This window comes from Terriglobia bacterium (assembly GCA_020073085.1).
In the GTDB taxonomy this organism is placed as follows: Bacteria; Acidobacteriota; Terriglobia; order JAIQFV01; family JAIQFV01; genus JAIQFV01.
Map to the genome: position 1 here is coordinate 1 of JAIQFV010000031.1, position 41,345 is coordinate 41,345.

The window sequence follows — 41,345 nt, forward strand, 5'->3', positions numbered from 1 at the left end:
TTTGATCGGCACGGATAGAAGGTCGTTCCGGGACAATTCCAGGAATTTCCCGAACTGAAAAAAGAGCCACCAAACCCGAGCAGAAAAGCAGCGCACAAGGAGCTTGACAAAAACAGCCTCATAGAAGGCACCGACATTCGACATTCCGACTTTCGACGATTGTTTCATCCACAGATTTCTCGGATGGCGCAGATGGAGTGGTACACTCTTACGTTCTCAAGATGAATCCCGGAGGAGACTTGATGGAGAAAGTCCTCTCAAGAGGTCAGCTTTTGTTCGCCGTTGCCATAGGGGCTTTCGGCGTCGAAAATCTGATCTGTGCTCGCTTCGGGCTGGGGGTCCGCGGCGTCCCTTGATTTTCTGAAAATCCATTCCTGGGATACCTCACCGGCATTTTCCTTCTCATGGCCGGCCTGAGCCTTGCGGCCAACGTCCGGGCGCGGTTGGCGCCTGACCCCGGTTCATTATGTGACCACGGTTCATTCAATGCCATTGGACCAAGAAATTGATGCTGGCCCGGAATCGGCCCTCCCTGCCTCGCACCGCAGCGGCCCGCGCGATGATGTGCTGACGCTCGCCGCGATCGGCATCGTGGCCTACGTGGGCTGTGACCTGCTTCACGAATTGGCGGGGCATGGTGGGGTCTGTCTTGCCACCGGGGGCCGGCCGGTCTCGCTTTCAACCATTCATTTTCAATGTCTCGGAGGATGGCAGGCGCTGATTTGCGCGGCCGGCATTCTTGTCAATCTCGTGATGGGAACCCTTCTTTGGCTGATCGTTCGAAGGATGCACACCGCTTCCGTGCACACCCGCTACTTCTTATGGCTCAGCATGGCATACAACCTGTTCACCGGCTGGGGCTACGTGGTCACTTCGAGTTTGACGAATTCGGGCGATTTGGCGAATGCCTTCAGGGGCGTCTCCACGCAGTTCCAATGGAGAGGAGGGATGGCCCTGGCGGGTGCGTTATTTTATTTCGGATCGGTCTGGGTCACGACCAGGGAAGTCCATTCATTCATCGGATCGGATGAAGGGGGCCGCCTGTGGCGGCTGATCCTCATTCCGTATTTTGCTGCAGCCTTTGTCGCCTGTGCCGCCGGGGCATTCAATTCGATCCTGAGTATGCCCCAGGTGCTGATCTCGGCAATCAGTACAACGTTGGGGGCATGGGGGTTTTTGTTATTGCCGCTATTTTTCCTGTTTCCATGGATTCGAAGCATTCGCATCCCTTCTCCCGTTCCGGTGACTCGGAACCTCGGATGGATCATCACCGCCGCGGTGGTGGTCGTCATTTTTGTCGCTGTGATCGGACCGGGCATGAAATTCGGGGGCAGAGGTTGATACCAGCGGGTTTTTCATCCACAGATTTCGCGGATGATACAGAGGAAATTGCGGACAAACATCCGATACTCTGGCGATGCACAAACCGGAATAGATCGGCTTGAAAACCTGAAGCGTTTGTTTGGTCTTGTGGTTTTGCTCTCCGATTTTCTCCGCGGCTCGGAGGTGCGAAATGTGCAACCTTCGGCACTCCCCAATCGGTTATCCCCCAACCGCTTGCCGCGTGAGCACATAAACGACCCACGGGGCGATCCTCGTTTCATTGACCCACAGGTAGGGCTCATCGCCTTTGGCCAGGGGCTTGTACGCTGCAACCGGACTCAGACGGGCACGGTCGTAAACCTCGCGGTAGGATTCATCGGTCCAGAGAATATCTTCGGTGGGTCTGCGGTCGGCGAAGTCGGTGGTGACGATTTTCACCGTGTCTCCCGATCGCGCCAAACGGTTCTCGGGATAGTCCTTTGTTGAGAACGACGCCCACTCATGGGTATAGATTTCAGGGGACGAGACGACGCTGACCATTTTCCCTGAGGCACTCAACAGGGCTCCCAGATCGTGGAACAGCCGCACCTTCGTTTCGAACCCGGGGATGTTGTCGAAGGTGAAAAGGGAAAGGACCAGATCGAACGCACCCGCCTGAAACTCGCTCAAATTATCATCCTGGACCAAACGGTAATCGCCGGCGGGATCAATCGTTCTGGCTTTCGCAATCATTTCGGGTGCGATGTCGACGCCGACGGCGTCGAAGCCGAGCTGCCGCGCAAATCGGGTCGAACGCCCCGGGCCGCAGCCGAAATCGAGCGCCCGCGTTCCGGTGACATGATCCCGGACAATGGCGGGAATGTCCCGGTAGGCCAGGTAGTAGGTATTGGCGAATTCGAGCTGCGCGTACGCCTCAGCCCGGGTGGTGTCTCCATAGCAGTTGGTAAACGCCATTCGAATCTCTCCTCACGTCGCCACGTCCCATATCCCCATGCGCTCTCTCATGGAGTCAGGGACTGACACCCTTTCCTAAGCAACCTCGCAGGATTGTCAGCAAGGCAGGTGTCTGTCCCTCTATCTCTTCGAAAAGTATGCAGTAAGGTTGGCCTCAATGTCCAGACGAAGAAGTCAGGGACAGACACCCTTTCCCAAGCAACCTCACAGAAGTCAGGGACAGACACCCTTTCCCAAGCAACCTCACAGGAATATCAGCAAGGCAGGTGTCTGTCCCTCTTTCTCCCTCTTTCTCTTAAGAAGCGGGAGAGATTAGATTGAATGATGATTTGTGTCAGATTGCTGAGAACGGCAAATCATCCACAGATGACGCGGATGACACAGACCAAGGCGGAGAGAACGAATCGACTGGTCGGCCAGGCACGGTCCGGAATGAACAGGGTTGAGGCACGAAGAGGTTAATAGGTTTTGTAGTTTACCACTCCGCCGGTCTTTGCGGCTCTGCGTTGCAAATTTGGTGGCGGCTACGGCGTCTTATGCCGGAGGCGATCGAGCGCGGCGGCGCATTGCAGAGCCGTAAACTTCATTCCGTCACGTCCGTACTCGACGCCCGGCTCGCATGGATAGTCCTTCACCAGGCCCTCAAGCAGTTCCGGGCTCACCGCTTTTGCCTCCCACCAGGCCACGCGAAAGAAGACGGCTCCTCCAAACTGGGTGATCTTATCGAGATTGGCTTCCTTGAGGTTCACCCACACCAGCCACATGTTCTCTATATTGTCGCCGCTCAAATCCACTCCTCGCCAATCGGCGTCTTTGAAGTACGTTGCGGAGAGGTCAAGCGTTGAGGCGTTGGGTCGACGGGTTTTCAGGACTGAACCGACCTGGGCGGAGATCCTGGGTGTAATCGTAGTGAAGTAGTCGAGCAGACTCGCTTCCTCTGGACTGAGTTTCCCGCGGTCATTGGTTTGGGTTTTCGGATCCCACGACTTGTTCAACAGGGGAGTTCCTTTGGTGCTGAGGGCCCGATCGAGTTTCAAGACGAACTCCAGGTTACTCCAATCGACCGGCACGAAGGCCGCCCCGAACAGATCGTTGAAGAACACGGGGTCGGTGCTGTTGGCGAGGAGCTGGACGGCAGTGAGCTTGGCGCGGTCGCCATATTTTGGAGAATTCAAAAACGGGTGAAGCGCGATGATGCCCGGCGGCAGTTTACTGGTCTCGGAAATGGTTTTGACGGTCTCTTCCCACCGGGCATCCAGCGCCGCCTCGCTCTTGTCCCGCTCGGCGCGCATAAACTGCCAGTTCTGTGCGATCAGGGTGGCAGCGAGGGTCACGATGGTCACAACGGGAGTCAGGATTGCCACGTATTCTTTGAGGCGCTCGGAACGTTCCCGTTTTGAGGCCGTCTCATTCTCATGCTGAAGTTTACGCTCTTCGAGCGCTATTTTTCGGAGCTCCGCCTGCGCTTTTTCCATGTCTGATGAAAGTCTCAGAACCCCTGTCGTCTTCTCAACGGCAGAAGCAAGCTCGGACACCGACGCATCCTGGGCTTTATTCAAGAGTGAGCTGGCCGCGGCCCGGAGTTGCTCCATTTGATCCATGGCGCCTCTTCAATGGAGATTGGCTATTTAATTGGAAAACGGATCTTATTGTACACCGGTTTTAGCCGCTTCGCGATGCGTTTAAAGAGAACGAAAACAGGGGGCGAGCTTGACACCTGATGGATCAGAGGGCCTCCAAAATGTTCCCTATTCGGCCCTGACTCCAGGACTGTTCTGGTGCACAAGCGAAGGATGTATGTGGGGCAGGAGTGGCAACTGATCGTCGTTGTTTCATCCACAGATTACGCGGATGACACAGATGGCTGGCCTTCCTGTGGTTGGCAAGCCCCGAGTCAGGAAGTTTCGTGTCCTGCGATCTTACCGAGCTGAGTACTGCTATAAACGAGAATTGCTACGGTGATCAAGAGAGCACACGCTCCAACAACTATGGCGAGGTCTACCACTGGAAATGGCAAGGACTCGGATCCTCGCAGAACCATTTCATAGGGTCCAATAAGAAATAGGCGGGAAAGCCACAAGGCGTTGGGCCTTTCTCTGCAGAGGTGGTCTACGAATGGGTAGACCAAATACGAAAGAGCAAGCACTACTCCTGTATTCCCCCACGAACGCAGAACGGTCGAGAAAAAAACCAGGAGGCACGCTGAATACGCGAAGCAAAGGGTCAATCCGATCAAGGCCCCCAGAGCGCCCCGCAGGGTTGGAACATGGTGAGTGAGGACGAGATATATCCCCACGAATAACTGAATGCAAATCGCCACCCCAAGACAGAAACCAGCCGCTCCCACGGCACGCCCTACAATAAAGCTTGCGCGGGAGATCCCCAGGGAATGCACGATCAACGCCCGGCCCGATTCCACCTCTGAGGCGACAATCCCGGAGCATACCAATAAAGGAAGAAAGAGCAGCAGAAGTGGTACGTGGGGGGTCCCGTAGAAATCACTCCAGCTCGCCATCCCGCCTCGAGCTGAGAGGGCGATCGCCACACAGAGCAGGACCGGAATGATCCAACTGCGTGTTTGGTGTCACTCGTGGGTTCACTGCAAGGCATATTCGCAACAGTCATTCGGGTTAGGCACCTACATTTTCCTTTTGACACAACTTTGGGATGTATGACGCCGGCTTTTCTACGGTCGGCTTGACATCATTCTTCTGAAGAGGTATACGAACGATGTGGCTTGAATCTCCGTAAAGGGAGGGTCACACATGAGAAAGAAGATCCGCAAGTCAAACGTCGAAACTTCTGAAGATAAAGCCCTCAGTGAGGCAATCCGCAGAGTTTACCAAAAGTACGGAACGAATTTGAGCGCGTTTGTTCGTGACGTTCATGATGAGCTAACAATGAAGCGCCAAGACATTCCTGAGCAAACCGAAGAGATACGAGCGTGGCGTTGCCGAAAGTAAGGAGAAGGATTTGATCGTTCCAATGGACATTTTTAGGCCCAATCCTTCCAGGGCAGTTTACGTTCAAGGCGTCATCGATGAGAAGCTCGTTTACCGCCTTACTCCACGGATCGTTTTTCTCCAGAGCCAAAATCGGTCTCCGATCACCGTCTATATCGATAGCGTTGGGGGAAACATCTCCCACATGGAAAGCTTATGGAGGTTGCTTACTGCTTCGAATCAAGATTTTGCTCTACCTTGTCGTATCATCACCGTTGTTACATCTAGGGCGGCAAGCGCTGCGGCTGACCTGCTCTCGTCGGGAGACTACGCTATAGCTCTACCTCAAAGTACGATTCTTTATCACGGCTCTAGAACATTTCGGGAAATGCCAATGACGGTCGAAACGACATCGATGCTGGCCCAACTCCTGCGAATGACCAATGAGACATACGCAATGGAACTCGTTCGCAAGATCGAAAGCCGATTCATGTTTCGTTTCATGCTGTCGAAGGACCGGTTCGATGATATCCGAAAAAAGAATCCTCGGAAACAAATGACGGATACAGAATGCTTCCTCGCCGTCATATCGGATAGCCTTTCCGCTCGGGCCAAGAAGCTCTTTGAAACCGCCCGCGAGCGCCACGGAAGATATGATGCGCTTCTGAAAGCGGCCAAGCGTAAGAAGGCATACAAGGAAGTGGCAAAAACTGAAGCTGCCCGAATAAAAGCAATCGTAGACTTTGAGGTAACGAATAACAAAGGTGACAAGGACTGGACCTTTCAGGGTGGGGGCCTGACGCGGCTGACCGATGACTTTTTCCTCCTCAATGAACACCTAGCAAGTTCCCAAAGCGACCGGCTGAACGCGTTATGCTCTCAGTGGGGATGGTTCTCGCTAAGCAAAGATGAACAAGCAGAAGTAAGTCAGTCCCCAGACGCAGATAGAACGAAACTTCTAATCAATAAAGTTCGGCCACTATTGGAGCCACTATGGGCATTTTTTGTGGCACTCTGTCATGCCTTGCAGGAAGGAGATAACGAACTTACGGCGACAGATGCCTTCTGGCTTGGACTCATTGACGAAGTGATGGGTGATAGTGGATTGCCATGCTTTCGGCTCATAGCTGAGTACCGAGCAGACCCCCCGAAGCCCGAGATTGCAAGGGGCAATGAAGAGTCGAAAACTATAAGTGAAAGACAAGTTACTGGTCAAACCAGCGACCAAGCAGGGAGGTAATCAAGAAACCTTGAAGGTCAAAGGTGGTGGCGAAGATTGGCCAAAGAAATTGGTTACTAAGGAGAGGCGGAATGCTGCTGGCCGTAAGAAAGGGCACCACAATTCCGGCAGGTTGATACATAGTCCGGTGCATATAGCAGATACTTCTACAAAATTTTTGAGTCCCTGTTTATTCAGCTTGAGGAGATAAGAACTTCCTGCGTCGATGCATGTAGGATGATTGTGGAGATTGGGTAACACAAGATGCTTTTTGCTTCTTTCATGCTGTTCAGCCTTACCCCCCCCCAAAAAATAGCTCGACACGGCAGAGAATTCAAGTTGCCTATCATGGAAAACACCATAAGTCGGAAAATTGATGTTGACTTTCAACTCAACATTCAGATAGGATAAAAGGGTGGTAGGCAAAATTACGCTTGGAAGTCGGATCAGGGCGCTGAGGCTCGATGCCAAACTCTCGCAGCGTGATCTGGCCGCTCGCCTCGCAAAACCGCTGAAAGGCTTCGATTTCACCTACCTCTCCAAGATCGAAAACGACCGGCTTGTGCCCTCAGCATCAGCGATCCTAGCCTTAGCGGCAGAACTAAGAGGCAATAGTGATGAGCTGCTAGCCCTCGCTGGCAAGGCTCCGGCGGATGTCGGCAATATGCTCCAAAAAAGTGAAGGTGCTCGGATGTTTTTTCGATCTGCCCTGTCTAAAGGGCTTTCGGAGGAGGATTGGAAGAACCTGTTGCTAGACATTCAGAATAAAATGAGATGAAATTCTATCGGAACGAACAGATCGAGCAAATCGCGGAGCAGCGTCTCCTGTCCTTTGAGCGGAAGCTGGAGCGACCGCTGTCGTTGCCCGTCGACGTGGAACTGTTCGGTGAACTCGTTTTGGAGCTTAGGATCCTCTGGGAGGACATCGATGAATTGGCAGGAGAGGAAATCCTCGCCGGACTACGCGCCGCCGATCGGCTGATTGTGATGAATGAACGCCGCAAGCACGAAATGGAACAGAAACCGGGCCGTCGGCGGCTAACCCAGGGCCACGAGATGGGCCATTGGGATCTGTTTGTGGACAAATCAAAGCTGGATTGCCCCACGCTATTCGAGGCGACGGCTCCGGGCATATTTGCATATCGTTGTTCAACCAGTGGTCAGGTCCAGATCATGAAAACCTTGCTCTCTTGTGAGGGGGGCCGCGAGCACTTGCTTCAGATCAACTCCCGCTTAGATTGCCCGGATGAAGCGCGTTCCGTGAATCGCTACGCAGCCGCAATTCTGATGCCCCGCGCTGTCATCATCGACGAAGCCAAGAAGGTCGACCGAACGCAATGGCCGAACCTATACCGATTGGCCCAGCGGTTTGACGTCACAATTTCGGCGCTCCGGGTGCGATTGGAACAGTTTAATCTCTTGTACGTGGATCAAGAAACAAAAAGGCTTTACCCCTCGCTGGAGGATGCGAAGGGACAGGCCCGATTGCTCTTTTAAAAAATTTGACAGGAATGTTGAGTTGAAAGTCAACAGCAAATCACATCCAAGAGGGCGACAGCCACCTGGACGAACCCGGTTCCAGGTGCATTCCGTCAAGGAACGCGGACGCCCTTGGAGGATAGACGGTTCTCGCAGCCAAAAAAACCCAAACAGAAAGGAAATTCGAATGAAGGAATTTGAGATTACGTGTATCAATAAACCAGACCGTTCCAACACCCATGAGCACATCACATACATCGGCAATCTCGCTGGCCTTTGGCGTATCTCTCGGGATGCGGCGATTCTGAGGATCGAATCGAAGCAGGAAGCTTTTTATACAGTCGATCGCTCCACCGGAAACAAAGTCTATATCGGCGTCGTCAGAGGGGATGGCAATAAAGCCGCCTACCTCAGGACATACTCCGATGGCAAATGGAAGGATAATCTACTGGCTCTGGATGATTGTACTGGTGCTTGTCGGATCATCGGTTAGGCACGCGGCGGAGGTGGGGTCAGGTTTCGGCGCTGACCTCACCAACCCACTTTGATTCTGAAAAAAACCAGACCAGCTACCTAATTTTGTGGCTTCTACCAACGATAGGCAGATGGCTGGGCTCAGTTTTGCAAATTGGAGATTTCTGGCTGTTCCCAATTATCCTGATCCCAGGCCTTATGAGCGACGAGATTTTAGTATAACCGCTACTGGAGATATACTATGCCAAGAACAATTGATGAAGGATTCCGGGACTTCCTAACAAAATTGACCCCAACCACTGTGGAGTCTGAGTCAGCCAAATTCCACCGCGCCTCCATTGAGGCTTGCTTGAAGAACAACTTTGGACTCAAGCGATTTGCCCGAATTGGATCATTTGGAAACGGCACGAGCATTTCGGGATACAGCGACGTTGATTATTTGGCCTGTCTGCCGACGGACCAACTCACTCTCCTATCTACCTCGTCTCTGACAAAAGTTCGAAACGCCCTTGAGGCTCGGTTTCCCGATACGGGGGTTACGGTAAATTGCCCTGCTGTTGCCGTCCCTTTTGGCTGGAGGAAAGCAGAGAGCACTGAAATTGTCCCCGCCGATCATGTCAACGAATGCAATGGCTTCAAAGTTTATGATATCGCAGACTGTGCGTCTGGGTGGATGAACGCCAGTCCAGATGCCCACAATGCTTATGTGAGATCGCTCGATGATAAGCTCGGTGGGAAAGTCAAGCCCCTCGTACGTTTTATCAAGGCTTGGAAGTATTACCGAAATGTTCCGATTTCTTCGTTTTATCTTGAGCTGCGCGTCGCAAAGTACGCGAGTAGTGAATCAGCAATAGTGTACGACATTGACGTTCAAAGAGTGCTTCGGCTTCTGTGGGATAATCAGCTCGCTGATATGCGGGATCCGATGGGCATTTCTGGCTATATTTCAGCCTGCAAATCCGACGCGTTACGCGAGGATGCTCTGTCGAAGCTGGAGACAGCGGTTACACGAGCGGAGAAAGCCCGACAAGCGACGGGAATTGAGAACATTTCGATCGGATTTGATTGGTGGCGGCTTGTCTATGATAACGAATTTCCAACTTACTACTACTGAATGAGCACGATTCTTATTGAACAGAACACCGAAAGACAACTGCAGCGATTGGGCGCCCAACGCCAACTCTACGGAACTGCAAAGAAAGTATTCATCGCACAGTTGATTCTCGGCGGCCCCGTCGCGGTTGTAACAGCATTGCTTGTTGGGATATTCCCTAAGCTTAGAGGTTACACAGCGTTGTGGGGTATACTAGTGGTGCTCTCGGATATTGTGTGGTTCACCCCGTGGCAAAAACGCCTTCGAGATGCGGCGGCGCGAGTTCAAGAATCATTTGATTGCGATGTCTTATCGCTGCCTTGGAACTGTTTAAAGGCAGGCAATCGTCCGGATCCAGAACTAGTCAAGGAACGAAGTGAGAAGTACAAAAAATGGGCCGCAAAGCTGCCTCCTTTGACCAACTGGTATTCTTCGGCTATCGGGGATCTTCCATTACACATTGGTCGGCTAGCATGTCAGAGGTCGAATTGCTGGTGGGACTCAAAGCAGCGCAGGCGTTACGCGACGTGGGTGATTGCGATAGTTGTCACAGTCTTTACCCTGATGATTTGCCTCGCCATGGGGAATAAAATTACACTTGAAGATTTTATGTTGAAGGTCATTGCCCCACTTGGTCCGGCATTAATACTTGGGGTGCGCCAATTTACAGAACAGATGGAAGCGGCGGCGCGCTTGGATAACCTAAAGGAACATTCCGAGCAGATGTGGAATGACGCGCTGAGTGGAAAACCTGAAGCTGAAGTCACTGCGGGATCTCGCGGGCTCCAAGATGAAATTTGTGAAAACCGAAAGAAAAGTCCGCTCGTTTTTGACATAATCTATAAGCGGCTTCAGCGTGACTACGAAATGCAAATGAATTACGGAGTTGCCGAGTTGGTTGCGCAGGCAAAAAAGAATCTTTAAGTATATCGATCTGCCAGCTCACAGCAACTTCGGTGCATTAATCTGCTCCCCGGAGGACGCATGCGTTCGGGTCAGGCACCGACACTCAACAGTTCAAGAACTTCTTGCCCAAGAAGAAAGCCAAGTTCTTTTGTCTTTTCATCGCAAATGTCGAATGTGGGTGCCTGACCCATCGCTGTTCGTTATTGGCCAGTAGCCAATATATAGTGATAAGCAGGCAGGTCCAAATTGTGAATTCTGATCGTTCTAGACGTGGAAAATTGAAAATTTAGATCCGACCCTAAAAACCTAATTATTAAACAAACCATTCAATGAGCGTACTCACCCCAATGTCTGTAAATTCCAATTTACGCCTTTCTGGCAGGGCTCGCAAATCCACTGGTTCACATTACACCCCCTCGATCCTGTCTGATTTTGTTGCGCATCAGATTGTGGATGCTTGGGCGTCAAAGAAAAGTGCTCCTGAGGTCTGCATCCTTGATCCCGCAGTAGGCGACGGCGAGCTTCTTCATTCAATTATGCGGGAAGCATCAAACCAGATGGACTCGAAACTTCACATCTTTGGTTTTGAGACCAATGAGGCTGCCCTGAATGCCGCTAAAGCGCGTATAAGGAAGTGTTTTCCCAAGGCCAGAATGTCCATGATGTGTGAAAGTTTTTTGGATTTTGTTTTGGAATCCTACGGTCTCACAAGACAGAACACTTTGTTTGAAAGAATGTCCGTAAACAAATTCGATTTGGTGATTGCTAATCCGCCATATGTTAGGACGCAAGTGATGGGTGCCAAGCGGGCGAGTGAACTGTCTCGGCGATTTAATCTCTCTGGGCGCGTTGACCTGTACTACGCATTCATACAAGGTATAGCAGCTACCTTGCGACCAGGCGGAATTGCTGGAATCATAGTATCGAATCGGTTTATGACTACGAAGTCAGGCGCGAGCATACGCGCTAGCATAAGAGAAGAGTTTGATATTTTACATGTATGGGATATGGGGGACACAAAGCTCTTCGAGGCTGCTGTCCTCCCGGCGGTCCTCCTCTTAAGAAAGAAAGATAAAACCGGAAATTCAGCAGTTTCTCTTTTTACCACGATATATACGACGCGTTCAGAGGGGGAATCTCTGCATTGTGAATCGGTGATAGACGCGATTAATTGTGCCGGAATAGTCGATGTGAAAGGCGGCAAACGCTTCCTGGTTCAACACGGCAGTTTAGATTGTGGGTCGGGCGCGACTGGAGTATGGCGTATTGCGACTCCAAATTCCGACGCGTGGCTCGAACAGGTCGATCGCCATACATTTTGTACGTTTGGATATCTAGGTAAGGTCCGCGTAGGAGTGAAGACTTGCGCAGATAAAGTGTTTATTGGGTCCCACTGGGATCAACTTCCGGAAAACCGGAGACCGGAGCTTTTGCGACCACTGGCAACACACCACGTGGCTAGGCGGTTCAGAGCAATAGTGCCCGAGTTGCAGCAGCGCATTTTATATACACATGAGGTTGTCGGGGGTAAAAGAGTTGCGGTGGATCTCAAAAAGTATCCACGTACCGCGCAGTTTTTGAGACGATTTCGGGCCGAACTAGAAGCGCGAAAATATGTTCTGGATGCGGGGAGAAATTGGTACGAGATATGGGTACCTCAAGATCCGAATGCATGGACTTCTCCTAAGTTGGTTTTTCCAGACATTTCAGAAAGACCGACGTTTTGGATGGATCTCACCGGTTCCGTAGTAAACGGTGACTGCTATTGGCTGATGTGTGAAAATGTCGGACAGACTGAATTGCTCTGGCTTGCTCTGGCAGTGGCCAATTCTTCATTCATCGAAACTTACTATGATCACCGCTTTAATAATAAACTATATGCTGGTCGTAGACGATTCATTACACAGTATGTCCAGGAGTTCCCTCTTCCATCCTGTGAGACCGATATCGGGAAGGAACTCATCGAAATTGCGAAAAGAATATATGAGTTGACACCATCGCGCGAGGCCTCGAGATTGGAGAGGCGACTGAACGATCTCGTGTGGTTCTCGTTTGGTTTCTCACTGAAAGAAACCAGTCGGTAGCGGTATCTGAAGCTTTCTGTTCAATACCATCCCTTCGAACCGGGTGAAGCGCGTAAAGAAAGCCTCTCCTGTAGTTAGATAAAAATGAGTCAGTGTAATAAAATTGCTCCTCGTGCTGGCATAAAACAAAGCGTATCGGACGTCGCAGTGACGTATTTGCATCCCTCGAATGTTTGGAACGTCAAGAAGATCTCTACTATTGGGTAGCACGAGGCCCAGATCAATGGTGGGAGATGTTTGCAGTTTCACCTCCAAAAGCTGGTTACGAATGTCTGGGAAGCTGCCGTCATCTGCGTAGTGCAAATATCCGAGCTTCATGCATACGAGCCGGTGAAGTTGTCCCCCACGGTTTCGTTCTTGATCTGATCCAATATCAGAAAACCCTTGCCCGATTAGCTGGGAAAGCCGCTCATAGACCACACCGATCGGAAGCAAGTCACTTGCGCTGGGGTGGTCAGTCGGACTCGGTTGGAAGACCGTGGGTGGGTTATGTGTGAGCAGACACGCCAGAAGGTTTTCTGTGTCCTGTTGAGTGACAAGTTCAGCTGGCTCCGAACGAGTGGTAAGGCGTGCCTGGTACTTCTGCGTCAAAGTTCCAGTGGTGTCTAATTTTGCTAATGCGTTACCGCTGACCACTTTCACTCGTTCTATCCGATCATTCCCGGACACACGGATGATCACATATCGCCGGCCAGGATCCAATTCCTCGTTCCAGACTTGCAGGTTGTTCGATTTCTGAATGTAAGTGTCGAAGAGTTGGCCGAGAAATCGTGGATGGCTCTTTTTGAAAGAGGACGGTATGGGATAACCAAGGATTCGACATATCTTTTCCTTAACAACCTTTGATCGAGTTCTTAGCGGCAAACCGAAAAGAGGAGTGTTTCGCAACCCCTCGTTAAGGAGAACCTCCAATTCAGGAGACGGTATCCAAAGGTCTGAACCCACCTCGATCTTGTCATAAATGGAAAGACCGCTTTTGCTGATTGCAGTAACAAAGCGCTTGGCAAGTTGGGAGTCACCGCTCATTCCGGGCTCACCTCTTCGTCAAGAGATTGGGGACCGAGGTTCGTAGAGCGGTCGCAAGGTCAACCAAGGTACGCAATGTCACGTTGCGTTCTGAGCGTTCGACTGAGCCAATGTACGTTCTGTGCAGACCACATTTGCTAGCGAATTCTTCTTGCGAAAGATTCTTCTTACGACGGAATGCGCGCAAGTTCTCGGCGAGAATATTTCGTAGTTCGAGGTCAAGGTTGTTATTCATGGTCAGTCATGAGGTTTGGATTGAGGTGCTGATCGTCGTGGGTATAATTACAGCTGTGATGTCTCTGAGTCTACAGACTAGAAGTAGCATAAACACGAGGCCTATGGATTGAGCACAAATATAGTGTCCGGAGAGCTAAACCATGAGAAAAAGGATCCTCCTGCTTTTTTTATTACTTCTTCACTGTTCGGCTGGGGTTGCAGCCAACCATCCCACACCCGTTCAGGGCGACTTCACGATCAAGAATTACGAGTTTGAGAGTGCGGAGACCCTGCCGTTGTTGAAGCTGCATTACCGGACGCTGGGCACTCCGGTCCGCGATGAAAAAGGAATAATCCGCAATGCGGTGCTGATCCTGCATGGAACCGGCGGGGCGGGGACACAGTTCTTGACCGACACGTTTGCCGGCGTGCTGTTCGGGCCGGGACAACTGCTCGATGCCACCAAGTATTTCATCATCCTGCCCGACAACGTCGGCCACGGGCAGTCGACGAAGCCCAGCGATGGAATGCACGCGCGCTTTCCTCATTACGGCTACCACGACATGGTGGTCCTCCAGCACCGGCTCCTGACCGAAGGCCTGGGGGTAAACCATCTCCGCCTGGTGATGGGCACCTCGATGGGCGGGATGCACGCGTGGATGTGGGGGGAGATGTACCCGGACTTCATGGACGCGCTGATGCCGCTCGCCAGCCTGCCTGTCCAGATCGCGGGCCGCAATCGCATGACCCGCCGCATGGTCCTCGATTCCATCCGAAACGATCCCGAATGGAAAAACGGGGAATACAAGACCCAACCACGCGGCTTGACGAGCGCCATTTACACGATGATCTTTATGACCAGCACTCCGCTGTACTGGCAGAACCAGGCGCCTACCCTTCCGGAGGCTGACAAGATGTTTGACGACCTGGTGAAGCTGCGTCTTTCCCGTACCGACGCCAACGATATGCTGTACCAGTTCGACGCGTCACGCGACTATGATCCGTCGCCACAGCTCGAAGCGATCAAAGCGCCGCTCCTCGCCATCAACTCCGCCGACGATCAGGTGAATCCGCCGGAGCTGGGCATTGCCGAACAGCAAATCAAGCGCGTGAAACGGGGGCGGTTCGTTTTGATTCCGATCAGCGATAGGACTCGGGGACACGGGACTCACTCGCTGCCAGAAGTTTGGAAGGATCATCTTGAGGCGCTATTAAGAGAATCCGGCAAGAGGGGCGAGTGAGAAAATCCAAATTCCAAAGTCCAAAGTCCAAAGTCCAAAGTCCAAAGTCCAAATAAAATCCAAAGTCCAAAGTCCAAAGTCCAAATAAAATCCAAATTCCAAAGTCCAAAGTCCAAATAAAATCCACCATCCAAGTGAAACCCAAATTCCAATCCACGGCGGCGGACAAATTCCAAATGGAACCCAAAGTCCAAAAGCCAAAATCCTCGGCGGCGGACGAATTCCAAATAAAACCCAAAGTCCAAAAGCCAAAAGGCAAAATCCATTCAAGCGTAAATTGGGAGGTTTATTAAGAGAATCCGTCAAAAAAAGGGGAAAGTGAGAAATTCCAAAAGCCGGCCTACAAACAAAACCCAGACTTCAGGCGCCTGAATCCGATCAGCCTTCCGTACCTCGGACTTGGATTCTGGTGAGTTGGATTACTTCTTTGACTGGTCCCAGAGTCTGTCGGAGGCAGCCCGATAATCAGCATTATCGGGCTCGATTTTGTGGGCAGCGCGGTATTCTCTTAGAGCAGCGATCCGGTTACCTTTGCCTTCCAGAGCGACTCCCAGGTTAAAGTGCGCCACCGCCAGGTTTGGGTCCAGGCGGATGGCTTCCTGGTATTTCGTGATCGAGCTTTCTATATCACCCTGCCGATAAAGCACCTGGCCGAGGTTATGGTGATAGACCCCGACGGATGGATCGAGGCTGATCGCCTGCTTATATTTAGTGCCTGCGTCGGCAAAGAGGTCTTTTGAAAAGAGCATGTTTCCAAGAGCATTGTAGATGCCGGCGTCGTTTGGTTTCAGGCTGATGGCCTTCCGGCATTCGGCGATGGCGACTTCCAATTTGCCTTTCTGTTGAAGTGCCTGGGCGAGATTGAAATGGAGCACCCCGTCGTCCGGCTTGAGACGGATGGCCTCCCGATACTCCAAAATGGCCTCCGCATAGTCGCCCTTGTCATACAGCAAATTTCCAACGTCGTTGTGAGCCAGGGCATCGTCCGGCTTCGACTGGAGCACTTCGCGTAGCGCCGCGAGAGCCTCATTCAGGTCGCCCTTCTTCTTGAACGTATCAACAAGCTCCTGCCGGCACCAAGTCCAGGTGGGTTCCACCCGGATCGCCTCGCGGTACTGGGCGATGGCCCCCTCCAGGTCGCCTTTTTCCTGGAGCACGCGTACCAACTCCCTGCGCGCCCAGTCCAGCTCCGGCTTCAGGCGGATCGCTTCGCGCAACTCTTCGATGGCCCCGGCCAGGTATTTCTTGGCAGAGAGCACATAGCCGAGGTTTCCGTGGGCCTCGGCATAGTCGGGCTTCAGCCGGATCGCCTCCCGGAACTCGACGATGGCGCCCTCATGATCCTTCGCGTTGAAGAGTATGTCGCCGAGGGAGTTGTGCGCTGCAGCTGCTTTCGGATTCAGCCGGATGGCTTCCCGGTATTCTGCTGCGGCCCCGTTCAAATTTTCTTTGCTCGCGAGGACTAATCCGAGGTTATAGTGCAGGACCCAGTCGTCCGGCGTCAGATGCAGGGCGGTGGTGTGCTCGGGAGGGCTTCATCCAGGTCGCCTTTGTCAGAGAGGACCAACCCGCAAATATTGTGCGCACTCGCGTACGCCGGTTTTAGACGAATGGCTTCACGGCACTCGGCCAGTGCCCCCTCAAGATCTCCCTTCACGCGGAGTCCGTTGGCGACTGCCGTGTGGGCTTCGGCAGAATCGGGGTTCAGCCGCAACGCCTTGCGATATTCTTCCATCGCCTCGTCCAACTCCCCCTTTTGGTCGAAGACGACGCCGATGTTTCGTTGGGCCTCGGCGAATTGGGGATTCAGGCGCAGTGCTTCACGAAACTCGGCCATGGCCCCGTCCCAGTCCTCTTTTTCGAAGAGGGCATCACCCAGGCCGTTGTGCGCCTCCGCATTGTCCTTATCCAACCGGAGTGCCGCCCGATACTCGGCGATGGCGCCCTCCACATCGCGTTTCTTGAAGAGTGCGACACCCTGTTCACAGCGTGTTCGGCTCTCTTCCTTTTCAGGAGCCAGGCGTACGGCTTCCGCTTTTTGGGTCTCCAATCGTCTTGGTTCAGCCGCCGGGGGTGCTTTCCTCTCCGCTTCCTCCTGCGTTTTCCGTTCGGGGCGAGTTGTGATCTCTTCTTTCGGCTGGGCAGGTGGGGCCACGGCACCCGGGGAACTCTGGAGGATCATTTCCTCGGGGGCGGCGGGCGCCGGGTTTGCGGCAAGGCATTTCTCGGCGGCGTCTGAGACCCTGCGGCTGTCATCCGCGGTGAGGGTCTTGAGCGCCGTGCGAGCTGCAAGGGCGAGCCCGCGGTGTCTGCCGCGGAGCAGACGTTCCAGTTCGTGGATGGCCTCTTCGCGGATACTGGGAAACTTGCTGCCGATGGCATCGCGAATGTCCTGGGGCAGATCCGAGGGATTCACGAAAGGGGCGGGATTGCGGGCGATGATGATTTCGCCCTCCACGTCCAACTCCCACTTCATGGGTCTTTGGTGAGGCGTCACATCCAGGACACGGTCATGTACAAAGTCGTAAAGCTCGTCGAGGGAGACGACGCCGTCGCCATCCTGATCGGCCTCTCCTGACCGAAGCCCCTCCACCAGCGTTTGAGTAAAGACCGAACCCGAGCTCTCGACCGCCGATTCGAAGATGCCGGATTCGAAGGAATACTGGACGGCGTCGGAGGCGGTCAGCAGCACCCGCCCTCGTCCCTCGAAATGATCCTTCAGAACCACGTTGGCCTCGCCTTTGGCCAACAGGGCTTTTGCAAACGCCCCGCTGTAGCAGCAGTCCAGCAGCAGCACTTGTCGTTTGGACCGGCTTCCGGCCATGACCTCGTTGACGAAATGGTCGGGGATGGCGGTGGAGCGCAGCCACTGCGGATCGGTATTGAGGGCTGCCAGATAGAGTTTCCCATCCTCGTCCTTCAACCCATGACCGGAGAAATAGAGCGGCAAGAGGTCGTCGCGGGTGCGGGAGCGATAGAATTTCTCGATTTCATGCATGACCTCGGCGCAGCGCTGATTGACAAGCGTCCGGACTTCAAATCCCCCGATCGTGGGGTCCGCCAGGACGTCGGCCAGGGCCTGTGCATCCTGGGTGGGCGCGGTCAGTTGTCGCAGGCCAGTGTGCTCGTACTGCGAATTGGCGATGATCAGGGCGCTTTTGACCCCGCTCACGCGGTCGCCCCCTTCTGGCGGCTCATCCAGGCGTCGATGATCTGTTGCTGCTGCTTGGAGGGATTTCCAGTGAGGACAACCTTCTCGCCGTTTCTCTCCAGGGTCAAGCTGGTGCGGTCATGGCGGTTGAGCCACGACTGCACGGTCGTGATGAGCGCGGGAAGGACCACGGGCGCCAGCGTGACCAGGAGCGCACTTAACGTGATCGGATCTCCCTTGGCGCCTGCGGGTGCAGGCCCCCCTCGGACTGGGTTCACCCCATCGACGTCCAACTCCAGGAGTTCGTTGCGAAGTCGATGGGTGAGTTCTGCCACATCCTCCGGATCGGCGTCCGGCCCGGCATCAACGTTTAACATAATTTGTTTCGATAGGTCTGCCATGAAACCCCCTTTGGAGCGGGTCGATTCTCTAACTCGGTCTGGCGCGGATCGTTTCAGCAAATGGAAAAGGCCTGTCCTCCACGTCCTTGAGGTCCGATGTTCAGGCGAGCCTGACAGGTGAGGCTGTCCCCTTGACCTTATTGTGATTGATTTGCATTTTACTCTCCCCTTACTTGGTCACGCAAGCATGTGAAGATCAAAGACAGCTCCGGCAGGTATGACGCAATCCGGCTCTGAACGCTCAAGCGACGCGATGGAAAGAGACAAGGTCGCCGAAGTGGGGTGGGGGGCAATCGTGTAGGAATGCCCCCCTGAACATCGCATCATTCGGGACAGCCACCTCACTCACGTCACATGCCATCGTTCGGTCGAATCTCTGTCTGCGCCTTCTCCTGCTGAATCACGCGCAAGCAATGTCCGAAATTCCGACCGAATCAGCACACCAAACTCCGGACATCTTCCAGCCGCGGGTTTCATTGATTCGTGTGATTGAGTGTCAGGGTAACGTTCTTGGTGGTCATATCCTTAAACGTCGCGACACAATTCGCCGTGGCCCCTTCGGAGTGCGCCTAGCCGCTGCAATTAAACGAGGCCAATGGGTCGGTGGGCCTGGTGTCGGCGGCCGTGGTGGTCAATGTCCCGTTCGCACTCACCGTCATCGAAAAGCTATTTTGTCCACCGGCGAAACCAATTGTGAACCCGTTGCGGTCATAGGGTCCAAAGGCAAACGATTCCGCCGTCCCCGGGGTGCGAAGAAAGCCCGCATCAAACGTCATATGAAAGAAAAGGGTCGTATCCGCCTCAACAGGGGCAAACTCGGCGTGAACCGGCGTGTCAGTGCCGGTCGTCGTGTCGTGAAATGTTCCAGTGAAGCTTCCCCGGAACTGCTGCACGTCAAAGAAGCCGGACGCGCCGTCGACCACCGAGGTCGACGAGAGCAACCCGTCCTTCAGCAAGAGGGCGAGGGCATGGAATCCTCCCGGGCTGTCCGTTCGAAATCGATAGGATTTACCCAGATTCATCGAATCCTCCTTCGATTGTGGGCGATGGCCCGCAATCCGTTAAGTGTTTTGGGATCGGGGCAGATTATTACGTTTTAGGGGAGATTTCAACATTTTTGTGGAGGGATCTTTGTGGAAGGGGAGCAGGAACCCAGGGCCAACGCTGGGCTTCAGTTTACAGCCTCGTTGGGGTTGAGGGGCGGGGGTACATTATGGCCAGGGTGTCCATTCATGCGCAGAATTCAGATTCCCTTGCGCGAAGGTGGAGTCACTGTGCAGGACGCAACGGGATGGGCTCGATGCGCGATAACTGAAGGTTCTCCAGGAGAGGTTCCATTGGCCCCCAGATCGCCATGACTTCAGGGGTCCGGTGGGCGACGTCGGAAGCCCGAGCGTCCTTCCATTGAAACATCTCCACAAAGAAAAGCCGGTGGGTTTGCTTGTCGGAGGCGCGCCAGATCTGTGGGTTCATTTTCGAAACCAGGGCGGCACGATGCAGCACAGGCCATTGCTTCTTAATCAAAGCAAGCAGCTTCTTCTCTTTCCCTTTTTTGGGATAGTAAGAGACAAGCATCGTGACTGCGGCGGACTTAGCCATGTTTGTCCTCCATTGATGTTCGGGTCTCCTTGAGGTTTCACCAATAGATTCAGGGTTCGCAGGCATCAAAGGGCGATGCCTGCGGCACCCCGGTGTAGTGACGAATTCATTCGTTCTGGCACGCAGGCATCAAAGGGCGATGCCTGCGGCACCCGGCGTAGTGACGAATTTATTCGTTCTGATACGCAGGCATCAAAGGGCGATGCCTGCGGCACCCGGTGTAGTAACGAATTTATTCATTCTGAAACGCAGGCATCAAAGGGCGATGCCTGCAGCACCCGGTGTAGTGACGAATTTATTCATTCTGATACGCAGGCATCAAAGGGCGATGCCTGCAGCACCCGGTGTAGTGACGAATTTATTCATTCTGATACGCAGGCATCAAAGGGCGATGCCTGCCGCACCCGACGTAGTAACGAATTTATTCGTTCTGATACACAGGCATCAAAGAGCGATGCCTGCGGCACCCGGTGTAGTAACGAATTTATTCATTCTGATACGCAGGCATCAAAGGGCGATGCCTGCGGTACCCGGTGTAGTAACGAATTCATTCGTTCTGATACGCAGGCATGCAAAGAACGTATGCCTGCGGCACCCGGTGTAGTAACGAATTTATTCGTTCTGATACACAGGCATCAAAGGGCGATGCCTGCGGCACCCGGTGTAGTGACGAATTCATTCGTTCTGATACGCAGGCATGCAAAGAACGCATGCCTGCGGCACCCGGTGTAGTGACGAATTTATTCGTTCTGGCACGCAGGCATGCAAAGAACGCATGCCTGTGGCACCCCGGTGTAGGGACGAATTTATTCGTTCTGGCACGCAGGCATGCAAAGAACGCATGCCCGCGGCACCCGAGGTAGTGACGAATTTATTCGTTCTCGGGACCCCAGTCATGTCTTGTGTCTACGCTTCAGCCTGCACGCCCTGTTTCCCCCGACGCGCGATGGCGGAGACAATAGCGCCGATGAGGGAGCCCACCACCACGGTAAATCCAATCCACAAGGTCATCTGAGGGACGAGGGCCATGTAAAAATATTTCACGGCGAACGAAAGGTTGCCAAACTGCGGCGGGACCACATCGTAATGCGTTCCCCACCCGGCCCCTCCATTTCCGCGCATGGCCAGGTACATGACGACCACGACCGGGATGCGGGCCGCGAAGGCATAAACCAGCAGAACATCCCCCAGCGAGCGCCATCCCAACCGCGGGATGAAGGCCGCAGCCAGCATCAGCAGAAACGCGAGCAGGGTGAGAAGAGAGGGGTGCTCGAAAGTCAATTGAAGCAAGAAACTGGAGAGGAAAAGCACCACGAGGCCGAGCAACGCGAAAGCAATGGACCGGCCCACGCTGGAAGGTCCTTCGCCTGCCTTGGCCAACTTCAAGGCAAAATATGGGCCAAGGATGATCGGGAGCCACGATATGCCGATGATGGCGCCTCCACCGCCAGCCGCCGGGTTGAACAACAGCGTGGACCAGTGCTGGAGTTCTCCCGTCACGCGAAGAATCGTGATTCCCAGGGTAATGATCGCCGGGATAGCGATCAGACTCCAGGTGGAAACAGATCTCGAATTTCCCATCGATAACCTCCTTTTCATTCCTCTGGTTTGACCCAAAGCTCTGCGATCTTGGCGCGGTGGTCGGAAGGCGGTCGATCACGCATAAGTTGCGATGCAAGAATTGGCGGCAACCCGAGGCATTCCACTCCACCACTGACTACATTCTACGCGCCGAGCGGTATCCTGTTTCATATTTCATGCAGCATGTTAGAAAATAGTGACGGAAGATACTATCTCACGAAGAGGCACGCTTTGGTAGCCGTGATCCCGCCTTGCGCATCCGCGTCAACCTAAGACCGGAGTAACGAGTGGTCCATAATCCCCCCGGCGGAAGCGGATCACGGCCCGCCTCGTCGGGCTTGTGCAACCCAACATTGATGGGCAACGGAGGTTTCCCTATTTGATCATCACGCACCGGACTCTGTGGTTACCTTCTCGCATACAGGCAGACGCCTCCCCACGGCCGCGAACCCTGGCGGCCGGTCGGTTCGGGAAGCAATGCCACGAGACGCAACCAGAATGAAAGCCGATGCAGATGCGCGGCCGTGGTAAGCATCGAATAGACTTTGACCGGCCTCCAGCCGTAAGCCGTGAAATACTCGGGACCTTCTTCCGGCCCAAACTTCATCGACGCGCCGCTGTGGCTCAGATAGGGTCCGAGGCTCCGCTGCAATCTCTTGACGAGCCCGGGTGACAGGAGGTCGAGAATCCAGCGTTGAAAGCTGGAGGGAGCGGCAAGATCGGTTGCCAGGGAGTTGACCTCCTCTTCGCTGAGATAGGGGAGCAGCCCTTCAGTGATAATCAGGGCCTTACTTGCAATCCGGCCCAATCGATCAAACAGGTCGCGACGGGCACTCCCGTTGACGAGGTCCAACCCGATCCGTTCCAGATTTCCCGCGGGCTTTTCGCCCTCAAGAACCTTCTCTTTGTAATGGATGATTTCTGGAAGGTCCACTTCGATCCAATGGAAAGACGGGGGAAGGACCATCCGGTACGGTCTCGCATCAAGGCCGGCAGCGAGATTGATGACCATGTCGACGCCCTGCTGAATCTGATCGTGAATAAGCTGGTCGATCACTTGGGTCCGGGTGACAAACGACCAGGAATAGCGGTCGCCATAGGGCAAGGTATTGGCGATCTGTTCGCCGCGTTCACCCGCCAGGCGACGGGCCACGGGGTCACGAAAGAGCGCGTCGGGCCGATCGCTCTCACGTGCCCGAAACACAGCGGCCCAACGCGCTGTGTCAGAGATGGTCTGAAGTAGGGGTCCAGTGTGGGTCATAGCCTGTGTTCACAATGTAGTAACGAATTCATTCGTTCTGATACGCAGGCATGCAAAAAGCACATGCCTGCGGCACCCGAAGTCGTAACGAATTCATTCGTTCTGGCACGCAGGCATGCCAAGAACGCATGCCCGCGGCACCCCGATGTCGTAACGAATTCATTCGTTCTGATACGCAGGCATGCAAAGAGCGCATGCCCGCGGCACCCCGATGTCGTAACGAATTCATTCGTTCTGGCACGCAGGCATGCAAAGAGCACATGCCTGAGGCACCCGAAGTCGTAACAAATTCATTCGTTCTGGCACGCAGGCATGCAAAGAGCACATGCCTGAGGCACCCGAAGTCGTAACGAATTTATTCGTTCTGATACGCAGGCATGCAAAGAACGCATGCCCGCGGCACCCGAAGTAGTAACGAATTTATTCGTTCTGATACGCAGGCATGCAAAGAGCGCATGCCGGCGGCACCCGAAGTAGTAACGAATTTATTCGTCCTCAAACACATGCCTTCGGCGCCGGCCGCGAGGGCGTTGCGATATGCCACATCGACGTCCGGGACGGTTAGATAAAATGTCGATGCCATCGGCTGATAGGGTTCGTGAGCTTCACTCATTTCCAGGACCGAGTCTCCAATTCTAATCTTGACGTGATGGACCACGCCGTCCGGGGATGCATGCTTCACAATTTCCTGTGCGCCGAAAGCACGCCTGAGAAAGTTGAAGACCGGCTCAGCGCGCAACGGATGCAGGAACGGTGCGACCGTGTGCAGACCTTCCAGGATGTAGCTTTTCCCCAGACCGGTGGCAATGTACCATTGATTTCCGAGTGGATCCTTCACGCCGCCTACGCGCTCGCCGAAATCCCGATCCACGGGCGCCTGGAGCGACACTACGCCGTGCGATGAAGGCATATACCCGCTCAAAGTTACTTTCATAAAGGGCGCCAAACCGGGAGGGGTCCTTCTGTGCCGCAAGGAGTCACTATCAAAATCAATTTGCAAACACTTCTGGCAATCCTAGCGGGCCGGTGCACCGGGGGTGGAGAGGTCGGTCTTCAACTTCAAGCCCGGGGCCCCGGACGCCACCAGTTTCAGTTTTGGGTCCTGATCAATGGCCTTAAGCAGTTCGCGCATGATGCGATCATCGACCTCGACGGCGTTCTGCAAATCCACCGGAAATCGAATCGCGGCCTCCAGTCCTTCAGGAGTGAGGCGCAGTCGGCTTTTCGGCCGCAACGCATCCTCAGGAGTGGTGTGAAACGTTTTTTCCAGGTGGCGGCGCTGCTGTTCCATGGCCTCGCGGTAATCCTCGAACACCGTTTCAACCACGGCGAGCAGCCGTTCTTCGACCGCACGGTAATCGCTGTCGGGAGAAAGGGTCAGGCTGATTTCATGCCAGACAAAATTAGTGCCCGGAATCTGCTTGAAAAGGCCCGCGGTAGGTAGAAAGACAATTGAGTTCGAAAAGGCCACCACGCGACCGCTCGGGGTCTTCGGCCCGCTCACACCCAGTTCCATCAGGTGAAGACGCACCAGCCCGATATCAATCACCTCGCCGGTCACTCCAGCAATCTGTACCCGGTCGCCGACCCGGATCCCGTACTTTCCGATCAGGAAGAAGTACCCGACCACCGAAAGAATAACATTCTGCAAGGCCACCGCGACGCCCGCCGTCAGGAGCCCTGCAAAGGTCGCCACAGAGCCGAGCTCACTGGCAAATGAAAACGCGATGATGATGACGATCAAACACCAGAGAACAATTCTCCGCAGCAGGAGAAACTGGTGCCGGCGATGCGCATCCTGGATGTAGCGGTAGATGGTTCTCCGCCAGAGTTCCGCGGCCCCGATGACACCCCCGAGAACCACCACAAGGAGCGCCAGCCGAATCAGCAGGTTCCTCAATTCCGCCGCATATCGGCTCTTAACGGTGCCTTGCCAACGGGTCAAGCTCCTCTGGTAAAGGCCGAGCAGGATTCCCTGCTTGCTCAAGGGAAGTGCCGATGCCGAGATCCGCTTGAACTGTACCGTGAGGGCATCCAGATCGCCTTTTTGCTGGGCCAGGAAGGACTGATCCTGCGATTCCGGCTGGTTGGCTACCAAATCGCCGCGCTGAGACAGTTGCTTGAGCTCGGCGATTAGAGGCGCGCGAAGCTCTTTGGAGCTCTGCGTCAGGGCGTCCGTCAAATGAATGACCTGATCGAGCGTGCGAACTTTGCGGAAAAGTGTGAGAACATCGATCGCCAGACCCCAGATGCCGGTGGGCTCAGGTTTGTTGGCGGGCAATGCGAGAGCGGGGCTGACGGGTTCGTTGGCTGAAGCAGTGGATTCCTTGCCGGTCAGGGGTTCGGTCAAAGCCGCAGGCAGCGAACGCGCCAGGGATTCGATTTGTGCCCTCAGCCCGGTGGCTCCCAGGCCGCTGGTGTTGGTTCCGCTGACGAATTCGACCATGCTCTTGAGGGCATCCCGGCGCGCGTCGGCTAGATCGAGTTCACTCCGTGTCTCGGAGATTGCCGACTGCAACGCCTCGCGCTTCCGTCCCGTTACTGTATCCAGCTTCTGCTGAAGCGATTGCAGTTGGGCCTGTGAATCGCGAACCTGTTTCTCCAACTTGGTGGAATACTGGAGGAGCGCTTGATACCGCGTGGAATCCGGGCTCGCATTCTCCGCCTGGCCCGAACCGGCTCCTTTGGTTATCGCTTCAGCTCTACCCCTTGCAAAATCAAAGGCCAGCCGGACAATCTGGTCGGCGACGCGCCGGTCGTCGTTTACGATCAGGACATCGTTGGGTTCAGTGGCGATCTGGCGTTCCAAGTCCAGTTGACGGTACCAATCGAGGGTTTGATTTAGAAACAGGATGAGGTCAGGTGAAGCGGGTGGATTGTCGGCAGCACCTTGAGACATGCCCAGCCCGACGAGGAGGACCATGGCCGCGGGGAGCAGAAGTCGGTATTGAAGCAGGTGGAAACTTGAGGTCGGCCTCCGCTCCCGGTGTGCTTCCCGGTTCAGGGTAGTTCCTTGAGTGAATAGCAACTTCATCATTCCATCATCTGAGCCATTTCGAGCTCAGGAATCATGGGCCGACGAAGATGCTCCGGCACCTCGACGCGTTCCGGAACCCGGTAGCGCGGCTCTTGGCGGCCGCTAAAATCGAGATACAACTTGCGCCGCAGGTACCACTCCGGGAAGTGGCCCATCCGGAGCAGGGGGTATTTCATAACATCTCCGAAGAGCTTCCGGCCCAGGAAGTAATAATAAAGGGGGACGCCGGCAATGAATTTCCACTGGACCGAAGGCGTATTCCGCCAGAAGTCGAGATTGTAACGCCAGGCGGTGCAGAAGAGCTCCCATTGCAGATCGGTGAGTTCCACCAGCTTGGCGCTTTGGCCGCCTTTCTTCTGGAGCTTGGTCTCCTCGAGGGGCACGAACAACGTTGGAATGGGAGCCCACTTAGCATCCTTCAGCGCGAACAGCAGATCGAGCGTTTGCTTGGTGTCTTCCCGCCGTTCTCCCGGCAGGCCGATGATAAAGGTGCAGAGAGGGAACCAGTTGTTCTTATTGAGGATCTCGATTCCCTTGAGCATGACATCGGGCCATTGCTCCGAGCGGAACGGATACGCCTTCCCTTTCATATGCATCTCAAAGAGCCGCGGCGATCCGGTCTCCACTCCAATGAACAGGGAGGTGTAACGTTTTTCCGGATGGGTGGAGGCATGGTGCTGGGTATAACTCTTCCCCACGGCGATCGGGGTCAGCTCTTCGATCAGTCCGGGGTTGACCACGATCGGCGCCATGGTGCCGTGGGTGAGGGCGATGTAGTTCACCCCGGGCACGGCGGCCACCGACTCAAAGAGCCGCCTCAACGCCGGGACATTGGTGTCGAAACGCGGCCCCTGATCATAAAGGAAGAGGTCCTCGGTGGTCAGGAGGATGGAATCGGCGCCTTCGGCCACTTGCGTGCGCACGTTGTCGAGGATGTGCTCGAGGGGAATACTCTTGCCGCGACGCAAGGCCACGGAGCAGAACTGACAGCCCCGTCCACACCCCCGGGTAATTTCGACCACGCCCAGTGTGGCGCGGTGCCTAATGCGCGGAATGTTTTCCAGTTGTGGACTATGACCGACCACCCTCCTCGGGAGCGCCTCACCCCGCAGGGCGGCCTCGAACAGGGGCAGCGTCACCTCTTCCGCCTCGCCGTCCACAATCGTGTCGATCAGCCATTCGTCCTGTAAATTCTTCTTTTCGATCTGCCAGGAGCCCGGCCCGCCCACAATGATCTTCATATGGGGCTTGTGCTGTTTCAGCGTCGGATGGGTGATCATCCGGCGAAACTCATACGCATTCACGGGTTCCTGGTATCGCCCGTAAAGGTGGACGTAGACGTCGGTGGCGAAGGTGATGCCCAGGGGGTTATGAGCATGAATTCCGACGACCTGCGTTTGGTCGCCGACAAAGAGGTCGACCTGATCCGTGTAACAGACCGCAATATCGTCGGGAGAGAACTTCTCCAGGAGCAGGGACTCAATGATGCGTAAACCATGCGGCACGTACTTGGCCTGGCCGTCGGGCGTCAGCTCGTGTTCGGTGGACCAGTCTGTGCCCCAGTAGGCGGCAAAGCGTTGCGGTAAACAGGCGAGCAACATCTGCCGCCAGGTGCTGCGCATGTACTCTGAAGATTCAGAGTCGCTCGCGACGAGAACAATCTTGCGTCCGGGTGATCCCATAAGGCTCTTCTCCTCGGTGCCTGAATTGAATCATTCTGTTTGAGCTGTCATTGCTCAGAATAATTGTGAGGATCTGCATGTATGGAAATTGGACCATTGAATCCTTTCGGACTCCCCGATTTGGACCTCCAGTTCTCAATGACCAGAAGAGTCGCAGGGCTCCATCGCCAGCGACGGGTCGAGTTGCGGAGGACTCGCATTTCGGCCCGGGATCACTGCGAGAGCTACGCGCGGATCCCATTCCCGAGGGGGAATATAATGTTTTTTTCTTTACTCTAACCGGTGGGAACATACTATCTTTCGGGGGAAAAATTCAATGATTTTCTGTTGAATGGTCAGTGTTCAGTGGGCAAGGAGCAGTGGGCCGTGGGCAGGGAGAGGAAGCGGATAGGTATCAAAGACAATTCGCAGGGGCGCTCCGACTCGCAGACGCGCCCCTTTTCAGACTACTTGGTTACCTTCAGGAGTTCCACGTCAAAGTCCAAGGTGGAATTGGGAGGGATCAACCCGCCGCCGACGGCGCGGGAACCGTAAGCAAGGTCAGGGGGGATGATCAATTCCCGTTTGCCACCCACCTTCATTCCCTGAACGCCTTCGTCCCATCCCTTGATGACCTGTCCAGCCCCCAATTTGAAACTGAACGGCTTGCCTGCATCCACGGAGCTGTCAAATTTTTTAGTTCGCTTTCCGTCTTCATAAAGCCAGCCCGTGTAATGGACTTCGACGGTTGCTCCTTTCACTGCTTCATCGCCTGCTCCCGCTTTGTGATCAATGTACTTTAGACCGGATGCTGTGGTCACCACTTTCGGATCGGCCGAAAAGTTCATGCCGGGAAGAAGCAAGCCGGCAAACGCAATAAGGGCAATCTTCTCAATCATGATTGTGGATTCTCCTTTTCAAAATAGGTACGACTAAACGCAACAGCTGGTGTTGAAGGGGGGGATAGTAACACAGGAGGGCATTGCAAATCTGATTTTTCCGAAAAGACGAGGAGTGTCAGTTTGAAGCGGTCTTGCGGTCCTTGCTATGGCCAGCCCTTGGGAGCAAGGCTGGTCCGGCGGTCACACACGGGGCTGAAGCTCCAACCTCGTAAGACGTCCTGGAGATAAAGGGAGCCCTACTTGGGATAGAGCTCCCCCCTTGACACTCCCAGCCACAATTCAAAAGTCCGCAATCCGAAACCGCCCATCCGCAATCAGAAATTGGACCTATTTCTCGACCTTGTACGCCGGCCGCTTGGGCTTCGGGGGCTCCTTTGAAAGGGCGTCCTTGACCCATTCGATCGCTTTTTCGAGTTGAGGATCGTGGCCCTGGACGACGAAGTCGGGACGGTTGTCGAGATCAATGTCAGGATCGACACCATGATTTTCGACATCCCAATGACCGCCGTTATCAGGGGACCACAGGCCGAACTCGGGTGCAGTCACAGATCCGCCGTCGAGCATCGGGATGTTCCGGGAAATCCCGACAAGTCCACCCCAGGTCCGCTCTCCGATGATGGGACCGATTTTATAGCGGCGGAAATAATAGGGGAAAGCATCCCCCCCGGAGCCGGAAAAGCCATTGGCCAGAATGACCTTTGGCCCGTAAATGGCCGCGCCGGGGGTAAGAAAATCCGCCCCTTCTCGAGGCGCCCACAGCGAAAGCAACTTGCGATTCAAGCGCTCCACGAAAAAGTCCGGAATGAACCCGCCGGAGTTGAACCGTTCGTCGACGATCAGTCCATCTTTGCCGATTTCCGCGTAGTACGCCTTGCTGAATTCCTGAACTCCGGAAATGGCCGTGTCGGGCACATGCATGTAACCTACCCGGCCTCCCGTGGCCTCCGCGACCTTGCGGCGATTCCCCTCCACCCAATCGACATAGCGCAGCCCGGACTCATCCCGGACGGGGTGTACCGTCACCTCGCGGGCCCCCTCTTCGCTGGGCTTGCCATTGACTTTCAGGATGACCTGCCGGTCGGCCAAATCCTCGAAGTCGCTGTAGGGATCGACCGACGTATGCAGGACCTTGCCATTGACCGCAATGAGATATTCGCCCTCCTTCACATTGACGCCGGGCTCGGTGAGAGGGGAGCGGAGGCTGGTGTCCCAGTTTTCTCCCCGGTAGATCTTTTTGAAACGATAGAAACCCTGGTTGGGTTCAAAATCCGCACCCAGCAGGCCGACGCTAACCCGGTGGATATCGGGGGTTTCCCCGCCGCCCACATAGGCGTGAGAGGTGCTCAACTCGGCAATCATCTCGCCGATCAAGTAGTTCAGATCGGTGCGGTCTGCCACGAACGGGAGCAATTGCCCGTACCGTTCCTTCATTTTGGGCCAATCGAGCCCATGCATGTTCGGGTCATAGTAAAAATCGCGCTCGATGCGCCACGCTTCCTCGAACATTTGATTCCACTCGGCGCGCGGATCGATCTTGACCTCGAGCTCCGCGAGATTGAGTTTGCCATCCCCCACTTTCTTTCCAGGAGTGCTTTCGACGATTCCGAGGGTCTGCTGGCTCCGATAAAGGACCTTGTCGCCCTCTTTGGAAATGTCGTATGCACCAATGCCCGAAATAATCACCGCGTCTTCGCGTTTCTTGAGATCATAAACATGCAAAGTGCCCTGCGGCGGCGCCCCCGGAGGAAGGGCCCCGGCTCCGGTCACAGGGAATGAGAGATAGAAGAGTTTTTCCTTGGCGGCGCTCAGTCCGAAGTACGTCCCTGCGGGGACCGGGACGTTCACGATGCGGTTTCCGATGCCCTCGAGATCGATGGCCACATCGGGGACCTTCTTTTCGTCCTTCTTGGCTTCCTTACCCTCGGGTTTCTGTCCCTGATCGCCGGCCGCCGGTTTCTCCGCACTCCCCTTACTTTCATCGCCGGGTTTCTTCTCGGGGTTGCCGTCCTTTTTCTCGTCTTTCTTTTCATCCTTCTTTTCCGCGCCCTTCTCTTCGTCACTCTCGGGGGCAAACGGCGAAACGGCATCTGCCTTCAGCGTGATGGCGTAAAGGCCGCGGGTGTTGTTGAAAGCGGGATTCAATTCAAAATCACTGAACGAAGGATGGAAATTCCGGCTGGAAACAAAAAAGAGAAACTTTCCCGACGGGTCGAAGATGGGCTCGGAATCGGCCCAGAATCCATCGGTGGCCGGAGAGATTTTCTTCTGGTCCAGCGAATAGAGTTGGATCGCGCCGAAACGATTGGCGCCCGCACGGCTATAGGTGAGCCACTTGCTGTCGGGGGACCAGGAATAATCGCCAATCCGGCCGTACATGGAATGGTCCACCTCGACGGGCTTCTTCTCGTCGACAGTTACATACCAGAGACGCAGTTTCTTATCGGAGAAAGCGATTTTCTTGCTATCGGGCGACCACAAGGGCCGGAAGCGATAAACACCGCCATCGTGTGTAATGCGCGTCTCCTCTCCCTTGCCATCCTGCGACCGGATATAAAGCTCATATTCCCCGGTCTGATCCGACAGGTAGGCAATCCACTTGCCGTCGGGAGACCAGGCAGGGTCCAGGTGGTGGATCGCGGTCGTGTTGGTGATGTCGCGGATATCGCCCTTCTTCGCCGGGACGGTGAAGATTTCTCCCCGCGCTTCAAGCAGCGCGCGCTGGCCGGAAGGAGAGAGACTGATGGACCTCATGAGGCGCTCGACCCTTTTGAATTCGGGCCGCGCCTGTAACATCTCGCTTGGGACTCGAACGGAAATCTTCCTGGTCTTTTCAGTTTTCAGATCCAGCACATAAAGGAATCCGCCATTTTCGTAGACGATGGCATCGGCTCCCAGCGACGGCCATTTCACGTCGTACTCTTTGTGCTCGGTGATCTGTTTGATCTCCTTGGTTTTGAGGTCGTACTTGAAGATGTTCATCGTCCGGTTGCGATCGCTGATGAAATAGATGGCATCCTTGTACCACATCGGAAATTCGTCCTCCGCCGTGGTATGAGGGACCTCCTCGTAGGTATTGTTCTTCAGGTCGTAGATGGAGACAAACTGATGCCAGCCGCCGCGGTAGCGCTTCCAGGTCCTGTTTTCCACGCCCACGCGGTTATAGGCGATCTGGTTCCCATCGGGTGAAAAGGAGGTCAGTTCGCCATAAGGGAGGGGCAGCATTTCGGGCAGCCCGCCTTCAACCGGGACCAGAAAGAGTTTGTTGTAGCGCAGGATCTCACTATAACGGGACGATCGGAAGAGGATGCGCTTGCCGTCGGGATGCCACCCCAACACCAGGTCCGCGGCGGGGTGATAGGTCAGGCGTTTGGGGATGCCCCCTTCGGCGGAAATGACAAAGACGTCGGTGTTGCCGTCGTACTGCCCGGTGAAGGCAATCCACTTCCCGTCGGGTGAGAATTTGGGATTGATTTCGAGGCCGGGATGCGAGGTCAGTCTTTCCGCCAACCCCCCCTCTCGGGGAACGGTCCACAGGTCGCCTCCATAAGTGAAAACAATCCGGGTCGCGCTGATGTCGGGATAGCGCATCAGCCGGGTCTCCGTGTCGGCCGCCATGAGGATTCCGGAAAGGAACAACAGGGCAAGACACATCAAGGTCGTCAAGACGAGCTTCTTAGTGAACATGATTCTCTCCGTTCAGGTCCAGTGGGGTTAAGTCCAGATTGCTACAACTCGTTACGTTTTTGAGGATAGCCGGGTTTCAGAAATGATGCAGATTGGGAGCGGTCCGCCCCGGGTCAATTGACTTGGGTGATCCAAAGCTGTTGACCATACACCCACCCCGGCCTGGATTTCAATGGGATTTTGCCGTGTGAATAGGGCAAGAAGACGGGAAAGTACTATGGGCTAGTGCCATCCCTACTGTAAAATGTGTTGCGCTCGTGATCTGCCCGCCGACCGGGGTGCAGCGTCCCGCAAGTGGTCTGGGGCCGGCATTCCAGCAGCTTGTCCTTTAGGGGTAGACCGGCGAACGACTCCCGCTCAAATGTTGTCCCTGGCAAGTTTGACTGAACGTTCTAAGGAAGGCTGAAATGACTGGGACGAACAAGTTCTTTAAAGACTTGATGGATAACCTGTATGACGGGGTCTATTTCGTCGACAGCGGGAGAAAGATCACCTACTGGAACCGGGGAGCGGAGCGCATTACGGGTTATTCGAAGGCGGAAGTGGTGGGCGGCCGGTGCGCGGACAACATGCTCCGGCATGTCGATGACGCCGGCAATTTGCTCTGTCTTGCGGGATGCCCGCTGGCAAAGACCATCCAGGATGGGGAGGTCCGGGAGGCGGAAATTTACCTTCACCATAAGATGGGCCACCGCATCCCGGTCCAGGTCCGCGTGACCCCACTCCGCGATGAGGACGGGAAAATCGTGGGGGCCATCGAAGTCTTCAGCGAGAATTCCTCCCGGGTCTCCGCCAATCAACGCATTTTAGAGCTGGAAAAGGTGGCGTTCCTCGATCCACTGACCGGCGTCGGCAACCGGCGTTACACGGAAATGATCCTGGAAGGGCGCTTGAATGAACTGCACCGGTATGGGTGGCCCTTCGCGGTGCTCTTCTTCGACATCGACAACTTCAAACAAGTCAACGATACCCACGGTCACGACGTGGGGGACCAGGTTCTGAAAGTCGTCTCCCGGACCCTTTTGGCCAACCTGCGTTCCTTTGATTTTATCGGCCGTTGGGGCGGGGAGGAATTCTTTGGCATTGTGGTGAATGTGGACGAGGAGCAACTTCTCCAGATCGCCAACAAATTTCGCTTCCTGGTGGAACACTCGAGTATCCCGATTGGGAAGAAAACGCTTCGAGTGACCGTATCCATCGGCGCGACGTTGGCGCGCCGGGAAGATACCCTGGTCACCCTGGTGAAGCGTGCCGATGAGCTTCTGTATAAAAGCAAAACGGCAGGTAGAAACAGAATTTCTATATAAGTAATTAATTCAAAGTGAACTAAGGATAGGCAGGATGTTCAGGATGATTTTAGGCTTTAGCCGCGAGCACAATCATGTCTATCCTGGGCATCGTCTGCCGGTCTCGTACCAGGCCCGTATAAACGGTAGTACTCCAGTTTGGGATGGCCAAAATTTCTCAGAAGCCCGACCTTCCTGCTGGTTGCTTTCAAATAGTTAATCACCTGAGCTTGATGTTCTGGCAGGAGTGCCTTCACCGCTTTCAATTCCACAATCACCTTGTCCTCAACCAGCAGATCGGCGTAGTACTCTCCGACACAGTGGCCCCGAAAGATGACCTTCAGCGGAACCTGCACCTGTACATCCAGTCCTGTGTCTCGAAGCGCAATAGTCAACGCCTTCTCATAGACGCCTTCAAGAAAGCCAGCCCCCAACTCATTTATTACCTCGAAAGACGCCGCCAAAATCTTACCTGTGATCTCTTCATATAATAGAGACATGGCATGGATGATCCAATGGAGGCGGGGGTAGTTAAGGTTCGTTCAAATTCTATTCCGATTCTAAATCCTGTCAACCCTGTCGATCCTTGTTAAAGAGTTTCTTGTATTTCACTTCTTAAAGACCGCTTTGGGAATCATGGCATGCACACCCTTATTGCCGTCCACGAGCTGGGTGATACTCAGGTCGGCCGCAGTACTGGTGAGCATGTAGGCCTCGTCGCGCGTGAGGTGTTTTTCGCTGACCAGGAAGTCAATCATTTCCCGCACTGCCATCTTTGTTGCCTCGTTCAAGTCTTCGTGGAGCCCCATGGTAATAAAATGAGTGGGCGTCTCGGCGCGAGGCCAAAGCAAATGGAGATCCTTGCGGACGATCAGTTGAAATCTTCCGACCAGCGAAGTCTCCAGCGCAGTGATATCCACCTCGCCGTTCCCCTGGGCCGCATGCCCGTCTCCCGCCAGGAAGAGGGCTCCGCGCGCGTGGACGGGGATGAAGAGGGTTGTTCCGGCGACCAGTTCCTTATTGTCGAGGTTGCCGGCATGAATCCACGGTGGGGCACTGCTGATTCGGCCCGAAACCTCGGGAGGGGCCACTCCGATGCTGCCGAAGAAAGGCCGCAGAGGGATCTCAATCCCATCGGCAAAGCGAGCAACTATCCGTTGTTCATCGAGCGGGATGATTCTCATGCGGGCGTACGGAAAATCCTCAGGCAAAAAACCGCTGCCGGGCCTGAATCCGTTGTACGCATACGGGATGGCCAGTTTGATCGAGAGAATGCGGATCTCTAACACATCTCCGGGCTCAGCATCTTCAACATAGACCGGCCCCGTCAAGATGTGGCCACCCGGTCCCTTGTTGGTGACCACCTTGAAAATCTCACGCAACGCAGGCTCGACCTTGGCGGGATCAAGGCCCGCCCCTTCGAGTCGCGCCGGACTTGAGGTAATCAAAGTTTGGACCTCGACCGTGTCCCCCGATTTGACACGGAGGACCGGGGGGGTACTGGCATCGTAATACCCCCAGGCCACAGTCTTGGGAGTGGCCTTTAGGGTGTATTCTTTGCCACTGGGGCCGCCTGGATTTTGACCTGTCTGGGCGAAACCCCCAGCGGTGATCATGAACACACACAGCAATAGGATGGAGCGTCGTTTCATTCGTGCGCCCTTTCCGACCTCTGACTTCCGGCCTCTGACTTCGTTCCTTTACTCCGGCCAGTCCCCTAACATCTTGCGGATCGCCACAATCTGTCCGGTGTGATACGCATTGTGATCTGCGGCGAGGAGGACTTGACGGAGATATGTGCGTCCCTCCCCGTGGGGAATTTCTGCGGTCAGATCCGTACGAGGATTCTTGACCAGGTTCATGAGTTCCCTGAGGTCCGCAAAGAATTTCTTTACGGAGGCGGACCACATGGTTTCGGTGAGACGTTTCCCGCTATCCGGCCAATAGCCCTCGGGCCACGCGGGAGATTTCCACTTGGCATCCAGGGTATAGCGCAGGATATCCTCCTGGGCGATGCGCATATGTTCAAATTGTTCCCAGACCGAGCGGACCTTCGATTGTGGCCGGAGGTTTCGGTTCTTGGCCTTCATTCCGGCCAGCGCCTTCTTGACCGTGACATACGCTTGCCCGCCCTCGAGTAAGGCGATGATGTTCTTACGCAACACAGAGTCTTGCATGGAGTCCTCCTCTCCCTAAGTAATTCCTGTTGATACTATTAAAGCTGTTTCTCTGCGTCTTGGCGCATCTGCGGTGAAAGCTCCGTGTCATCGAACGCTGACAAACCGTCCGCTGGCGGTCTCGCGCAGGTGTTCGATTTCTTCATGGCGCGTCACCGAGAGAGGGACCGTCTGCTTGATTTCCTCGAGGAGCAGGGAGGTATCGAGCGGGCGTTTCTGGCTCAGGCATCGATAAATGGCCGCGACGACGATCTGCTCGATCTCAGCCCCGCTGAATCCCTCGGTCGCATCGAGAAGCGGGGTCAAATCAAAACGGGCGGAGTCTTGCTTACGTGCCGCGAGATGGATTTTGAAGATCGCGTCCCGCTCTTCCCGGTTCGGAAGATCGACGAAAAAGATTTCGTCAAATCGACCCTTGCGCAGAAGTTCCGGCGGAAGGACCGAGAGGTCATTGGCGGTGGCCACCACAAAGACCTCCTCCCTTTTTTCCTGGAGCCAGGTCAAGAACTCGCCAAACAGACGCCGGCTGAGCCCCCCATCCGCCTCCCCACTCCCGGCCGTTGTGGCGATGCTCTTCTCGATTTCATCAATCCAGAAGACGACCGGCGCCATGGATTCCGCCATGGTGATCGCCTTGCGGAAGTTTTTTTCCGACTCCCCAATGTACTTATCGAAGAGGCTGCCGGCATCAAGCTTCAGGAGGGGCAATTTCCACTCCCGGGCGATCACCTTGGCGGCCAGGGATTTGCCGCATCCGGGAACCCCGACAATCAAAATGCCTTTGGGGGCGCTGAGGTTCATGGCGCGCGCCTCCGGAGTAAAGCCGACCCGGGCGCGGGCCAGCCATCCTTTCAGGTTGGCGAATCCGCCCAGCTCATACCGGTTGCCCTTCTCCGGGTAATACTCGAGGAGGCCGCCTTCCCGAATCAACTGCACCTTCCGCTCCAGGATTTCCGGGATGGCCTCGGCCGTGAGCTTTCGATCCTTGACCATGGCGTAAGTGACGGCCTGCCGGGCCTGATTCGAAGTCAGGCCGTGCAGGGCGTTGAAGAGGGCATCACAATCCGCCGGCCCCAGCTGCGACACGCCAAAGGAATCGCCGCCGAGCGACTGCAAAACATTATTCACCACTCCCTCCAGTTCCTCCCGGTCCGGGAGCTGGAGTTTGTAACGGACCGCCGTAGCCTCGATCTCGCTCGGCAGAGAAACGGTCTCGCCGCTCAGAACGACCGTGGAACGTGTTTGAATGAAGTAATCGGCCAGTTCCCGAAACTGACGCGCCACCGCGGGGTCGCTGAGATGGGTTGAAAAATCCTTCAAGAGGAAAACAGCCTTCAAGCGCAGTCCGGCGATATGTTGAAGAAGCGCGAGGGGATTGGCAGTTATTCGATTGAGGGCGTTCGGCTCCTCTGCACGAGTCAATCCCCGCGTCATCGACCATTCAAAAAGGGTCATTCGGAGTTGACCCGCCACGGCGTAAAGGAGCGAGCGGGCACGTTCCTCCTCCACCGTCTCAATCACAATCACCGGATGGAATGACAGAACTAACGCTTTGACGTCGCCGACGCTCGTGTTCTGACTCACCGGACTGGTCTCCTGCAACATGCCCCATCATGGCAAGAGACAAAAAAGTTGTCGAGTATTTTTTCTACACCGCGTGGCCGTCATTACTTCTGATCAGTGGAACACCCTAAATGGAGATTTCGTTCGGGTCATTCCTCCTGCTGGCCTCTGGGTCCTTTCCAGACCCCCGAAACCCTCCACCCATCGAGGAGGGATTTATTCGTTGACAATTCGGAGATTAGCTTCAGAATGGGGACACCATCCAAGCAAGAAGCTGTTTTCCGCTGCAGCGGGGTTTTGGGTTTGCCCGAGCTGCCTGGACCTTTAATCCGGCCATTCGATGTGTGCCGAATCGAAGACTCCGGTAAAGATCCAAAGGATTCAGATCATAGACTCATAACCAGTAAATTTGGCCTCATACAAAAGCGAGGCGGCCACTGACAACACAGGTCGGTGGTTTCGGTACCACTCTGAGTCTTTGCAGGATCAACCTTGAACAACCCTCAAGAGGGTAAGGAGACAGGCATGAAAATTAAGCGCATCGTCATTGCTGCCGTGATGGCGTCACTGATCTTACTTTGCATTTCGGTGTACGCTCAAATGAGTCGTCCCTACCGGAACGGCTCAGTGTGGAACATTGCTTTCATCCGGGTGAAACCCGGTATGAATGCGGCTTACCTGAATTACCTCGCTTCTGGGTGGAAGAAGGAACAGGAGGCCTTGAAGAAAGACGGACTGATCCTTTCGTATAAGGTGATGGCGACCGAGGGGCATAGCGGGGGGGATTGGAACCTGCTGCTCATGACTGAATACAAGGATCTGGCGACCATGGAGGCCAATGAGCCGAAGGCCGATGCCATGGCTCAGCGCGTGGTCGGTGATGACCAGAAGCAGATGCAAGGTTATAAAGACCGGGCCGATATGCGTGAAGTCCTGGGAGAAAGACTCGCCCGCGAGATTGTCCTGGAACCGCGGCCCCAGTGATTCCTGCGTGGTGACGATGATGATCGCCTATGCGCTGTGGGCGTCGATCCGATGGAAGAAGGAACCCGCTGCGATCCTCCCGGTATACCTCCTGGGTCTGTTTGTGCAATGTCTTTACTTTGGTGAGGAATATCTGACCGGTTTTCAGCGGGGGTTTCCCGCTCTGTTTGGATACCAGTGGAGCGACCGGCAATTTGTAGCATTCAATCTGGTTTGGCTTTCGATCTTCGTCCTAGCTGCCCTCGGGGTTTTGATTGAAATCCGACTTGCCTACCTCTTTGTCTTCTTCTTCGCCCTCATTGGGGGGATTGGAAACGGGATCGGCCATCTTGCGATCTGTATCATTCAGCAAAGGTACTTTTCGGGTTCCTGGACGGCACCCATCTGTCTTATTGTAGGGATCACGCTACTGGTGAGATTCCTCCGCAGATAGGTTTTCCGATGAACCGATGTCCATGAGAAAGTTCCCAATTCTGAGGTAATATACGGCGGAAACCGGTGTTGAGGACCTGGGATGCAAGGCGTCGACTCTCTGCCGTTGGGTTGATGCTACTTTGATGTCTTTGTGGTACGGCTCCACAGGTGCAAGAGCAAGAGTGCTCCAATAAATTCAGTTCATCAGGGATCGACTGCAATTCCTCGAACGACCTTGTCAGGTGGAACCGTGGTTCTGTTCAAAACTGCTCTCTTTACTGTTTTCGTCCCGGGGACAGTGACGATTCTGGTGCCCTACTACCTGCTTTCCTCGAGGGGCCATGGTCCGCCCCTGGTCCTGGGCGTTTGGCACTACTTTGGAGTTCTACCCACTATCGGCGGAGCGCTGGTCTATCTTCGATGTGCCTGGGACTTTGCCACCGGGGGCCGGGGTACTCCGGCGCCCATCGATCCACCCATGGAACTGGTTGTCCGGGGCCTCTATCGATATATGCGCAATCCGATGTACGTCGGCGTGGCGCTCGTCATCCTGGGAGAAGCCGTTTTTTTCGGGGCACGCATTTTATTTGAATACGCCGTCACTGCAATTATTTTCTTTCACTTGTTCGTGTTGCTTTACGAGGAGCCGATTTTGAGGCGAAAATTCGGCGAGTCCTATGATCGCTATTGCCGTTCCGTGCCACGATGGATTCCACGGAGGAGAGGATACGTCAACGCCCGGGATCACTCCGGCCAGTGATTACTCTTCGTGCCAGGTTTACTTACTCCGGTCGAGCCGACGGAGTCTTTGGGAGGTTTAAAGGTCCCCAAGATGAATACAATGGAGAACAAAGTGCGCGGACGCGTTGTTGACAAAGTGGCCCTGGTTACGGGCGGGGCATCCGGAATCGGTCAGGCTGTGGCGGTCCTGCTTGCGGAGGAAGGGGCCAAGGTGGTTGTCGCCGACCTCGATGAGTCGGGGGCGACTCAAACGGTGGAGGCGATTACGGCTGCGGGTGGAATGGCGCTGGCCCGCCGCCTCGACGTGACTTTGGAAGTGGAGTGGCATCGCACCATTCAATTTCTGGAGCAGGCATGGGGACCCCTGGAGGTCCTTGTTCAAAGCGCCGGCATTTCATCGGCCATGGCGATCACGGAGATGACGCTCAAGGAGTGGCGTCATGTTATGGCCGTCAATCTGGACGGCATCTTTCTGGGAACCTGCGCCGGTATCAAATCGATGCAGCAGAACCGGCGCGGCAGCATCATCAACCTGGCCTCAGCCTCCGGGATCAAGGCCGCACCCGGCGCGAGCGCTTACTGCGCCAGCAAAGCGGGTGTCATCCATTTTTCAAAGACGGCCGCCCTCGAATGCATCCAAAGAGGCGACAACATCCGGATTAATTCGGTTTCTCCCGGTGGAGTCCGGACGCCGATGTGGAGCAAGATGCCGAACTGGTCGGAAGTCGCGCGTTCCGAAGCGTGGAACGCACCCATCGACGCCGTGCCGCTGAAACGCTTTGCCGCGCCCGAGGAGATCGCGCAGGCAATCCTCTTCCTCGCCTCCGATGAGTCGTCGTATATCACCGGGACCGATTTGGTGGTTGATGGCGGGTACACAGCCTGACAAGGTGTCCGGCACCGGCTAATTCATTGCCTGCTCGTTCGATTCAACACCCCGCACCTGCGATCTTTGCATAATCATCCAGCCTTCGTGCGTTTGATGACGGAGGTAAGTCGCGAATTGAAGGGTTATCGTCGTGAGTTTGGAAATCAACCGGGTTGAATTGAGAAAGGCGAATGTGATCTGCTAGTCCAGGATTTGAAGAGGGTGCGCGAGATTGGATGCGGAAAGCTCGTTCTTCAAAGAGAGAGGCAGGGAATGGAGCAATCATCACAGGGGATCCGGATCGTAGCAATCAGCGGGAGCGTCCGCCCAGGGAACTACACGAACATGGCAGTTGCGCTGATCGTGGATGAGTTCAAAAAACATCCGCAAATCGATTTGAAAGTCATCGATCCGGCCCTGTTGAACCTACCCTTTCCAGGAATGGATCCCGGATCCGAGGCGACGAAGGAATTACAGGAGATGGTCCGGAATGCAACCGGCATCATTTTGGCCACACCGGAGTATCATGGAAGCTTCAGCAGCGTCATGAAACTGGTGATCGAAAACCTCGGGTTTCCCTCCGTCCTGGCAGGAAAGCCTGTCACCCTTTTGGGTGTGGCGGCGGGATCGATCGGGGCGATCAAGTCCTTGGAGATGCTGCGCAGCGTGTGTTCCCACATTGGTGCCTTCGTGCTTCCCCTGTCGATCTCCGTCGCCAACGTGCAGAAGGTGTTCGACAAGGATGGTCATTGCCTCGACCCCTCGGTTGAAAAGATGGTGCGCAGCGTCGCCACCCATCTGATCAATTACATTCAAAAGAATATCTGCCCGGCGATTGAGCTGGAGCGGATCCTGCGGGTGGGACCTTCGTAGAAAGGCTGGTGGGTGTGTTGAAACGGCATTCCGAGTGGGCTGTGCTTCTAGGCCCCGAGGGCCTCAAGAGTGTAGATAGGATGAGAAGGCCAATCTCCGCGGAGTACCGGTACAATGGTCTCCAAGGAAAAAAATCAACCCGGGCTTAAAAGCCCAGAGAGAGGAGATTGGCCATGACGGATTATAACAAAGCGGGACGGGTGAT

The 41,345-nt window shown here is 54.8% G+C and carries 37 protein-coding genes; 16 read left to right on the top strand and 21 right to left on the bottom strand.

Annotated elements, in window-relative coordinates; translation table 11 throughout:
- Window positions 1-486: 486 nt before the first annotated feature.
- Entirely contained in the window at window positions 487-1,341 is an 855-nt protein-coding gene (locus LAO21_20405) for a hypothetical protein (GenBank protein MBZ5555084.1), read from the top strand.
- A gap of 201 nt (window positions 1,342-1,542) precedes the next feature.
- Here the strand turns inward: LAO21_20405 and LAO21_20410 are convergent, their stop codons facing one another.
- Complete coding sequence (locus tag LAO21_20410) at window positions 1,543-2,277, bottom strand: methyltransferase domain-containing protein (GenBank protein ID MBZ5555085.1); 735 nt, start codon at window positions 2,275-2,277, stop codon at window positions 1,543-1,545.
- Between the two features lie 524 nt (window positions 2,278-2,801).
- The gene (locus LAO21_20415; protein ID MBZ5555086.1) at window positions 2,802-3,878 is read right to left on the bottom strand and encodes a hypothetical protein; all 1,077 of its coding nucleotides are present in this window, start codon (window positions 3,876-3,878) and stop codon (window positions 2,802-2,804) included.
- A gap of 1,164 nt (window positions 3,879-5,042) precedes the next feature.
- On the opposite strand from LAO21_20415, the gene LAO21_20420 reads away from it, so the two are divergent.
- The 8 genes from LAO21_20420 (at window position 5,043) to LAO21_20455 (ending at window position 12,474) form a co-directional block, all read left to right on the top strand.
- Complete coding sequence (locus LAO21_20420) at window positions 5,043-5,240, top strand: hypothetical protein (protein ID MBZ5555087.1); 198 nt, start codon at window positions 5,043-5,045, stop codon at window positions 5,238-5,240.
- Between the two features lie 10 nt (window positions 5,241-5,250).
- A complete protein-coding gene (locus LAO21_20425; GenBank protein ID MBZ5555088.1) occupies window positions 5,251-6,459 on the top strand; it encodes an ATP-dependent Clp protease proteolytic subunit in 1,209 nt (402 codons plus the stop codon).
- 394 nt (window positions 6,460-6,853) lie between these two features.
- Window positions 6,854-7,216, top strand: coding sequence for a helix-turn-helix domain-containing protein (locus tag LAO21_20430; GenBank protein MBZ5555089.1), 363 nt, complete (start codon window positions 6,854-6,856; stop codon window positions 7,214-7,216).
- Window positions 7,213-7,935: a hypothetical protein gene (locus LAO21_20435; GenBank protein MBZ5555090.1), complete on the top strand. Its 723-nt coding sequence runs from the start codon at window positions 7,213-7,215 to the stop codon at window positions 7,933-7,935. Before LAO21_20430 ends, LAO21_20435 begins: the two co-directional genes overlap by 4 nt.
- Before the next feature lie 169 nt (window positions 7,936-8,104).
- Window positions 8,105-8,410, top strand: a complete 306-nt coding sequence (locus LAO21_20440; protein MBZ5555091.1) for a DUF3892 domain-containing protein — start codon at window positions 8,105-8,107, stop codon at window positions 8,408-8,410.
- 222 nt (window positions 8,411-8,632) lie between these two features.
- On the top strand, window positions 8,633-9,505 hold the full coding sequence (locus LAO21_20445) for a nucleotidyltransferase (GenBank protein ID MBZ5555092.1): 873 nt from the start codon (window positions 8,633-8,635) through the stop codon (window positions 9,503-9,505).
- Window positions 9,506-10,408, top strand: a complete 903-nt coding sequence (locus LAO21_20450; GenBank protein ID MBZ5555093.1) for a hypothetical protein — start codon at window positions 9,506-9,508, stop codon at window positions 10,406-10,408.
- Between the two features lie 311 nt (window positions 10,409-10,719).
- Window positions 10,720-12,474, top strand: coding sequence for an N-6 DNA methylase (locus LAO21_20455; GenBank protein ID MBZ5555094.1), 1,755 nt, complete (start codon window positions 10,720-10,722; stop codon window positions 12,472-12,474).
- Here LAO21_20455 and LAO21_20460 read toward each other — a convergent pair.
- Window positions 12,451-13,500 carry a restriction endonuclease gene (locus tag LAO21_20460; protein ID MBZ5555095.1) on the bottom strand — a complete coding sequence of 350 codons (1,050 nt, stop codon included), beginning with the start codon at window positions 13,498-13,500 and terminating at the stop codon, window positions 12,451-12,453. The two genes, LAO21_20455 and LAO21_20460, sit on opposite strands and share 24 nt — an antisense overlap.
- A gap of 7 nt (window positions 13,501-13,507) precedes the next feature.
- Window positions 13,508-13,735 (bottom strand): helix-turn-helix transcriptional regulator, encoded by a 228-nt coding sequence (locus LAO21_20465; protein ID MBZ5555096.1) that lies wholly within the window; start codon window positions 13,733-13,735, stop codon window positions 13,508-13,510.
- 142 nt (window positions 13,736-13,877) lie between these two features.
- Here LAO21_20465 and LAO21_20470 point away from each other — a divergent pair, with 142 nt between their 5' ends.
- Window positions 13,878-14,957, top strand: coding sequence for an alpha/beta fold hydrolase (locus LAO21_20470; protein MBZ5555097.1), 1,080 nt, complete (start codon window positions 13,878-13,880; stop codon window positions 14,955-14,957).
- Here LAO21_20470 and LAO21_20475 read toward each other — a convergent pair.
- The 13 genes from LAO21_20475 to LAO21_20535 form a co-directional block, all read right to left on the bottom strand.
- Window positions 14,928-15,209, bottom strand: coding sequence for a hypothetical protein (locus LAO21_20475; protein MBZ5555098.1), 282 nt, complete (start codon window positions 15,207-15,209; stop codon window positions 14,928-14,930). The genes LAO21_20470 and LAO21_20475 overlap by 30 nt on opposite strands.
- A 167-nt stretch (window positions 15,210-15,376) precedes the next feature.
- On the bottom strand, window positions 15,377-16,399 hold the full coding sequence (locus tag LAO21_20480; GenBank protein ID MBZ5555099.1) for a tetratricopeptide repeat protein: 1,023 nt from the start codon (window positions 16,397-16,399) through the stop codon (window positions 15,377-15,379).
- A 59-nt stretch (window positions 16,400-16,458) separates the two neighbouring features.
- Entirely contained in the window at window positions 16,459-18,129 is a 1,671-nt protein-coding gene (locus LAO21_20485; GenBank protein ID MBZ5555100.1) for a tetratricopeptide repeat protein, read from the bottom strand.
- Window positions 18,126-18,509, bottom strand: a complete 384-nt coding sequence (locus LAO21_20490; protein ID MBZ5555101.1) for a hypothetical protein — start codon at window positions 18,507-18,509, stop codon at window positions 18,126-18,128. Before LAO21_20490 ends, LAO21_20485 begins: the two co-directional genes overlap by 4 nt.
- A gap of 569 nt (window positions 18,510-19,078) precedes the next feature.
- Complete coding sequence (locus LAO21_20495) at window positions 19,079-19,531, bottom strand: hypothetical protein (GenBank protein ID MBZ5555102.1); 453 nt, start codon at window positions 19,529-19,531, stop codon at window positions 19,079-19,081.
- A 247-nt stretch (window positions 19,532-19,778) separates the two neighbouring features.
- Window positions 19,779-20,108, bottom strand: coding sequence for a hypothetical protein (locus LAO21_20500; GenBank protein ID MBZ5555103.1), 330 nt, complete (start codon window positions 20,106-20,108; stop codon window positions 19,779-19,781).
- A 906-nt stretch (window positions 20,109-21,014) separates the two neighbouring features.
- Entirely contained in the window at window positions 21,015-21,689 is a 675-nt protein-coding gene (locus LAO21_20505; protein ID MBZ5555104.1) for a hypothetical protein, read from the bottom strand.
- Between the two features lie 406 nt (window positions 21,690-22,095).
- Window positions 22,096-22,950 carry an SAM-dependent methyltransferase gene (locus tag LAO21_20510; GenBank protein ID MBZ5555105.1) on the bottom strand — a complete coding sequence of 285 codons (855 nt, stop codon included), beginning with the start codon at window positions 22,948-22,950 and terminating at the stop codon, window positions 22,096-22,098.
- A 355-nt stretch (window positions 22,951-23,305) separates the two neighbouring features.
- Window positions 23,306-23,884: a hypothetical protein gene (locus LAO21_20515; protein ID MBZ5555106.1), complete on the bottom strand. Its 579-nt coding sequence runs from the start codon at window positions 23,882-23,884 to the stop codon at window positions 23,306-23,308.
- 81 nt (window positions 23,885-23,965) lie between these two features.
- Window positions 23,966-25,984, bottom strand: a complete 2,019-nt coding sequence (locus LAO21_20520) for a mechanosensitive ion channel family protein (protein ID MBZ5555107.1) — start codon at window positions 25,982-25,984, stop codon at window positions 23,966-23,968.
- Complete coding sequence (locus tag LAO21_20525) at window positions 25,984-27,669, bottom strand: B12-binding domain-containing radical SAM protein (protein ID MBZ5555108.1); 1,686 nt, start codon at window positions 27,667-27,669, stop codon at window positions 25,984-25,986. The genes LAO21_20520 and LAO21_20525 overlap by 1 nt, the downstream gene beginning before the upstream one ends.
- A 446-nt stretch (window positions 27,670-28,115) precedes the next feature.
- Window positions 28,116-28,547 carry an FKBP-type peptidyl-prolyl cis-trans isomerase gene (locus LAO21_20530; GenBank protein MBZ5555109.1) on the bottom strand — a complete coding sequence of 144 codons (432 nt, stop codon included), beginning with the start codon at window positions 28,545-28,547 and terminating at the stop codon, window positions 28,116-28,118.
- Between the two features lie 330 nt (window positions 28,548-28,877).
- Window positions 28,878-32,234, bottom strand: coding sequence for a PDZ domain-containing protein (locus tag LAO21_20535; protein MBZ5555110.1), 3,357 nt, complete (start codon window positions 32,232-32,234; stop codon window positions 28,878-28,880).
- 407 nt (window positions 32,235-32,641) lie between these two features.
- On the opposite strand from LAO21_20535, the gene LAO21_20540 reads away from it, so the two are divergent.
- A complete protein-coding gene (locus tag LAO21_20540; GenBank protein MBZ5555111.1) occupies window positions 32,642-33,541 on the top strand; it encodes a GGDEF domain-containing protein in 900 nt (299 codons plus the stop codon).
- Between the two features lie 56 nt (window positions 33,542-33,597).
- On the opposite strand, the gene LAO21_20545 is transcribed toward LAO21_20540, so the two are convergent.
- From LAO21_20545 to LAO21_20560, 4 genes are all read right to left on the bottom strand, one after another.
- Window positions 33,598-34,020, bottom strand: a complete 423-nt coding sequence (locus LAO21_20545) for a GxxExxY protein (GenBank protein ID MBZ5555112.1) — start codon at window positions 34,018-34,020, stop codon at window positions 33,598-33,600.
- 108 nt (window positions 34,021-34,128) lie between these two features.
- Window positions 34,129-35,172 carry an acetamidase/formamidase family protein gene (locus tag LAO21_20550; GenBank protein MBZ5555113.1) on the bottom strand — a complete coding sequence of 348 codons (1,044 nt, stop codon included), beginning with the start codon at window positions 35,170-35,172 and terminating at the stop codon, window positions 34,129-34,131.
- A 48-nt stretch (window positions 35,173-35,220) separates the two neighbouring features.
- Window positions 35,221-35,697: a DinB family protein gene (locus LAO21_20555; GenBank protein MBZ5555114.1), complete on the bottom strand. Its 477-nt coding sequence runs from the start codon at window positions 35,695-35,697 to the stop codon at window positions 35,221-35,223.
- Between the two features lie 87 nt (window positions 35,698-35,784).
- Window positions 35,785-37,281, bottom strand: a complete 1,497-nt coding sequence (locus tag LAO21_20560) for an AAA family ATPase (GenBank protein ID MBZ5555115.1) — start codon at window positions 37,279-37,281, stop codon at window positions 35,785-35,787.
- Window positions 37,282-37,785: 504 nt separating this feature from the next.
- Here LAO21_20560 and LAO21_20565 point away from each other — a divergent pair.
- From LAO21_20565 to LAO21_20585, 5 genes are all read left to right on the top strand, one after another.
- The gene (locus LAO21_20565; GenBank protein ID MBZ5555116.1) at window positions 37,786-38,244 is read left to right on the top strand and encodes a hypothetical protein; all 459 of its coding nucleotides are present in this window, start codon (window positions 37,786-37,788) and stop codon (window positions 38,242-38,244) included.
- Between the two features lie 7 nt (window positions 38,245-38,251).
- Window positions 38,252-38,677, top strand: coding sequence for a hypothetical protein (locus tag LAO21_20570; GenBank protein ID MBZ5555117.1), 426 nt, complete (start codon window positions 38,252-38,254; stop codon window positions 38,675-38,677).
- A gap of 231 nt (window positions 38,678-38,908) precedes the next feature.
- Entirely contained in the window at window positions 38,909-39,418 is a 510-nt protein-coding gene (locus LAO21_20575; GenBank protein MBZ5555118.1) for an isoprenylcysteine carboxylmethyltransferase family protein, read from the top strand.
- Window positions 39,419-39,499: 81 nt separating this feature from the next.
- A complete protein-coding gene (locus tag LAO21_20580; protein ID MBZ5555119.1) occupies window positions 39,500-40,285 on the top strand; it encodes an SDR family oxidoreductase in 786 nt (261 codons plus the stop codon).
- 255 nt (window positions 40,286-40,540) lie between these two features.
- Window positions 40,541-41,140, top strand: a complete 600-nt coding sequence (locus LAO21_20585; protein MBZ5555120.1) for an NAD(P)H-dependent oxidoreductase — start codon at window positions 40,541-40,543, stop codon at window positions 41,138-41,140.
- Window positions 41,141-41,345: the final 205 nt, after the last annotated feature.

Excerpts from the sequence above, each read along its gene's own strand:
- LAO21_20545 (MBZ5555112.1), bottom strand. The coding sequence starts at position 34,020 with ATGTCTCTATTATATGAAGAGATCACAGGTAAGATTTTGGCGGCGTCT.
- LAO21_20555 (MBZ5555114.1), bottom strand. The coding sequence starts at position 35,697 with ATGCAAGACTCTGTGTTGCGTAAGAACATCATCGCCTTACTCGAGGGC.
- LAO21_20470 (MBZ5555097.1), top strand. The coding sequence starts at position 13,878 with ATGAGAAAAAGGATCCTCCTGCTTTTTTTATTACTTCTTCACTGTTCG.
- LAO21_20495 (MBZ5555102.1), bottom strand. The coding sequence starts at position 19,531 with ATGAATCTGGGTAAATCCTATCGATTTCGAACGGACAGCCCGGGAGGA.
- LAO21_20450 (MBZ5555093.1), top strand. The coding sequence starts at position 9,506 with ATGAGCACGATTCTTATTGAACAGAACACCGAAAGACAACTGCAGCGA.
- LAO21_20490 (MBZ5555101.1), bottom strand. The coding sequence starts at position 18,509 with ATGGCAGACCTATCGAAACAAATTATGTTAAACGTTGATGCCGGGCCG.
- LAO21_20530 (MBZ5555109.1), bottom strand. The coding sequence starts at position 28,547 with ATGATTGAGAAGATTGCCCTTATTGCGTTTGCCGGCTTGCTTCTTCCC.
- LAO21_20515 (MBZ5555106.1), bottom strand. The coding sequence starts at position 23,884 with ATGAAAGTAACTTTGAGCGGGTATATGCCTTCATCGCACGGCGTAGTG.
- LAO21_20420 (MBZ5555087.1), top strand. The coding sequence starts at position 5,043 with ATGAGAAAGAAGATCCGCAAGTCAAACGTCGAAACTTCTGAAGATAAA.
- LAO21_20540 (MBZ5555111.1), top strand. The coding sequence starts at position 32,642 with ATGACTGGGACGAACAAGTTCTTTAAAGACTTGATGGATAACCTGTAT.
- LAO21_20525 (MBZ5555108.1), bottom strand. The coding sequence starts at position 27,669 with ATGGGATCACCCGGACGCAAGATTGTTCTCGTCGCGAGCGACTCTGAA.
- LAO21_20455 (MBZ5555094.1), top strand. The coding sequence starts at position 10,720 with ATGAGCGTACTCACCCCAATGTCTGTAAATTCCAATTTACGCCTTTCT.
- LAO21_20440 (MBZ5555091.1), top strand. The coding sequence starts at position 8,105 with ATGAAGGAATTTGAGATTACGTGTATCAATAAACCAGACCGTTCCAAC.
- LAO21_20520 (MBZ5555107.1), bottom strand. The coding sequence starts at position 25,984 with ATGAAGTTGCTATTCACTCAAGGAACTACCCTGAACCGGGAAGCACAC.
- LAO21_20535 (MBZ5555110.1), bottom strand. The coding sequence starts at position 32,234 with ATGTTCACTAAGAAGCTCGTCTTGACGACCTTGATGTGTCTTGCCCTG.
- LAO21_20565 (MBZ5555116.1), top strand. The coding sequence starts at position 37,786 with ATGAAAATTAAGCGCATCGTCATTGCTGCCGTGATGGCGTCACTGATC.
- LAO21_20435 (MBZ5555090.1), top strand. The coding sequence starts at position 7,213 with ATGAAATTCTATCGGAACGAACAGATCGAGCAAATCGCGGAGCAGCGT.
- LAO21_20505 (MBZ5555104.1), bottom strand. The coding sequence starts at position 21,689 with ATGGGAAATTCGAGATCTGTTTCCACCTGGAGTCTGATCGCTATCCCG.
- LAO21_20415 (MBZ5555086.1), bottom strand. The coding sequence starts at position 3,878 with ATGGATCAAATGGAGCAACTCCGGGCCGCGGCCAGCTCACTCTTGAAT.
- LAO21_20445 (MBZ5555092.1), top strand. The coding sequence starts at position 8,633 with ATGCCAAGAACAATTGATGAAGGATTCCGGGACTTCCTAACAAAATTG.
- LAO21_20410 (MBZ5555085.1), bottom strand. The coding sequence starts at position 2,277 with ATGGCGTTTACCAACTGCTATGGAGACACCACCCGGGCTGAGGCGTAC.
- LAO21_20510 (MBZ5555105.1), bottom strand. The coding sequence starts at position 22,950 with ATGACCCACACTGGACCCCTACTTCAGACCATCTCTGACACAGCGCGT.
- LAO21_20460 (MBZ5555095.1), bottom strand. The coding sequence starts at position 13,500 with ATGAGCGGTGACTCCCAACTTGCCAAGCGCTTTGTTACTGCAATCAGC.
- LAO21_20405 (MBZ5555084.1), top strand. The coding sequence starts at position 487 with ATGCCATTGGACCAAGAAATTGATGCTGGCCCGGAATCGGCCCTCCCT.
- LAO21_20550 (MBZ5555113.1), bottom strand. The coding sequence starts at position 35,172 with ATGAAACGACGCTCCATCCTATTGCTGTGTGTGTTCATGATCACCGCT.
- LAO21_20580 (MBZ5555119.1), top strand. The coding sequence starts at position 39,500 with ATGGAGAACAAAGTGCGCGGACGCGTTGTTGACAAAGTGGCCCTGGTT.
- LAO21_20465 (MBZ5555096.1), bottom strand. The coding sequence starts at position 13,735 with ATGAATAACAACCTTGACCTCGAACTACGAAATATTCTCGCCGAGAAC.
- LAO21_20585 (MBZ5555120.1), top strand. The coding sequence starts at position 40,541 with ATGGAGCAATCATCACAGGGGATCCGGATCGTAGCAATCAGCGGGAGC.
- LAO21_20500 (MBZ5555103.1), bottom strand. The coding sequence starts at position 20,108 with ATGGCTAAGTCCGCCGCAGTCACGATGCTTGTCTCTTACTATCCCAAA.